This window comes from Acidovorax sp. LjRoot38, assembly GCF_964252975.1.
In the GTDB taxonomy this organism is placed as follows: domain Bacteria; phylum Pseudomonadota; class Gammaproteobacteria; order Burkholderiales; family Burkholderiaceae_C; genus Acidovorax; species Acidovorax facilis.
Genome location: NZ_CAXUPT020000004.1, coordinates 111689 through 168191, shown reverse-complemented (window position 1 = coordinate 168191; position 56503 = coordinate 111689). Strand labels below are relative to the sequence as shown.

At 64.3% G+C, this 56503-nt stretch carries 50 protein-coding genes and 2 tRNA genes (2 of these 52 cut by a window edge); 26 read left to right on the top strand and 26 right to left on the bottom strand.

Annotated features, from left to right (window positions below; translation table 11 throughout):
- Positions 1 to 1959, top strand: the 3' portion of a protein-coding gene (locus ACSQ22_RS08525) for a cation-translocating P-type ATPase (RefSeq protein ID WP_436130036.1). Its footprint begins 732 nt before the window's first position; 1959 of the gene's 2691 nt are visible here — the last part of the coding sequence; the start codon falls outside the window, past its left edge; its stop codon occupies positions 1957 to 1959.
- Between the two features lie 169 nt (positions 1960 to 2128).
- Complete coding sequence (locus tag ACSQ22_RS08520) at positions 2129 to 3412, top strand: O-acetylhomoserine aminocarboxypropyltransferase/cysteine synthase family protein (protein ID WP_121419818.1); 1284 nt, start codon at positions 2129 to 2131, stop codon at positions 3410 to 3412.
- A 141-nt stretch (positions 3413 to 3553) separates the two neighbouring features.
- On the opposite strand, the gene ACSQ22_RS08515 is transcribed toward ACSQ22_RS08520, so the two are convergent.
- From ACSQ22_RS08515 to ACSQ22_RS08495, 5 genes are all read right to left on the bottom strand, one after another.
- On the bottom strand, positions 3554 to 4396 hold the full coding sequence (locus ACSQ22_RS08515) for an SPFH domain-containing protein (RefSeq protein ID WP_055393814.1): 843 nt from the start codon (positions 4394 to 4396) through the stop codon (positions 3554 to 3556).
- Between the two features lie 153 nt (positions 4397 to 4549).
- Positions 4550 to 5746, bottom strand: a complete 1197-nt coding sequence (gene egtB / locus ACSQ22_RS08510; protein WP_436130035.1) for an ergothioneine biosynthesis protein EgtB — start codon at positions 5744 to 5746, stop codon at positions 4550 to 4552.
- A gap of 12 nt (positions 5747 to 5758) precedes the next feature.
- Positions 5759 to 6676, bottom strand: coding sequence for an L-histidine N(alpha)-methyltransferase (gene egtD, locus ACSQ22_RS08505; protein WP_121506709.1), 918 nt, complete (start codon positions 6674 to 6676; stop codon positions 5759 to 5761).
- A 244-nt stretch (positions 6677 to 6920) separates the two neighbouring features.
- Complete coding sequence (locus ACSQ22_RS08500; RefSeq protein ID WP_055393808.1) at positions 6921 to 7511, bottom strand: OmpW/AlkL family protein; 591 nt, start codon at positions 7509 to 7511, stop codon at positions 6921 to 6923.
- Positions 7512 to 7641: 130 nt separating this feature from the next.
- Positions 7642 to 8628 (bottom strand): DUF808 domain-containing protein, encoded by a 987-nt coding sequence (locus ACSQ22_RS08495; RefSeq protein ID WP_436130034.1) that lies wholly within the window; start codon positions 8626 to 8628, stop codon positions 7642 to 7644.
- A gap of 276 nt (positions 8629 to 8904) precedes the next feature.
- Between ACSQ22_RS08495 and ACSQ22_RS08490 the strand changes: the two genes are divergently transcribed.
- On the top strand, positions 8905 to 9588 hold the full coding sequence (locus ACSQ22_RS08490; RefSeq protein ID WP_121419814.1) for a class I SAM-dependent methyltransferase: 684 nt from the start codon (positions 8905 to 8907) through the stop codon (positions 9586 to 9588).
- Between the two features lie 192 nt (positions 9589 to 9780).
- Here the strand turns inward: ACSQ22_RS08490 and purL are convergent, their stop codons facing one another.
- On the bottom strand, positions 9781 to 13788 hold the full coding sequence (gene purL / locus ACSQ22_RS08485; RefSeq protein ID WP_436130033.1) for a phosphoribosylformylglycinamidine synthase: 4008 nt from the start codon (positions 13786 to 13788) through the stop codon (positions 9781 to 9783).
- 137 nt (positions 13789 to 13925) lie between these two features.
- Here purL and map point away from each other — a divergent pair, with 137 nt between their 5' ends.
- Positions 13926 to 14741: a type I methionyl aminopeptidase gene (gene map, locus ACSQ22_RS08480; RefSeq protein WP_055393799.1), complete on the top strand. Its 816-nt coding sequence runs from the start codon at positions 13926 to 13928 to the stop codon at positions 14739 to 14741.
- 86 nt (positions 14742 to 14827) lie between these two features.
- Positions 14828 to 17437: a [protein-PII] uridylyltransferase gene (locus tag ACSQ22_RS08475; protein ID WP_436130032.1), complete on the top strand. Its 2610-nt coding sequence runs from the start codon at positions 14828 to 14830 to the stop codon at positions 17435 to 17437.
- 188 nt (positions 17438 to 17625) lie between these two features.
- Here the strand turns inward: ACSQ22_RS08475 and def are convergent, their stop codons facing one another.
- On the bottom strand, positions 17626 to 18165 hold the full coding sequence (def, locus tag ACSQ22_RS08470) for a peptide deformylase (protein WP_218299770.1): 540 nt from the start codon (positions 18163 to 18165) through the stop codon (positions 17626 to 17628).
- Between the two features lie 105 nt (positions 18166 to 18270).
- Here def and ACSQ22_RS08465 point away from each other — a divergent pair, with 105 nt between their 5' ends.
- The 6 genes from ACSQ22_RS08465 (at position 18271) to ACSQ22_RS08440 (ending at position 21627) form a co-directional block, all read left to right on the top strand.
- Positions 18271 to 18690 (top strand): YbaN family protein, encoded by a 420-nt coding sequence (locus ACSQ22_RS08465; RefSeq protein ID WP_055393793.1) that lies wholly within the window; start codon positions 18271 to 18273, stop codon positions 18688 to 18690.
- Positions 18691 to 18827: 137 nt separating this feature from the next.
- Positions 18828 to 18903: transfer RNA gene (locus tag ACSQ22_RS08460), tRNA-Asn, on the top strand.
- A 52-nt stretch (positions 18904 to 18955) separates the two neighbouring features.
- Positions 18956 to 19031 (top strand) — tRNA-Asn (locus ACSQ22_RS08455).
- 198 nt (positions 19032 to 19229) lie between these two features.
- Entirely contained in the window at positions 19230 to 19985 is a 756-nt protein-coding gene (gene aat, locus ACSQ22_RS08450; protein WP_436130031.1) for a leucyl/phenylalanyl-tRNA--protein transferase, read from the top strand.
- On the top strand, positions 19982 to 20743 hold the full coding sequence (locus ACSQ22_RS08445; protein WP_436130030.1) for an arginyltransferase: 762 nt from the start codon (positions 19982 to 19984) through the stop codon (positions 20741 to 20743). Before aat ends, ACSQ22_RS08445 begins: the two co-directional genes overlap by 4 nt.
- 56 nt (positions 20744 to 20799) lie before the next feature.
- Entirely contained in the window at positions 20800 to 21627 is an 828-nt protein-coding gene (locus tag ACSQ22_RS08440) for an IclR family transcriptional regulator (RefSeq protein ID WP_055393786.1), read from the top strand.
- Between the two features lie 199 nt (positions 21628 to 21826).
- Here ACSQ22_RS08440 and pbpG read toward each other — a convergent pair whose 3' ends face one another.
- From pbpG to ACSQ22_RS08410, 6 genes are all read right to left on the bottom strand, one after another.
- Positions 21827 to 22903 carry a D-alanyl-D-alanine endopeptidase gene (gene pbpG, locus ACSQ22_RS08435; protein ID WP_436130029.1) on the bottom strand — a complete coding sequence of 359 codons (1077 nt, stop codon included), beginning with the start codon at positions 22901 to 22903 and terminating at the stop codon, positions 21827 to 21829.
- A 116-nt stretch (positions 22904 to 23019) separates the two neighbouring features.
- Entirely contained in the window at positions 23020 to 24558 is a 1539-nt protein-coding gene (locus tag ACSQ22_RS08430) for a 2-isopropylmalate synthase (RefSeq protein WP_121419808.1), read from the bottom strand.
- Positions 24559 to 24771: 213 nt separating this feature from the next.
- Positions 24772 to 25605 carry a CDP-diacylglycerol--serine O-phosphatidyltransferase gene (pssA, locus tag ACSQ22_RS08425; RefSeq protein ID WP_055393781.1) on the bottom strand — a complete coding sequence of 278 codons (834 nt, stop codon included), beginning with the start codon at positions 25603 to 25605 and terminating at the stop codon, positions 24772 to 24774.
- Between the two features lie 192 nt (positions 25606 to 25797).
- Positions 25798 to 26814 (bottom strand): ketol-acid reductoisomerase, encoded by a 1017-nt coding sequence (gene ilvC, locus ACSQ22_RS08420; protein WP_436130028.1) that lies wholly within the window; start codon positions 26812 to 26814, stop codon positions 25798 to 25800.
- Positions 26815 to 26874: 60 nt separating this feature from the next.
- Positions 26875 to 27366, bottom strand: a complete 492-nt coding sequence (gene ilvN / locus ACSQ22_RS08415) for an acetolactate synthase small subunit (RefSeq protein WP_007857867.1) — start codon at positions 27364 to 27366, stop codon at positions 26875 to 26877.
- Positions 27367 to 27509: 143 nt separating this feature from the next.
- Positions 27510 to 29303 (bottom strand): acetolactate synthase 3 catalytic subunit, encoded by a 1794-nt coding sequence (locus ACSQ22_RS08410; RefSeq protein ID WP_121506718.1) that lies wholly within the window; start codon positions 29301 to 29303, stop codon positions 27510 to 27512.
- A gap of 293 nt (positions 29304 to 29596) precedes the next feature.
- On the opposite strand from ACSQ22_RS08410, the gene ACSQ22_RS08405 reads away from it, so the two are divergent.
- The 6 genes from ACSQ22_RS08405 to ACSQ22_RS08380 are packed head-to-tail and all read left to right on the top strand — an operon-like array spanning position 29597 to position 33176.
- Positions 29597 to 30166, top strand: coding sequence for an RNA polymerase sigma factor (locus ACSQ22_RS08405; RefSeq protein WP_121419806.1), 570 nt, complete (start codon positions 29597 to 29599; stop codon positions 30164 to 30166).
- A complete protein-coding gene (locus ACSQ22_RS08400) occupies positions 30163 to 30615 on the top strand; it encodes a DUF3619 family protein (RefSeq protein WP_121506719.1) in 453 nt (150 codons plus the stop codon). The genes ACSQ22_RS08405 and ACSQ22_RS08400 overlap by 4 nt, the downstream gene beginning before the upstream one ends.
- A gap of 24 nt (positions 30616 to 30639) precedes the next feature.
- Entirely contained in the window at positions 30640 to 31530 is an 891-nt protein-coding gene (locus ACSQ22_RS08395; RefSeq protein ID WP_121419804.1) for a DUF3106 domain-containing protein, read from the top strand.
- 45 nt (positions 31531 to 31575) lie between these two features.
- A complete protein-coding gene (locus ACSQ22_RS08390; RefSeq protein ID WP_055393768.1) occupies positions 31576 to 32124 on the top strand; it encodes an RDD family protein in 549 nt (182 codons plus the stop codon).
- 55 nt (positions 32125 to 32179) lie between these two features.
- The gene (locus tag ACSQ22_RS08385) at positions 32180 to 32590 is read left to right on the top strand and encodes a diacylglycerol kinase (protein ID WP_055393766.1); all 411 of its coding nucleotides are present in this window, start codon (positions 32180 to 32182) and stop codon (positions 32588 to 32590) included.
- A complete protein-coding gene (locus ACSQ22_RS08380) occupies positions 32583 to 33176 on the top strand; it encodes a TIGR00730 family Rossman fold protein (protein WP_228894852.1) in 594 nt (197 codons plus the stop codon). Before ACSQ22_RS08385 ends, ACSQ22_RS08380 begins: the two co-directional genes overlap by 8 nt.
- Before the next feature lie 114 nt (positions 33177 to 33290).
- Here ACSQ22_RS08380 and ACSQ22_RS08375 read toward each other — a convergent pair whose 3' ends face one another.
- Positions 33291 to 33629, bottom strand: a complete 339-nt coding sequence (locus ACSQ22_RS08375) for a P-II family nitrogen regulator (RefSeq protein ID WP_007857855.1) — start codon at positions 33627 to 33629, stop codon at positions 33291 to 33293.
- Positions 33630 to 33685: 56 nt separating this feature from the next.
- Positions 33686 to 35344, bottom strand: a complete 1659-nt coding sequence (locus ACSQ22_RS08370) for an NAD+ synthase (RefSeq protein ID WP_228894851.1) — start codon at positions 35342 to 35344, stop codon at positions 33686 to 33688.
- An 80-nt stretch (positions 35345 to 35424) separates the two neighbouring features.
- Between ACSQ22_RS08370 and ACSQ22_RS08365 the strand changes: the two genes are divergently transcribed.
- On the top strand, positions 35425 to 36765 hold the full coding sequence (locus ACSQ22_RS08365) for a GNAT family N-acetyltransferase (protein ID WP_228894849.1): 1341 nt from the start codon (positions 35425 to 35427) through the stop codon (positions 36763 to 36765).
- Positions 36766 to 36797: 32 nt separating this feature from the next.
- Complete coding sequence (locus ACSQ22_RS08360; RefSeq protein WP_228894848.1) at positions 36798 to 37310, top strand: hypothetical protein; 513 nt, start codon at positions 36798 to 36800, stop codon at positions 37308 to 37310.
- Positions 37311 to 37394: 84 nt separating this feature from the next.
- On the opposite strand, the gene ACSQ22_RS08355 is transcribed toward ACSQ22_RS08360, so the two are convergent.
- From ACSQ22_RS08355 to ACSQ22_RS08330, 6 genes are all read right to left on the bottom strand, one after another.
- On the bottom strand, positions 37395 to 38579 hold the full coding sequence (locus ACSQ22_RS08355) for a Gfo/Idh/MocA family protein (RefSeq protein ID WP_436130027.1): 1185 nt from the start codon (positions 38577 to 38579) through the stop codon (positions 37395 to 37397).
- A gap of 57 nt (positions 38580 to 38636) precedes the next feature.
- On the bottom strand, positions 38637 to 39647 hold the full coding sequence (locus tag ACSQ22_RS08350) for a sugar phosphate isomerase/epimerase family protein (protein ID WP_436130026.1): 1011 nt from the start codon (positions 39645 to 39647) through the stop codon (positions 38637 to 38639).
- 329 nt (positions 39648 to 39976) lie between these two features.
- Positions 39977 to 40957 (bottom strand): substrate-binding domain-containing protein, encoded by a 981-nt coding sequence (locus ACSQ22_RS08345; protein ID WP_121419798.1) that lies wholly within the window; start codon positions 40955 to 40957, stop codon positions 39977 to 39979.
- Positions 40958 to 41057: 100 nt separating this feature from the next.
- Positions 41058 to 42074, bottom strand: a complete 1017-nt coding sequence (locus ACSQ22_RS08340; RefSeq protein ID WP_436130025.1) for an ABC transporter permease — start codon at positions 42072 to 42074, stop codon at positions 41058 to 41060.
- Positions 42055 to 43545 (bottom strand): sugar ABC transporter ATP-binding protein, encoded by a 1491-nt coding sequence (locus ACSQ22_RS08335; RefSeq protein WP_436130024.1) that lies wholly within the window; start codon positions 43543 to 43545, stop codon positions 42055 to 42057. The genes ACSQ22_RS08340 and ACSQ22_RS08335 overlap by 20 nt, the downstream gene beginning before the upstream one ends.
- On the bottom strand, positions 43542 to 44792 hold the full coding sequence (locus ACSQ22_RS08330; RefSeq protein ID WP_436130023.1) for an ROK family transcriptional regulator: 1251 nt from the start codon (positions 44790 to 44792) through the stop codon (positions 43542 to 43544). Before ACSQ22_RS08330 ends, ACSQ22_RS08335 begins: the two co-directional genes overlap by 4 nt.
- Positions 44793 to 45030: 238 nt before the next feature.
- Between ACSQ22_RS08330 and ACSQ22_RS08325 the strand changes: the two genes are divergently transcribed.
- Positions 45031 to 45678, top strand: a complete 648-nt coding sequence (locus tag ACSQ22_RS08325) for a DUF4145 domain-containing protein (protein ID WP_436130022.1) — start codon at positions 45031 to 45033, stop codon at positions 45676 to 45678.
- Between the two features lie 222 nt (positions 45679 to 45900).
- Here ACSQ22_RS08325 and ACSQ22_RS08320 read toward each other — a convergent pair whose 3' ends face one another.
- Both ACSQ22_RS08320 and ACSQ22_RS08315 read right to left on the bottom strand, forming a co-directional pair.
- Complete coding sequence (locus ACSQ22_RS08320) at positions 45901 to 46374, bottom strand: cupin domain-containing protein (RefSeq protein ID WP_436130021.1); 474 nt, start codon at positions 46372 to 46374, stop codon at positions 45901 to 45903.
- A gap of 37 nt (positions 46375 to 46411) precedes the next feature.
- The gene (locus tag ACSQ22_RS08315; protein WP_436130020.1) at positions 46412 to 46810 is read right to left on the bottom strand and encodes a tautomerase family protein; all 399 of its coding nucleotides are present in this window, start codon (positions 46808 to 46810) and stop codon (positions 46412 to 46414) included.
- A gap of 117 nt (positions 46811 to 46927) precedes the next feature.
- On the opposite strand from ACSQ22_RS08315, the gene ACSQ22_RS08310 reads away from it, so the two are divergent.
- On the top strand, positions 46928 to 47866 hold the full coding sequence (locus ACSQ22_RS08310) for a LysR family transcriptional regulator (protein WP_436130019.1): 939 nt from the start codon (positions 46928 to 46930) through the stop codon (positions 47864 to 47866).
- Positions 47867 to 47988: 122 nt separating this feature from the next.
- Here the strand turns inward: ACSQ22_RS08310 and ACSQ22_RS08305 are convergent, their stop codons facing one another.
- Positions 47989 to 48708, bottom strand: a complete 720-nt coding sequence (locus ACSQ22_RS08305; RefSeq protein ID WP_436130018.1) for a class I SAM-dependent methyltransferase — start codon at positions 48706 to 48708, stop codon at positions 47989 to 47991.
- A gap of 249 nt (positions 48709 to 48957) precedes the next feature.
- Here ACSQ22_RS08305 and ACSQ22_RS08300 point away from each other — a divergent pair, with 249 nt between their 5' ends.
- The 5 genes from ACSQ22_RS08300 (at position 48958) to ACSQ22_RS08280 (ending at position 53210) form a co-directional block, all read left to right on the top strand.
- Entirely contained in the window at positions 48958 to 49446 is a 489-nt protein-coding gene (locus tag ACSQ22_RS08300; RefSeq protein WP_436130017.1) for an Rrf2 family transcriptional regulator, read from the top strand.
- Positions 49424 to 50368, top strand: coding sequence for an NAD(P)/FAD-dependent oxidoreductase (locus ACSQ22_RS08295; protein ID WP_436130016.1), 945 nt, complete (start codon positions 49424 to 49426; stop codon positions 50366 to 50368). The genes ACSQ22_RS08300 and ACSQ22_RS08295 overlap by 23 nt, the downstream gene beginning before the upstream one ends.
- Before the next feature lie 201 nt (positions 50369 to 50569).
- On the top strand, positions 50570 to 51448 hold the full coding sequence (locus tag ACSQ22_RS08290) for an AraC family transcriptional regulator (protein WP_436130015.1): 879 nt from the start codon (positions 50570 to 50572) through the stop codon (positions 51446 to 51448).
- Positions 51445 to 52431, top strand: a complete 987-nt coding sequence (locus ACSQ22_RS08285) for an alpha/beta hydrolase family protein (RefSeq protein WP_436130014.1) — start codon at positions 51445 to 51447, stop codon at positions 52429 to 52431. Before ACSQ22_RS08290 ends, ACSQ22_RS08285 begins: the two co-directional genes overlap by 4 nt.
- Positions 52432 to 52640: 209 nt before the next feature.
- Positions 52641 to 53210 carry an AAA family ATPase gene (locus tag ACSQ22_RS08280; RefSeq protein ID WP_436130013.1) on the top strand — a complete coding sequence of 190 codons (570 nt, stop codon included), beginning with the start codon at positions 52641 to 52643 and terminating at the stop codon, positions 53208 to 53210.
- Positions 53211 to 53282: 72 nt separating this feature from the next.
- Here ACSQ22_RS08280 and ACSQ22_RS08275 read toward each other — a convergent pair whose 3' ends face one another.
- Together ACSQ22_RS08275 and ACSQ22_RS08270 are read right to left on the bottom strand one after the other, a co-directional pair.
- Positions 53283 to 55445 carry a TonB-dependent receptor family protein gene (locus ACSQ22_RS08275; RefSeq protein ID WP_436130012.1) on the bottom strand — a complete coding sequence of 721 codons (2163 nt, stop codon included), beginning with the start codon at positions 55443 to 55445 and terminating at the stop codon, positions 53283 to 53285.
- A gap of 159 nt (positions 55446 to 55604) precedes the next feature.
- Positions 55605 to 56503: the 3' portion of a PQQ-dependent sugar dehydrogenase gene (locus ACSQ22_RS08270; protein ID WP_436130011.1), read on the bottom strand. 439 nt of this gene lie beyond the right edge of the window; only the last 899 of its 1338 coding nucleotides appear in the window; the start codon falls outside the window, past its right edge; it ends in the stop codon at positions 55605 to 55607.

Here is a 56503-nt window from a genome sequence, read left to right as displayed (position 1 = left end):
GGCAAGCGGCTGGCACTGGCAGTGCTGGGCATCTGCGCGGTGATTTTTGCGGTGGGTGTGCTGCGCGGCGAGGCGCCGCTGTTGATGGCCCTCACCGCCATCAGTCTGGCCGTGGCCGCCATCCCCGAGGCACTGCCTGCGGTGGTCACCGTGCTCCTGGCCCTGGGCGCACGCCGCATGGTGGCCGTGCATGCGCTGGTGCGGCGCTTGCCTTCGGTGGAGACCCTGGGCTCGGTCACCACCATCTGCTCGGACAAGACAGGCACCCTCACGCAAAACCGCATGCACGCCGAGCTGCTGATGGCCCAAGGCGTGCCCTGGGTGCCCGGCGACCCGCTGCCTGGCCCCGCCCATGCCGAAGCCCTGCGCGCCGCAGCGCTGTGCAACGACGCCACGCTCCAGGCGCAGAACGAAGAGGGCCAGTTCGGCACCCGCTGGCAGGGCGACCCCACCGAAACCGCGCTGGTGCTGGCCGCCCATGCGGGCGGACTGGACAAGGCCCAGCTAGATGTGAGCAGCCCCCGCGTGCAAGAGCAGCCCTTTGACTCGGACCGCAAGCGCATGACCACCTTCCACCGCGCTGCCGATGGTTTTGTGGCCTACACCAAGGGCGCGCCAGAATCAGTCTTGCCCCGCTGCACCGCCCACTGGACGCCCGAAGGCGCTGCCGCACTGGACACGGCCCAGGTCCTCGCCACCGCCCAGCAACTCGCCGCCCAGGGCCTGCGGGTGCTGGCCCTGGCCCGCCGCAGCCACATCCGCCTGCCCGACACCAACGACATCGACGCGGTCGAAAACCAGCTGGAGCTGCTGGGCCTGATCGCCCTCATCGACCCACCCCGCGCCGAGGCCCAGGCCGCAGTGCGCGACTGCATCAGCGCGGGCATCACGCCCGTAATGATCACAGGCGACCACCCTGCGACTGCGCGCGCTATTGCGCACCGCCTGGGCATTGTGCGCAGCAGCGATGCCCCAGTGCTCACCGGCGCCGACCTGGCCACACTGGACGATGCCGCACTGCGCGCCCGCGTGGAACAGGTGCAGGTCTACGCCCGCGTGGACCCGGCGCAGAAGATCCGCATCGTCGAGGCGCTGCAGGCCCAGGGCCACTTCGTGGCTATGACAGGCGACGGCGTGAACGACGCCCCGGCCCTCAAACGCGCCGATATCGGCATTGCGATGGGCCAGGGCGGTACCGACGTGGCGCGCGAGGCATCCAGCCTGGTGCTGCTAGACGACAACTTCGCCACCATCGTCGCGGCGGTGCGCGAAGGCCGCCGCATCTACGACAACATCCGCAAGTTTGTGCGCTACGCGATGACGGGCAACTCGGGCGAGATCTGGACCATCTTCCTCGCGCCGCTTTTGCTGCTGCCCATTCCGCTGCTGCCCATCCACATCCTGTGGGTCAACCTGGTGACCGACGGCCTGCCCGGCCTGGCACTGGCGGCCGAGCCAGCCGAGCGCGGCATCATGCAGCGCCCGCCCCGCGCACCGCGCGAGAGCCTGTTTGCACACGGCATGTGGCAGCACATATTGGGCGTGGGCCTGCTCATTGGCGGGCTGTGCCTGGCGGTGCAGGCCTGGGCCCTGCACACCGGCCACGCGCATTGGCAGACCATGGTGTTCACCGTGCTCACGCTGGCGCAGATGGCGCACGTGATCGCCATCCGCTCCGAATCCGAACCCATCTGGCGCCTGGGCCTGCTGAGCAACCGCCCGCTGCTGGGCGCCGTGCTGCTCACCTTTGCACTGCAGATGGCAACCATCTACGTGCCCTGGCTCAACCCAATCTTCCGCACGGAGCCGCTGAGTATTGGCGAGCTGGCGCTGTGCATTGGCGCCGCGCTGGTGGTGCTGGTGGTCGTGGAAATCGAGAAGGCCTGGCGGCGCAGCCAGCAGGAGCGGCGCACCGCGCCAGAGCCCATCGACAGCGCCATGGACGAGCCTGCTGCGTGAGGTTGCCCAACCCGCACAAGAACGTCATAAGCACATAGCCAACGATTCGATGACGCCAGCGGCCAGCGGTGCCAGAATGGCCCGCGCCATCGGCCCACCGAGCTCCGCCCAGCCACGGGTGGAGACCGGTGGTGCCACTCCCTTCCCTTCAACGAAAGAGACAAGCTTCATGAAAATCGAAACCCTGGCCGTCCACGCCGGCTACAGCCCCGACCCCACCACCAAGGCCGTGGCCGTGCCCATCTACCAGACGGTGGCCTACGCGTTTGACAGCGCCCAGCATGGCGCCGACCTGTTCGATCTGAAGGTGCCTGGCAACATCTACACCCGCATCATGAATCCCACCACCGACGTGCTCGAAAAGCGCGTCGCAGCGCTCGAAGGCGGCATCGCCGCGCTGGCCGTGGCCTCGGGCATGGCAGCCATCACCTATGCCATCCAGACCATTGCCGAGGCGGGCGACAACATCGTCTCGGCCAGCACGCTCTACGGCGGCACCTACAACCTGTTTGCCCACACGCTGCCGCAGCAGGGCATCACCACGCGCTTTGCCGACCCGCGTGACCCGGCCAGCTTTGCGCAGCACATCGATGCGCGCACCAAGGCGATCTTCATCGAGTCCATCGGCAACCCGCTGGGCAATGTGACCGACATCGCCGCGCTGGCCAAGGTGGCGCACGACCATGGTGTGCCGCTGATCGTGGACAACACGGTACCCAGCCCCTACCTGCTGCGCCCCATCGAGCATGGCGCCGACATCGTGGTGCACTCGCTCACCAAGTACCTGGGCGGCCACGGCAACAGCGTGGGCGGCGCGATTGTGGACAGCGGCAAGTTCCCGTGGGCAGAGCACAAGGCCCGCTTCCCGCGCCTGAACGAGCCCGATGTGAGCTACCACGGCGTGGTCTACACCGAGGCCCTGGGCCCGGCTGCCTTCATCGGCCGTGCACGCGTGGTGCCACTGCGCAACACGGGTGCGGCGCTGGCGCCGCTCAACGCCTTCCTCATCCTGCAAGGCATCGAAACCCTGGCCCTGCGCATGGACCGCATCTGCGACAACACGCTGGCCATTGCCAAGTACCTGCAAAGCCACCCCAAGGTGGAATGGGTGCGCTACGCTGGTCTGCCCGACCACCCAGACCACGCGCTGGTGCAGCGCCAGTCAGGCGGCAAGGCCTCGGGCATCCTGAGCTTTGGCGTGAAGAACAGCGACGCCGACCCACGTGCGGCCGGTGCACGTTTTCTGGATGCGCTGCAACTCTTCACACGCCTGGTCAACATCGGCGATGCGAAGTCCCTCGCCACGCACCCCGCATCGACCACCCACCGCCAGCTCAACCCCGAGGAGCTGGCCAAGGCCGGCGTGAGCGAGGGCATGGTGCGCTTGTCGGTGGGCATCGAGCACATCAACGACCTGCAGGCCGACCTGGCCCAGGCGCTCGACAAGGTGTGAACTGCGAGTGGCCATGCGCTGAAGGCGCGTGGCCACTCAAAATTTCAAATGTTTATAGCCTCCAGCGCTTGACTGGCAAGCGCTATTAGCTATTATTTCAATAGCAAATCAACCCACAGTGGCACCGCTTGGCGCCCTGATTCACCGGCCCACGCTGACCAGTGGTGCAGCGCCGCCGCCCATCAGCACCGTGTTGCCCTGCTTGCTGGCAATGGCCAGGGCGGTGTCGCGCTGGATCTCGGCCAGCCGGATTTCCTTGAGCGCGGGCGTGAGCGATGCGCTGATGATCTGATTGGCCCGTGCCTCGCCTTCGGCCTGCACGATCAAGCGCTCTGCCTCGGCCTTGGCCAGGTCGATCTCCTTGCGCTTTTTCTCGATCGCCTGGTCCGTCTCGGCGCGCTGGCGGATGGCGGATTCGATGGCCTTGTCCGTCAACATGTTGCGAACATTCACGGCGGTGACAGTGAAGGCGCCTTTGTCCGTGGCGTCCAGCTCGGCCTGCAAGGTGGTGCGCACGCTTTCTGCCAGCTCGGCGCGCTTGGTGTGCATGGTGGTCGCATCCATCTGGGCAATGGCCTTGTAGATGGCTTCACGGGCTTCGCGCTGCACGCGGCTGTAGGCCACCAGCAAGTCCGCCGTGCCGTCTTTAACCACTTGTCTGTGCTGCACCACATCGCCCTGGTATTTGACGAACAGCGTAGGGATGGAGGCCGGCGTGGTCTTGAAATAGATGTCGATGTCCACGTCCTGCATGGTCAGGTTGTCACGGCTCTTGGGGGTGAGGTTCTCCAGCGAGAAGCTCACCTCCTTGGCGGTGAATTCGTCCACCGTCTTGAACAGCGTGAAGTAAAGCCCCGGCGGCAGGGCCTCCTGCCCCACCTTGCCCAGCGTGCGCTCCACACCCACATTGCCGGTATCGATCTGGCTGCACGCGCCCAGCGCAACGCTCAGGCACAACAGGGACAAGGTTCGCAAAGCGGTCATGGGAGTCTCACGGGTCAAAAGGGGTTGGTAGGCACGGCGCGCCGTGACTGCGCCGGCAGGGCGAGCGAGCGCGATTGTAGGAGAGCCCTACCCCACCAAAAACGTGTGGTTCGCCGCTGTCTACAGCAGCCTTCGGGACGGCAGAGCCCAGTATCAACCCAGGTCGCGCGCCAGCCGAATGCCCGTGAACTGCCAGCGCGCGGTGGCCGGGAAGAAGTTGCGGTAGGTCAGCCGCTCATGCCCCGGTGGCGTAGCGCAGGACGAGCCCCGCAGCACGTACTGATTCACCATGAACTTGCCGTTGTATTCGCCCACGGCACCTGCCGCCACCTGAAAGCCGGGATACGGGGCGTAGCTCGACTGTGTCCATTGCCAGGCGACGCCAAAAAGCTGCGCCACGGGGTCGGCATCCTTCGCGGCCGCGTGCTCCCATTCGGCCTCGGTGGGCAGGCGGGCTCCCGCCCAGCGCGCGTAGGCATCAGCCTCGTAGTACGACAGATGCACCACCGGTTGGTCGCCCTCCAGCGGCTGCAGGCCGGCCAACGTGAAGCAGTACCACTCGCCTTCCACGCGGTGCCAATACAGCGGGTGATTCAGACCCTGTGCTGCCCGCCAATCCCAACCTTCCGCCAGCCAGAGCATGGGGTTCTGGTAGCCCCCGCCCTCCACAAAGGCCGCAAATTCAGCCTGGGTAACAAGGCGCGAGGCCAGTGCGTAAGGGTGCAGGTACGTGCGATGGCGTGGGCCTTCGTTGTCAAACGCAAAGCCTTCGCCTTTATGGCCGATTTCGATGAGCCCTCCATCGAAAGAATGCCACGTCAAAGTTGCAGCCGCGGGCGGTGGCACCACATCGCAAGCCGCCGCATAGACAGGGAACAGCGGGTTGCACGACAGCAGGTGCTGTATGTCGGTGAGCATCAACTCCTGGTGCTGCTGCTCGTGCTGCAAGCCCAGTTCGATCAATGCGCACAAAGCGGCATCGTGCGCCACGGTCGACAACAGGCGCGCCATGCGGGCATCCACATCGGCCCGGTAGGCCAGCACTTCATGGAGCGCGGGGCGCGTCAGCAGCCCCCTCTGCGGGCGCGGGTGCTTGGCCCCCACACCGTTGTAGTAAGAGTTGAAAAGCACCCGGAACGCGGGCGCAAACGGCGCAAACCCGGGTTCGTGCGCTTCGAGAACGAAGGTTTCAAAAAACCAGCTGGTGTGCGCCAGGTGCCATTTGGTGGGGCTGGCGTCCGGCATGGACTGCGCGCTGCAGTCCTCGGGCGACAGGGGCGCCGCCAGTGCCACCGAGCGGCCGCGCACGGCGGTGTAGCGGGACTGCAGTGTGTTGGATGTCATGGTCATTGCAGCCACTGATCAGGGACGCGCGTGCACCACGGCAAACCAGCCGCGCTCGTCCGTCCACGCCTGGGCCTGTGCAAAACCAGCGCGGGCCAGCATGTCGGTGAACACGGGCAAGGGGTACTTGTAGCTGTTCTCGGTGTGAATGCGCTCGCCCTGCTCAAACCTGCGGCCACCGCCGGGCCAGCACACCTCGGTATCGGATGCCGCCTCCAGGTGCATTTCAATGCGCGACGCCTCGGGGTTAAAGAACGCACGGTGCTGCCACTGCCCCACATCAAAGTCGCTGCCGATCAGGCGGTTCACGTGGCGCAGCACGTTGCGGTTGAACTCGGCCGTCACGCCCGCCGCATCGTCGTAGGCCGCCTCCAGCACGGCCACGTCCTTGGGCAGATCGATGCCGATGAGCAGGCCGCCATCGTCATCCACAAGCTCGCGCATGTGGCCCAGCAGTTCCAGGGCGTGCGGGGGATCGAAGTTGCCGATGGAAGAGCCCGGGTAGAACACCAGCCGGCCGGTGCGGGGAATGTCGTCCGGCAGTGCCACCCCCAGGGTCATGTCGCCCGCCAGTGCGCGGGCATCCAGTGCGGGGAAATCGTCGCGCAGCCCCTGCACCGCCTGTTCCAGAAAGTCCGCTGAAATGTCCACACCCACAAAACACGCGGGCTGCACCAGGCGGCACAGGGTGCGGGCCTTCTGGCAGTTGCCTGCGCCCAGTTCGATGAGGGTACGCCCCGGGCCCACCGTGCCTGCAATGCTGTCCGCATGCGTCTGCATCAGGGCCATCTCGGTGCGCGTGGGGTAGTACTCCGGCAGGCGCGTGATGGCCTCAAACAGCTGCGAGCCGTGCTGATCGTAAAAATACTTGGGGGAGATGCGTGCGGGCCGCTGGGTCAGCCCGTGCGTGATGTCGGAGTAGCGAGGCAGGAGCATGGGTCAGTGAGACGTTGGGTGCGGCAGCGCCGCCGGGTGGTCAAAAAGCAGAGGCACCTGGGGCGCACGCACGGCGGCACGCCCCACACGCTCCCTTCACGCCATTGTGCGTCGCCTCGCCTGCAGCTGTGTGTAGGCCATTTCCGCACCCCCTAAAAAAAAGGGCTGGCGCAGGCGCCAGCCCTTTTAACCTTGGAGAACTCTTGCTGCCAGGAATGCAGGGCCAGCCTTGACCGCAGACTCCTTAGAAGCGCCAGCCCAGACCCACGCCCACCAGAACGGGGTCCACCTTGAAGGTGCCCAGCTTGGCACCGCCTGCGCTCACGTCGGTCTTGATGTAGACCTTCTTCACGTCGAAATTCAGGTACAGGTTCTTGGACAGCGGAATGTCCACACCGGCTTGCAAGGCGGGGCCAAAGCTGTTGCGGTCAATGTCCACACCAGCGGGCAGGTGCACGCCGGAGAAGCGCGTGTAGTTCAGGCCCGCACCCACGTAGGGCTTAAAGCCGGCTACGTCAAAGTGGTATTGCACAGTGAGCGTGGGAGGCAGGTGCTTGAGCGTGCCGATGGCAGCGCCGCCCGCACGCAGGGTGTGTTTCTGGGGGACGGTGAGGATCAGCTCGGCGGCGATGTTCTTATTGAAGAAGTAGGTGATGTCTACTTCAGGGATGGTCTTGTCGTTGACCGTCAGGCCCAGCGGTGTGCTGTCCTTGTTGGCGCTGTCAAGGTTGACAACGCGCGCGCGGACCATCCAGGGGCCTTCTGCTTGTTGCGCCAGCGCAGCGCCAGAAGACAGAACACACAGAGCGGCTACAGCCAGCAGAGTTTTTTTCATGGTGATTTCGCATCGGTTGGACGGGGACGACCCCCGTGCATGTATTGAACCGCTGCATCCACCCGCCGACCTTGCCCTATCTCAAGACCTCCGTACTAACCCTTAGACCTAGATCAAGGCATACCCATTCTCACGCTGTGGACTTGCCGCGCAGGCGCTGCACCAGCGTGACACCGGCCAGCACCAGCCCCCCGGCCACGATGCCCACCACCGCGTTGAGCAGATTCTCCACCACCACCTTCCACAACCCGCCCGTCGGCCATTGGCCTGCTGCGGCAGCTACGCCCTCTACAGCATGGTGCAGCACCGGAACGCCATGCACCAGGATGCCACCGCCCACCAGAAACATCGCCGCCGTGCCAGCAATGGACAGGCCCTTCATGAGCCAGGGAGCAGCGCGCAGGATGCCTGCCCCCACGGCACGGGCCGCGCTGCTGGCCTTGTTGTTGAGCCACAGGCCCAGGTCATCGAGCTTGACGATGCCCGCTACCAGGCCATACACACCGATGGTCATGATGATGGCGATGCCCGACAGCACGGCCACCTGCTGGGTAAACGGTGCATTGGCCACGGTGCCCAGCGTGATCGCGATGATTTCAGCCGACAGGATGAAGTCGGTGCGCACCGCGCCCTTGATCTTGTCCTTTTCAAAGGCTACCAGGTCCACCGCCGGGTTCGCATTGGCCTTGGCATGGCTTTCGTGCTCGGCCTCATCCTGGTGCTGGGCATGCAGCAGCTTGTGCGCCACTTTTTCAAAGCCCTCAAAACACAAAAAAGCGCCCCCCACCATCAACAAAGGCGTGACCGCCCAGGGCGCAAACGCGCTGATCAGCAGCGCGGCAGGCACCAGGATGACCTTGTTGATCATGGAGCCCTTGGCCACGGCCCACACCACAGGGATTTCGCGCTCGGCCCGCACCCCGGTGACCTGCTGGGCATTGAGTGCCAGGTCATCCCCCAGCACACCGGCCGTCTTCTGGGCGGCCACCTTTGTCATGACCGACACGTCATCGGCCATGGCAGCGCTCTTCTTGGCCGCCACCTTGGTCATGAGGGCCACGTCGTCGAGGATGGTGGCGATATCGTCCAACAGGGCAAGCAGGCTGCCAGTGGCCATGGGGAATCCTTGAAATAAGTCAGTACAAAATCGGCGGGCATGCCGCCATGCGTGCGCCGGACTATAGCAACGCCCAGGCCAACGGCGCCGCGCGGCACAGACCCCTCGATCTGGGCGGCCCTTGCACGACCTGTTTCCCACTGGTGGGCCGCCCCTTGCTCAGCACAGCGATGGATGGCGCGAATGCCGCCCCGCACAAAGCGCATACTCGCGCCCTCACCCATCACCTCTGGGGTCCTGGAGCATGTGCTCTTATTCGGGCTTCATGCCCAAGCCATGCCCGGCTACCTCACCAAACACGAAGACATCGCCATCACTGGCGCAGCCGACCTGATCATTCGATCATTGCTCGACAGGCAACAGTTCTCTGATCCACTGGGAGCCGCCGAGGCGCTTGGCATATCGTCGGCCGCGTGGCCCCTGTTCGGCCTGCTTTGGCCATCGGGGGCACAGTTGGCACAACGCATGGCCAGCCGCCCTTTGCTGACCGGCGAGCGCGTGCTGGAGATTGGCTGTGGCCTGGGCCTGGCAAGCCTGGTGTGCCACCGGCGCGGCATGGATGTGACCGCCAGCGACTGCCACCCGCTGGCACCAACGTTTCTGCTGGAGAACCTGCGGCTCAACGGCCTGCCGCCCCTCAAATACCGCACGGGCCAGTGGGGCGCGGACGCCGCCGCGGGAACAGGCGCGGTACAAGGTCAGTTCGACCTCATCATGGGCAGCGATGTGCTGTATGAACGCGACGCCCGCGCCTCGCTGGCCAGTTTTCTGGACCGCCATGCCGGCCAAGGCGCGCAGATCTGGATCGTGGACCCGAACCGGGGCAACCGCTCTACCTTCCACAAGCAGATGGCAGTGCACCGGTTTGAAGTGGTGGAAGAGCGCCTGGATCACCCGGCCCTGGAAGACCGCCCGGCCTACAAGGGCCGCCTGCTGATCTACCAACGCAAGATGGGATAAGCCCCTGAGCCGCAGGGAGCACCCTCACCCGAGGGGGCCAGGCTCTCGTTGCGGAGCAGCCCTTGGCTTGCCGCCTTTCACCCGCGCCGCACACATTTCTCAATGGTTGGCTCCACGAACAAAAGGCCGACCCCATGAGGGGCCAGCCTTTTGGCAACAACCGCCGCAGCGGTGCAGTTGATCAGCGCTGGGTCAGCCTACCCACTTGCGCGCGTTGCGCCAAATGCGCATCCAGCCGCTGTACTGCGCCTTGTCTTCACTTGTCCAGCTCATCTGCACGTTGCGGAACACGCGCTCGGGGTGCGGCATCATGGCCGTGAAGCGGCCGTCGGCCGTGGTCACCGCCGTCAGGCCGCCTGCGCTGCCGTTGGGGTTGAAGGGGTACTGCTCCGTCGCGCGCCCATGGTTGTCCACGTAGCGCATGGCGGCAATGGCCTTGTCGGCGTTGCCCCGGTACTTGAAGTTGGCATAACCCTCGCCATGCGCCACAGCAATCGGCAGTCGGCTGCCGGCCATGCCCTGCAGGAACAGGCTGGGTGATTCGAGCACTTCCACCAGCGAAAGGCGGGCTTCGAAACGCTCGCTCTGGTTGGTGGTGAAGCGTGGCCAGTCCTGCGCGCCGGGGATGATGTCGGCCAGCTCGGCAAACATCTGGCAGCCGTTGCAAACGCCCAGGCCAAACGTATCGGGGCGGCCAAAGAAGCCCTGGAACTGCGCGGCCAGCACGGGGTTGAAGGTGATGGACCGCGCCCAGCCGATGCCCGCGCCCAAGGTGTCGCCATAGCTGAAGCCGCCGCAGGCCACCACGCCCTTGAAGTCTTCGAGCTTGACGCGGCCAGTCTGCAGGTCGGTCATGTGCACGTCGTAGGCCTCAAAGCCTGCTTCCGTGAACGTGTAGGCCATCTCGATGTGCGAGTTCACACCCTGCTCGCGCAGGATGGCGACCTTGGGTTTGGCGAGGTTCAGGTATGGCGCCGCCACGTTATCAGTGGCGTCGAACGTGAGGTGCACGTGCATGCCGGGGTCGGTGGGCTCGCCCGCTGCGGCGTGTTCGGCATCGGCATTGGCGGGGTTGTCGCGCTGCTGGCAAATCTTCCAGCTCACCGCGTCCCACACCTGGTGCAGGTCGGCCAGCGGCGCACTGAATACGGCCTTGGCATCGCGCCAGACCTGCAGCTCGCCCTTGCCTGCGTCGATCTCGGACGATGCAGGACGCGTTTTGCCGACGAAGTGGCTGAACTTGGACAGGCCATGCTCGCGCAGGGTCTGCATCACGTCGTTGCGCTCGGCCGTGCGCACCTGCAGCAACACACCCAGTTCCTCGTTGAACAGGGCTTTCAGCGTGAGCTCTTCACGGCGAGCCCCCACCTGGCCTGCCCAGTTCTTGGCATCGCCCGTGTCCATGCGGCTGTCGCTGATGCCGTCGCCTTCAGTGACCAGTAAATCCACGTTCAGCGCCACGCCCACATGGCCCGCAAACGCCATTTCGGCGGCGGCCGCCAGCAGGCCGCCATCGCTGCGGTCGTGGTACGCCAGGATCTGGCCCTTGGCGCGCAGTGCGTTCACGGCGTTGACGAGGTTCACCAAGTCTTTCGGATCATCCACATCGGGCACCACATCGCCGCTCTGCTCCAGCGTCTGGCCCAGGATGCTGCCGCCCATGCGGTTCTGGCCCTTGCCAAGGTCGATCAGCACCAGCGTGGTGTCGGTCTCGGTGGCGTTGAGCTGGGGCGTGAGCGTGCCGCGCACGTCGGCAAGCGAGGCAAATGCGCTCACGATCAGGCTGACGGGCGAGGTAACTTTCTTCTTCTCAGAACCTTCGCTCCACTGCGTGCGCATGGACAGGCTGTCCTTGCCCACGGGGATGCTGATGCCCAGCGCAGGGCACAGCTCCATGCCCACGGCCTTCACGGTTTCGTACAGCGCGGCGTCTTCGCCGGGCTCGCCACACGCGGCCATCCAGTTGGCCGACAGCTTCACGCGCGGCAGCTCGATGGGGGCGGCCAGCAGGTTGGTGATGGCTTCGGCCACCGCCATGCGGCCCGAGGCGGGCGCGTTGATGGCGGCCAGCGGCGTGCGCTCGCCCATGCTCATGGCCTCGCCCGCAAAGCCCTTGTAGTCGGCCAGGGTCACGGCGCAATCGGCCACGGGCACCTGCCAGGGGCCGACCATCTGGTCGCGGTGGCTCAGGCCACCCACGGTGCGGTCGCCAATGGTGATGAGGAAGCGCTTGGAGGCGACCGTGGGGTGGGCCAGCACGTCGATCACGGCCTTTTGCAGCGGCACGCCGGTCAAGTCCATCGGTGCGAACTGGCGCTCCACGGTCTTCACATCGCGGTGCATCTTGGGCGGCTTGCCCAGCAGCACGTTCATGGGCATGTCCACGGGCAGCTTCTGGTCGTCGGCCGTAGCAGCAGGGTCGTGCAGCACCAGCTGGCGCTCTTCGGTGGCCGTGCCGATCACGGCAAACGGGCAGCGTTCGCGTTCGCAGAAAGCCTGGAATTGCGCCAGCGACTCGGGCGCGATGGCCAGCACGTAGCGCTCCTGGCTCTCATTGCTCCAGATTTCCTTGGGGGCCATGCCGGATTCTTCGAGCTGCACCGCGCGCAAGTCAAAGCGTGCGCCACGGCCTGCGTCGTTGGTCAGCTCGGGAAAGGCATTCGAGAGGCCGCCTGCGCCCACGTCGTGGATGGCGAGGATCGGGTTGGCCGCGCCCTGCGCCCAGCAGTGGTTGATGACCTCTTGCGCGCGGCGCTCGATCTCGGGGTTGCCGCGCTGCACCGAGTCAAAGTCCAGCTCGGCCGCGTTGGTGCCCGTGGCCATGGAACTGGCGGCGCTGCCGCCCATGCCGATGCGCATGCCGGGGCCGCCCAGCTGGATCAGCAGCGAACCGGCGGGAAACTCAATCTTCTTCGTCAGCTCGGCATCGATCACGCCCACACCGCCCGCGATCATGATGGGCTTGTGGTAGCCGCGCTGCACGCCGCCGACTTCTTGCTCGTACTCACGGAAGTAGCCGTTCAGGTTGGGCCGGCCGAATTCATTGTTGAACGCCGCGCCGCCCAGGGGGCCTTCGACCATGATCTGCAACGGGCTGGCAATGTGCTCGGGCTTGCCCACGGTGCTGCCCCAGAGCTTGGACACCGTGAAGCCCGTGAGGCCCGCCTTGGGCTTGGAGCCGCGGCCGGTGGCGCCTTCGTCACGGATCTCGCCGCCTGCGCCGGTTGATGCGCCGGGGAAGGGCGAGATGGCCGTGGGGTGGTTGTGGGTTTCCACCTTCATCAGCACATGCTGGGTAACGCTACTCTTTTGATAGCTATTGGCGCTTGATGGATCAGCGCCAGATCCCATTTTTGCCACAAACCGCTCGACCTGGTGGCCTTCCATCACCGAAGCGTTGTCCGAATACGCGATCACCGTGTGCTGGGGCGCCAGCTGGTGCGTGTTGCGGATCATGCCGAACAGGCTCTTGTCCTGCGCCACGCCGTCGATGGTGAACTGCGCGTTGAAGATCTTGTGGCGGCAGTGTTCGCTGTTGGCCTGCGCGAACATCATCAACTCCACGTCGGTGGGGTTGCGCGCGAGGCCCGTAAACGCGGTCACAAGGTAGTCGATTTCATCATCGGCCAGGGCCAGCCCAAAGCGGGTGTTGGCGGCCTCCAGGGCAGCGCGGCCGCCGGCCAGCACATCCACATGCTCCATGGGCGCGGGCTGCAGCTCGGTGAACAGCGCGGCGGCGGCACTGCGGTCGGCCACTACCGATTCGGTCATGCGGTCGTGCAGCAAGGCGGCCACCTGGGCCAGCTGCTCGGCCGTCAGTTCAGGGGTTTTGCCCAGCAGACCGGATTTGAGGCTGATGCGGTACTCGGTGATGCGCTCGACCCGGCGGATGGCGATGCCGCAGTTGCGGGCAATGTCGGTGGCCTTGGAGGCCCAGGGCGAGAGCGTGCCCAGGCGGGGCGTGACGATGAGCACGGCGCCGTCTTCGGGGCCCGCATAAGGGTCGCCGTAGGTCAACAGCGCGGCCAGGCGATCTTGCTCAGTGGGTGTAGGGGCCGCGTCGGTAGCGACCAGGTGCACAAAACGCGCTGCAATGCCGCTGATCTTGGGGTGGATCGCCTCCAGGGCGGGTTGAAGTTGCTGGGCGCGGAAGGAGCTGAGGGCGTTGCCGCCCGCCAGCGTGGTCATGTGCAAGGTCACGGTAGCGGCCTGTTGGGGGGTGTCAGGGGTAGAGGGTGGCTCCGGGCGCCAGCGTGCAGCCAGGACCGGAGCCCGCTATTTTACCGGGCATGGCCGCACCGCCTGCGTGGCGCGGGGGCCAATGGGATAATCCGGGGATGAGCATCACCATCAAAAGCGCTGAGGACATCGAGGGCATGCGCCTGGCCTGCCGTCTGGCCTCCGAAGTACTGGACTACATCGCCCCCCACATCAAGCCCGGCATCACCACCAAAGAGATCGACCGCCTGGGCGCAGAATGCATGGCCCAGCAGGGCACCATCTCGGCCACCGTGGGCTACCAGCCACCGGGTTATCCACCCTACCCGGCCTCGCTGTGCACCTCGGTCAACCATGTGGTGTGCCACGGCATCCCCAACGACAAGCCTTTGAAGAAGGGTGACATCGTCAATGTGGACGTGACTGTGATCACCAAGGACGGCTGGTATGGCGACAACAGCCGCATGTACCTGATCGGCGAATGCTCGATCGCCGCCAAGCGGCTGTCGGCCATCACGTTTGATGCCATGTGGCACGGCATCGTGCAGGTCAAGCCCGGCGCGCATCTGGGCGACATCGGCCACGCCATCCAGAAGTTTGCCGAAGGCCAGGGCTTTTCCATCGTGCGCGAGTTCTGCGGCCATGGCATTGGCAAAAAATTCCACGAAGAGCCCCAGGTATTGCACTACGGCCGCCCCGGCACGCTCGAAGAACTGGTGCCCGGCATGGTGTTCACCATCGAGCCCATGATCAACGCAGGCCGCCGCGAGGTAAAAGACTTTGGTAACGACGGTTGGACCATCGTGACCAAGGACCACAGCCTGTCAGCCCAGTGGGAGCACACGGTGCTGGTTACCGAAACAGGCTATGAAGTCATGACGCTGTCGGCAGGCTCGCCGCCGCTCCCGGCGTTTGTGACCGCGACCAAGACCTGACCCGCTCGCCGGCCTCTGCCAGCCGGCTCGCACAACTCTTGCATGGCTTTTTGCATGGCCCTTCTTCAGCGCGACCTTCGACGACCATGACCAAAATCCATGCCCTGCCTGAAGTGCACGTCCTGCGGGACGCCTACCGCAGCGACAAAGCGGCGCTGCTGGCCGCCATGAAAGCGACGGGGGCCTCGACACGCGGCATCCGGGTGCTGCTGCGCAAGCTGTCCACCCTGGCAGGCAACCTGCTGCAAACGCTGTGGCAGCGCGCCGAACTGCCTGCCGACATGGCCCTGGTGGCGGTGGGCGGTTTCGGGCGCGACCAGCTCTTTCCTTATTCGGATGTGGATGTACTGCTGCTGATGCCCGATGGTGCGGCGCCCGAGGCGGGCAGCGCACTGCGCACCCAGCTCGAAGGTTTCATCGGCAGCTGCTGGGATGCGGGGCTGGAGATTGGCTCCAGCGTGCGCACGGTAGCCGAATGCCTGGCCGAAAGTGCGGGCGATGTCACCGTGCAGACCTCCCTACTTGAATCACGCCTCGTGTGCGGTAACGCAGCGCTGTTTGAGGACTTCCAGCGGCAGTACCGCACGCAGATGAATCCCCAGGCGTTTCTGGTGGCCAAGACACTGGAGATGCGCCAGCGCCACAACAAGTACGAGAACACGCCCTATTCGCTGGAACCCAACTGCAAGGAGTCTCCTGGCGGGCTGCGCGACCTGCAGATGATCTTGTGGGTCTCCCAGGCCGCGGGGCTGGGCCGCAACTGGAAAGAGCTGGCCGCCAGCGGCATGGCCACCGCGTTCGAGGTGCGCCAGATCGAGCGCAACGAGGCGGTGCTGTGCCTCATCCGTGCGCGCCTGCATGCCGCCGCTGGGCGGCATGAAGACCGGTTGGTGTTTGACCTGCAGACCGCCGTGGCCGAGTCGTTTGGCTACCGCTCACAGGCGCCCGACGGATCGCGGCTGCCCATGCGCGCCAGCGAGAGCCTCATGCGGCGCTACTACTGGGCGGCCAAGGCTGTATCGCAGCTCAGCCAGATCCTGCTGCTGAACATCGAAGAGCGCCTGAATCCCTCGACGCACGAGCCGCGCCCCATCAACGAGCGCTTCTTCGAAAAGGCTGGGCTCATCGAGGTGGCCAGCGATGACCTTTACACGCGCGACCCACACGCCATCCTCGAAACCTTTTTGCTCTACCAGACCACGGTGGGCCTGAAAGATCTGTCAGCCCGCACCTTGCGTGCGCTGTACAACGCACGCGGCGTGATGGACGGCGCTTTCCGCCGCGACCCGGTCAACCGCGACAACTTCATGCGCATCCTGCAGCAGCCGTCGGGCATTACGCATGCCATGCGGCTGATGAACCAGACCTCGGTGCTGGGCCGCTACCTGTGGGCGTTTCGCGGCATCGTCGGTCAAATGCAGCATGACCTGTTCCACGTGTACACGGTGGACCAGCACATCCTGATGGTGTTGCGCAATGTGCGGCGCTTCTTCATGGCCGAGCATGCGCACGAGTATCCCTTTTGCTCGCAGCTGGCCGGCGGCTGGGACAAGCCGTGGATCCTGTACATCGCCGCACTTTTCCACGACATTGGCAAAGGCCGCGGGGGCGACCACTCGCAGATCGGCGCCGTGGAAGTCCGGCGCTTTTGCCGCCAACACGGCGTCGCCCGCGAGGACGCAAAACTCGTCGAATTCCTGGTCAGTGAACACCTGTCGATGAGCCGCATCGCCCAAAAGGAAGACCTGAGCGATCCCGACGTGATCGCCGCGTTCGCGCAGCGCGTGGGCAACGAACGCTATCTCACCGCGCTGTATCTGCTCACCGTGGCCGACATCCGTGGCACCAGTCCCAAGGTGTGGAATGCGTGGAAGGGCAAACTGCTGGAAGACCTGTACCGCGCCACGCTGCGCACCCTGGGCGGCCGGGCGCCCGACGCTGCCGCCGAAATCGAGGCCCGCAAGCGCGAGGCGCTGGTGCTGCTGGCCCTGAGCGCCCTGCCCTTCGAGGCACACAAGGCCCTGTGGGCCACACTGGACGTGAGCTATTTCATGCGGCACGAGGCTGCCGACATCGCCTGGCACACGCGCCACCTGTCGCGCCATGTCGGCACGGCAAAGCCTGTGGTGCGCGCGCGCCAGTCGCTGGCAGGCGACGGGCTGCAGGTGATGGTGTATGCGGCCGACCAGGCCGATCTGTTTGCGCGCATCTGCGGATATTTCGACCGCGCAGGGTTTTCCATCCTGGATGCCCGCGTGCACACCGCGAACAACGGCTATGCCCTCGACACCTTCCAGGTGGTGGCCTCATCGCAGCCGGGGCACTACCGGGAGCTGACGCACATGGTCGAAAGCGATCTGGTGCGTGTGATCGAGGCCGGTGGCCCGCTGCCCGAGCCCGCCCGCAAGCGGGTCTCGCGCCGGGTCAAGAGTTTTCCGGTGGCGCCGCGCGTCACCCTGCGACCCGACGAAAAGGCCCAGCGCTGGCTGCTGGCCATCTCGGCCAGCGACCGGGCGGGCCTGCTCTACCTAGTGGCCCGTATCCTGGCGCAGCACCACCTGAGCGTGCAACTGGCCAAGGTCAGCACCTTGGGGGAGCGGGTGGAAGACACCTTCCTGATCCAGGGCCCCGAGCTGCAGAACAACGCCCGCCAGATCGAGATCGAGACCGAGCTGCTGCGCGAACTGTCCGCGTGAGCCACGCTCGACAAAATGCTACCTTTTTAATAGCAACCAGAGCCTTACCAGAAGGCGCTAGCGGCCTTTTTTGACATATGGCACCTTGATCAGCTTCAGCAACCACGCGTACGAAGCCCTCACCCACAGCAATATCTATCCCGGTGCGGGTACACCGGGGACAGATGTGTGCCTGTCAAGCGGAGGCATCAGTCGTCCTCGTTGGCGCTGATCTCCGGGAACAGCACTTCGGTAAAGCCGAACTGCGTGAAATCGCGCACCCGCATGGGGTAGAGCTTGCCGATGAGGTGGTCGCATTCGTGCTGCACCACCCGGGCATGAAACCCTTCCACCGTGCGGTCGATCGGGTCGCCATACGGATCAAACCCGGTATAGCGAATGCGCGACCAGCGGGGCACCTTGCCGCGCAACCCTGGCACCGAAAGGCAACCTTCCCAGTCCTCATCCTCCTCATCACCAAGGGGCATGATGACCGGGTTGAGCAAGACGGTGGGAGGGACCACGGGCCGGTCCGGGTAGCGTGGATTGCGCTCGCCAGATCCAAAAATCACGAGCTGCAGATCCACGCCGATCTGCGGCGCCGCAAGCCCCGCGCCATTGACAGACTGCATGGTCTCGAACATGTCGCGCACCAGAAGGTGAAGCGCATCGGTATCGAATTCAGTGACAGGCTGGGCAACACGCAGCAGGCGCGGATCGCCCATCTTCAGGATGGTGTGGATGGTCATCGACGGTGCATTCAGGTCAAGAGAAAAGCGGCACATGCGCTGCTGCGGCAGCATAGCGCGTGCGCACGCCCCGGTGCTGCCGCCGGGGCATTCACAATAACGGACATGCCCCAGCCCCCCACCGAGTCCCACGAAGACGCCGCGCCGCCACTGCGCACCCTGCCCTGGCCCGTGCGCTGGCTGCTGCTCGCATTTGCCGTGCTGTGCCTCGTCATGGGCATCATCGGTGTGATCGTTCCCGGACTGCCGACCACGGTGTTCATCCTCATGGCGGCCTGGGCCGCAGCCCGCAGCTCGCCACGGCTTTACCGCTGGCTATGGAACCACCGCTTGTTCGGCCCCCTGCTTCGCAACTGGGCCCAGGGCGGCAAGGTCAGCCGACGGGCCAAGTGGAGCGCCACACTGCTCATGGCGCTGAGCGGCATCGTGCTGTTCGCCACGGGCACTCGGCCGTGGGTGGTGGGTATCGCCATCACCTCCATGGTTTGCGTGGCAGCCTGGCTGTGGCACCGCCCCGAGCCCTGAAGCCCGCCCTTCCCCTCACCGGAGTAGTGAAAGTTGGCCGTCATTCGCACACCTCGGCACGCGACCGCAACACCACGCAAGAACCCGCCGTCAAATCTTCGGAGCCCCAATTTTTATGTATATAATCTAAGTCTTGTTCCTCGATAGCTCAGTCGGTAGAGCGCCGGACTGTTAATCCGTAGGTCCCTGGTTCGAGCCCAGGTCGAGGAGCCAAGAATTTTGCAGGCCCTGCATGTGTACGCGGGGCCTTTTACATACCGATCATTCCTCGATAGCTCAGTCGGTAGAGCGCCGGACTGTTAATCCGTAGGTCCCTGGTTCGAGCCCAGGTCGAGGAGCCAGCCAAGAAGCCCGCCATGTTCACGCATGGTGGGCTTTTTCATTCACACGCCTCAAGAAAATCCACCACCCCTGTGCCTGCCTGACAATACAGTTCTTTGTCATGACTTGCACAAAACTGGCCCAGCCAAGCGGCTCATCCCAATGCGAGGCGGCCGTTGCACGCCGATTTGCGCAAGTCCTATTTGTATTGCAACCCCATGCCCCCGCAACTGCCTTGGCTGGAGCTTGAAGATCCGCTACCCGACCCTGCGAAAGCATGGGGACCCGACGACCCCGCCCCCGGACTCCTGGCTGCCGGTGGCACGCTGGATGTAGCGCATCTGCGAGCGGCGTATGCCCAGGGCACGTTCCCCTGGTACGGCCCGGGGCAACCCATCTTGTGGTGGGCTCCCGATCCACGCATGGTCTTGCCCGTGGCGAACTTCCGACTCCATCGCTCGCTTCGCAGGACCCTGCAGACATTCCGAGCAAATACAGCCTGCGAGATCCGCATAGACCACAACTTCCTGGACGTGATCACAGCCTGCGCCAGCAAGGAGCGCGACGGGCAGGCGGGCACCTGGATCGTGCCCGAGATGGTTGAAGCCTACACCCGCCTCCATGCAGCGGGCAGTGCTCATAGCGTTGAAACCTGGATCGATGGAAAACTGGCAGGCGGCTTGTATTGCGTCGCACTGGGGCAGGCAGTGTTCGGTGAGTCGATGTTCGCCCACGCTACCGATGCATCGAAAATCGCGCTTGCAGCCCTGGTGGCCTTGTGCCGCCGCCAGGGTGTGGCAATGATTGATTGCCAACAGAACACCCGGCACCTGGCCTCATTGGGAGCCCACGAAATCTCGCGAGCCCAGTTCCTTTCTCACATACAAAACGCACTGGACCAGCCCGCCCTCTCGTGGTCTTTTGAACCCGTATACTGGAACGAGCTGCTGCCCTTCACGGCGCCCACGGCATGACGCAACTCAATGACCTACCACTGCAGACCCTGCAGTTCTACGCGACAGCCCCTTACCCCTGCAGTTATCTGCCGGACAGGCAGGCACGGTCGCAGGTCGCCACGCCCAGCCACCTGATCCAGAGCGATGTGTATTCCGATCTTGTGGCCAAGGGGTTTCGCCGCAGTGGCATGTTCACTTACCGCCCCTATTGCGATGGCTGCCAGGCCTGCACCCCCTTACGCGTGCTGGTGAACGAGTTTCAGCCGGATCGGAGCCAGCGGCGCGCTACCGTGCGGCACGGCAACCTGCAGGCGCGGGTATTGCGCCTGTGTTTTGTACCCGAGCACTATCAGCTGTACCTGCGCTACCAGAACGGCCGCCATGCGGGCGGCGGTATGGACCATGACAGCATCGACCAATACACGCAGTTTCTGCTGCAAAGCCGGGTGAATTCACGTCTGGTGGAGTTCCGCGAAACAGATGACACAACAGGAGAGCCCGGCGCGCTCAAGATGGTGTCCATCCTGGACGTGCTCGACGACGGGCTTTCTGCGGTCTATACCTTCTACGAACCCGAGCCACATTGCAGCTACGGCACCTACAACGTGATGTGGCAGATTGCCCAGGCACGCTCCCTGGAGTTGCCCCATGTGTACCTGGGCTACTGGATCGAGGCCAGCCCCAAGATGAACTACAAGGCGCGCTTTCACCCCCATGAGATCCGGACCGATGGCCAATGGCATCGCGCCAGCCTGGGCCCGAATCAGAGCGCGTGAATGCAGGCTCGCATTTCACAAGATAAAATGCTGCGGCCGTCACTGCATCGCCGTCCATGAAAAAAAACGATCCCAGCATCCCCGTCAAACCCAGCGTTCAGGTGCTTGAACGCATGTTTACGCTGATCGATGTTCTGGCGTCACGCGAAGAGGCGATATCTCTCAAGGAAATCAGCGAGAAAACAGGGCTGCACCCGTCCACCACGCACCGCATCCTGAACGACCTCACGATTGGCCGTTTCGTGGATCGGCCAGAATCGGGCAGCTATCGACTGGGCATGCGCCTGCTGGAATTGGGCAACCTCGTAAAAGCGCGCCTGAGCGTGCGCGATGCCGCCCTGACCCCGATGCGCAATCTTCACAAGCTGATCCAGCAGCCCGTCAATCTGAGCATGCGCCAGGGCGACGAGATTGTGTATGTCGAACGTGCCTACAGTGAACGCTCCGGCATGCAGGTGGTGCGCGCCATTGGCGGACGGGCCCCTCTGCACCTTACCTCCACAGGCAAGCTATTTCTGGCCCTGGACGACCCCCAGCGCGTGCGGGCCTATGCCACCCGAACCGGTCTGGCCGGACACACCCGCAACAGCATCACCCAATTGCCCATCCTGGAGCGCGAACTCGCCAAAGCACGCCAGTACGGTATTGCCCGCGACAACGAAGAGCTGGAACTGGGCGTGCGCTGCATGGCCGCTGGCGTCTACGATGACCAAGGCAAGCTGGTAGCCGGACTGTCCATATCAGCACCCGCTGATCGACTGGACGAAGGATGGCTTCCCAAGCTCCAAGCCACGGCCAACGAGATTTCTCTGGCTCTGGGTCACACACCCAGCATGGAAGCGTCAGCATCCGGTGATGCGGGTTTGCGTCCGGGACTTCGCTGAGCCTCGGGACACAACAGCTACCGCAGCCGCAGCCGGGCCTGATCCTTGAAAAAAAACCGACGCGGGCAGTGATGCCCGGTCGGCCGGTGGATCCATCAAATCAGGGCACAAGGCAGTCGGCACGAAATCCCGCCGACGCTACCAGCACCAAATGCTTGGCGCACAAGGGATGGATGTACAAGCGACAGGATTAACTGCCTCACCCATTGGACCCTGCACGGGCCTGCAAAGGCGCCGTCAATGACGGCATCGACTCCACCCAATGGCGCACACGCTCAGCATCACCCAGGCGGCTGAATTTGCCCGCCGAATCCAGAAACACCATGATGAGCTTGCGCCCGGCGATCTGGGTTTGCATCACCAGGCAGCGCCCTGCTTCCGAGATGTAGCCGGTTTTCTGGAGACCAATGTCCCAAGTGGGGTTTTTTACCAGCCCATTGGTGTTGTTGTACTGCAATGTTTTGGGGCCCACTGCCACCTCATATCCCGGAGAGGTGGACAGTTCGCGCAGCAGGGGATCACCATGCGCCACATTCACCAGGGTAGCCAGGTCACGTGCGCTGGACTGGTTGCGGCTGGAAAGGCCAGTTGGCTCTACATAACGGGTATCGGTCATGCCGAGCAGGCGGGCCTTGACATTCATCTGTACAACAAACGCTTCGAGGCCACCAGGGTACGTACGACCCAGCGCATGCGCTGCGCGGTTCTCGCTGGACATTAGCGCCAGGTGCAGCATCTCGCCCCGGGTCAACGTAGAGCCCACGGTCAGGCGCGAGCGGCTGCCTTTTTCGGTGTCAACGTCATCCTGGGTGATCGTAATGGGCTCATCCATCGGCAGCTTGGCCTGGGAAATCAGCAAGCCCGTCATGAGCTTGGTCAGGGACGCAATGGGAAGCACGGCCTGATCATTCTTGCTGAGCAGGACTTCATGCGTGTCCTGGTCGATGACGAGTGCGACGCTGGACTTCAGGTCCAGCGGATCACTCACCTCATGCAGCCCCGCCATTTGCCCGAACGACTGCTTGGCAGGCACAAAGGCCACACGGGTCGGCGCCTTGGCGGTCTTGGCCGTGACACGCACGGCCCGGGTATTGGTAGCGACCTTGCGGGCCGGAGCAGCGCGCTTGGCATTGGCCGAACTGACTTGCTGCTTTTTGGCAGGCGCCTTGGAGCGCTCACCTGAGTGCGCAATCGGCACAACCAGCGCCGTACTGACGACGACAAAGCCCAAAACATGGAAAAAACGGGTCACTGCGGCGCGGTGGCGATGGTGCATCAAAGTGCTCCAAACGGTAATAAGTGTTGAGCAGTGTACAGAATCAAAAAAAGTCGCGCAAGATCAATACCTTGCGCGACTTTCCAAGAAAGTGAATGAAATTATAAATTGATCGTTCAACCCTGTGCAGCCACCCGGTCAGCTTTACTTTGTAACTTGTTCAGCGCACTCAGATAGGCCTTGGCCGAAGCAACCACGATATCGGGGTCTGCTCCCACGCCGTTGACCACGCGGCCACTGTTCTGCAGGCGCACGGTGACCTCGCCTTGGCTCTCTGTCGAGCCGCTGATGGCGTTCACCGAGTACAGCACCATCTCCGCACCACTCTTCACATGCGATTCGATGGCCTTGAGTGAGGCATCCACAGGGCCGTTTCCTTCGGACTCGCCCCGCACCTCCTGGCCATCTACCGTAAAGACGATGCGTGCTCGGGGGTGCTCACCCGTTTCGCTCTGCTGGAACAGAGAGACAAAGCCATATTGCTCCCTTTCGCTGGTCACGCTCTCATCACTCACCAGCGCCAGGATGTCCTCGTCAAAAATCTCGCTCTTGCGATCGGCCAGTTCCTTGAAACGCGTGAAAGCGGTGTTGACTTCGGTTTCACTGTCCAGGCTCACACCCAGTTCCTGCAGGCGCTGCTTGAAGGCGTTGCGGCCGCTGAGCTTGCCCAACACGATCTTGTTGGCGCTCCAGCCCACATCCTCGGCACGCATGATTTCGTAGGTATCGCGCGCCTTGAGCACGCCATCCTGGTGGATACCACTGGCGTGCGCAAAGGCATTGGCCCCCACCACGGCCTTGTTCGGCTGCACCACGAACCCCGTGGTCTGACTGACCATCCGGCTGGCCGCGACGATGTGCTGGGTATCAATGTTGAGATCGAGGTTGAAATAGTCGCGGCGGGTCTTGACCGCCATGACCACCTCTTCGAGCGAACAGTTGCCAGCGCGCTCACCCAGACCATTGATCGTGCATTCCACTTGGCGCGCGCCGCCAATCTTCACACCAGCCAGCGAATTGGCCACGGCCATGCCGAGGTCGTTGTGGCAGTGCACGGACCAGATGGCCTTGTCGCTGTTGGGAATGCGCTCACGCAGGGTCTTGATGAAGTTGCCGTACAGCTCGGGGATGGCGTAGCCCACGGTGTCGGGCACATTGATGGTCGTGGCACCCTCGGCGATCACAGCTTCGAGCACGCGGCACAGGAAGTCTGGGTCGCTGCGGTAGCCATCTTCGGGGCTGAACTCAATATCTCCCACCAGGTTGCGCGCAAAACGCACCGACTGCTTGGCCTGCTCAAGCACCTGCTCTGGCGTCATGCGCAGCTTCTTTTCCATGTGCAGCGGGCTGGTGGCAATGAACGTATGGATGCGCGCACTGTTCGCCCCTGCAAGCGCTTCAGCTGCGCGGGAAATGTCGCGGTCATTGGCGCGTGACAGCGAGCAGATGGTGGACTCCCTGATGGCATTGGCTATCGCCTGCACCGCCTCGAAATCGCCGTTCGAGCTGGCCGCAAAACCGGCCTCGATCACGTCCACCTTCAGGCGCTCCAGCTGGCGGGCAATGCGCAGCTTCTCATCCTTGGTCATCGAGGCGCCGGGGGACTGCTCGCCATCGCGCAAGGTGGTGTCGAAAATGATGAGTTTGTCAGCCATGTTGTTTCTCCTGGTACTGGTGGGGTGGGATTGGCCCGCAACACTAAAAATCTGGCGCCCAAAACAAAAGGCCCGTTGCGGGTGCATACGGGCCTTTGTGGAAAAAGTGTGCGCGTGCGCCTACTGTCTCCGCCCGTGGGGAGGTAGCAGTAGGGCCAGTGCAAACGTATTCATGCGGTGCAATGTAGCACAACTGGCCAGACATCATTCCAATCACTTGTGCAGTCCACGTTCGTCCGGTTCGTCCGTCGAGGTGCTGATCACGCTGCTGTGCTGCCCTTTGGCCTTGCGCCAGGCGTACACGCCGTAACCGCTCAGGCCGTAGAACACGAACACACCAAACAGCACGATGGGCGGGTGGATGTTGATGATGGCAATGCCCAGCGCGATCAGCACAATGGCTGCAAAAGGCACGCTCTTTTTCATCTGCACATCCTTGAAGCTGTAGAACGGCACATTGGTCACCATGGTGAGCCCCGCGTACAGCGTGAATGCGAACATGATCCAGGTCGTCTGACTCCAGGTCAGCCAGTGGTCTTCACCAGGATGCACGCCCAGCTCGGTCATCAGCCAGATGAACCCCGCCACCAAAGCTGCAGCGGCTGGCGAAGGCAGCCCCTGAAAATAGCGCTTGTCCACCACGCCGGTATTCACATTGAAGCGCGCTAGGCGAAGCGCGGCACAGGCGCAGTACACAAATGCGGCAATCCAGCCCCAGCGGCCCAGCCCCTGGAGGGACCACTCATAGGCGATCAGGGCAGGCGCCGCCCCAAAGGACACCATGTCGGAGAGCGAATCCATCTGCTCGCCAAACGCACTCTGGGTATTGGTCATGCGCGCTACCCGGCCATCAAGACTGTCGAGCACCATCGCACAAAAAACGCCCACGGCCGCCATATCGAAACGGCCGTTCATGGCCATCACGATCGAATAGAAGCCCCCAAACAATGCCGCCAGCGTGAACAGGTTGGGCAGGATGTAGATGCCCTTGCGCCGTTTGCGCACCATCACACCGGGGTTGTCGGTGGATTCATTGCCGTCATGCATTAAATTGACCTCCAGCGCTTGCCCATATTGCGTGAGCAGCTATTAAATTTATAGTATCCGGCAATTCCCGCTGCACAGACAGATCGCCGCGCGCCATCAAGGCGAAGGTCGCAGTGTAGCGCCTGCCAACAGGACCGACCGCCAACGAAAAAGGCCACCGAAGTGGCCTCGTGATGCTCCAGCGATGGAGAATCAGTTGCGGGTCTGATCGACCAGCTTGTTCTTGGCGATCCAGGGCATCATCGCGCGCAGCTGGCCGCCCACCTTTTCGATGCTGTGGTCGGCCGTATTGCGGCGGCGGGCCGTCATGCTCGGGTAGTTCAGGCGACCTTCTTGGATGAACATCTTGGCGTATTCGCCGTTCTGGATGCGCTTCAAGGCATTGCGCATGGCGGCGCGCGACTGCTCGTTGATCACTTCAGGCCCCGTCACGTACTCGCCGTACTCGGCGTTGTTCGAGATCGAGTAGTTCATGTTGGCAATGCCGCCTTCGTAGATCAGGTCGACGATGAGCTTGAGCTCGTGCAGGCACTCGAAGTAGGCCATTTCAGGGGCGTAGCCGGCTTCGACCAGGGTTTCGTAACCCATCTTGATCAGCTCGACGGCACCGCCGCACAGCACGGCTTGTTCGCCGAACAGGTCGGTCTCGGTTTCTTCCTTGAAGTTGGTCTCGATGATGCCGGCCTTGCCGCCACCGTTGGCAGCTGCGTAGCTCAGGGCCAGGTCACGGGCCTTGCCGGACTTGTCCTGGTGCACAGCGACCAGGTGGGGCACGCCGCCGCCTTGGGTATAGGTGTTGCGCACGGTGTGGCCAGGGGCCTTGGGGGCGACCATCCACACGTCCAGGTCAGCACGGGGCACGACCTGGTTGTAGTGCACGTTGAAGCCGTGGGCAAAGGCCAGCGAGGCGCCTTGCTTGATGTTGGGCTCGACGTTGTTCTTGTAGACGGCTGCGATGTCTTCGTCAGGCAGCAGGATCATGACCACGTCAGCGGATTTGACGGCGTCGTTGACTTCCAGAACCGTCAGGCCGGCCTTGCCGACCTTGTCCCACGATGCACCACCCTTGCGCAGGCCGACCACGACCTTCACGCCACTGTCGTTCAGGTTTTGTGCGTGGGCATGGCCCTGCGAGCCGTAGCCGATGATGGCCACGGTCTTGCCTTTGATCAGGCTCAGGTCGGTGTCTTTGTCGTAGAAAACTTTCATGGGTCGCTCCGGTTGAAATGCGTTGTTGGGGTTGAAATGGGAAAAACGGGGTGAATTGTCTTACACGCGCAAGATGCGCTCGCCGCGGCCTATGCCGCTGGCACCCGTACGTACGGTTTCCAAGATGGCCGTGCGGTCAATGGCCTGCAGAAAAGCGTCGTTCTTCGACTGGTCGCCGGTCAGCTCAATCGTGTAGCTCTTCTCGGTCACGTCGATGATGCGGCCTCGGAAGATGTCGGCCATGCGCTTCATCTCCTCGCGCTCCTTGCCCACCGCGCGCACCTTCACCATCATGAGCTCGCGCTCGGTGTAGGCACCTTCGGTGAGATCCACCACCTTCACGACCTCAATGAGGCGGTTCAGGTGCTTGGTGATCTGTTCGATCACATCGTCGGAGCCCGTGGTCTGGATCGTCATGCGCGAGAGCGATGGATCCTCAGTGGGCGCCACGGTGAGCGATTCGATGTTGTAACCACGGGCAGAAAACAGGCCGACAACGCGCGACAGCGCACCGGGTTCGTTTTCCAGCAGAACGGCAATGATGTGTTTCATAGGTGCAGATTCCTCTTTTCGCTGCCCTCCCCCGTGCACGGTAATGCACGGGCTTGGCAGGCAATAGATTCGTCAAAAAAGTGAATGCTATCTATTCGATAGCTGGTAGCGCTTGACGAACAAGCGCTGGAGGCCGATTTGGCTTAAAGGTCCTCCGACCCCAGCAGCATCTCGGTAATGCCCTTGCCGGCCTGGACCATCGGGAACACGTTCTCGGTGGGGTCGGTGCGGAAGTCCATGAACACGGTGCGGTCCTTGAGCTTGCGGGCTTCGCGCAGAGCGGGCTCTACGTCCTTGGGACTCTCGATCAACATGCCCACATGGCCGTACGCCTCTGCCAGCTTCACGAAGTTGGGCAGCGCGTCCATGTAGCTGTGGCTGTAGCGGCCGGAGTATTCGATCTCCTGCCACTGCCGCACCATGCCCAAGTAGCGGTTGTTCAGCGAGCAGATCTTGATCGGCGTGTTGTACTGCAGGCAGGTGGACAGCTCCTGGATGTTCATCTGCACCGAGCCTTCGCCAGTGATACAGAACACCTCGGACTGCGGCTTTGCCAGCTTGATACCCATGGCGTACGGGATGCCCACGCCCATGGTGCCCAGGCCGCCAGAGTTGATCCAGCGGCGTGGCTCGTCAAAGCGGTAGTACTGCGCGGCCCACATCTGGTGCTGGCCCACGTCGGACGTGATGTAGGTGTCCGCGTCCTTGGTCATGTTCCACAGCGTTTCGACCACGTACTGGGGCTTGATGACGTCTGGGCTGCCCATGCTGTACTTGAGGCAGTCGCGCTTGCGCCAGCCTTCAATGGTGTCCCACCAGGCGGCCAGAGCACCCGAGTCAGGGCGCGTGCTGCTCTCGCGGATCATGGAGATCAGCTCGGTGAGCACGTCCTTGACGTCGCCGACGATCGGGATATCGACCTTCACGCGCTTGGAAATGCTCGACGGGTCAATATCAACGTGGATGATCTTGCGGTCGTTCTGCGCAAAGTGCTTGGGGTTGCCGATCACGCGGTCATCAAAACGCGCGCCCACAGCCAGCAGCACGTCGCAGTTCTGCATGGCGTTGTTGGCCTCGATGGTGCCGTGCATGCCCAGCATGCCCAGGAACTTGCGGTCCGATGCGGGGTATGCACCCAGGCCCATCAGCGTGTTGGTGACCGGGTAGCCCAGCATGTCCACCAGCGTGCGCAACTCATTGGTGGCATTGCCCAGCAGCACGCCACCGCCGGTGTAGATGTAGGGACGCTTGGCCGCCAGCAGGAGTTGCAGCGCCTTGCGAATCTGACCACCATGGCCCTTGCGCACAGGGTTGTACGAGCGCATTTCCACGCTTTGTGGATAGCCACTGTACGGCACCTTCTTGAAGGAAACGTCCTTGGGCACATCCACCACCACGGGGCCGGGGCGGCCGGTGCGGGCAATGTGGAAGGCCTTCTTCATCGTCATGGCCAGATCGCGCGGGTCCTTGACGAGGAAATTGTGTTTGACGATGGGGCGGGTAATACCGACCGTGTCGCACTCCTGGAAGGCATCCAGCCCGATGGCGGGCGTGGGCACCTGTCCGGAAATGATCACCATCGGGATGCTGTCCATGTACGCCGTAGCGATACCGGTCACTGCGTTGGTGAGACCTGGGCCGGATGTGACCAGCGCAACGCCCACTTCACCCGTGGCGCGGGCATAGCCGTCGGCAGCGTGCACGGCGGCCTGCTCATGGCGCACCAGCACGTGCTGGATGGTGTCTTGTTTGTAGAGCGCGTCGTAGATGTAGAGAACTGCACCGCCGGGATAGCCCCAGATGTACTGGACGTTCTCAGCCTGAAGCGACTTGATGAGGATCTCGGAACCCATGAGGTCCTGAGCAGCGGAAGCGGGGGAGGTGTTGCCCTGCGAAGCAGCGGCCGCTGAAGAGATTTCAGCCTTGGAGATTTCCATGATCGATCAACCTTTGTGAATTTCTCTGACGAAAAACCTTGGGTGCTCCTAACACGCGCTCTTGTGAAGCCAGCTTGGAACTTGAGGCCAAGGACATGGGCGGGATGATTGCCGCGCCGGACCGTGACCCGTTTGCCTTTGAATTGCAGTGGCGATTATCGCACTGCAACACATGTAAAACTGCCATCCCCCGAAAAAAACCCCGGCGGATGCGATAATCAAAGGCTCCACGTGCCGGATAGCCACATTTTTGTGAACTCACCGGCACCGATCCCCTCCCGGGCTGACCCGTCTTGGCAACCGAACGAGAACTCTCCGACTTCCTCAAAAGTGTAGAAAAGCGCGCATTCAAGCGCTCGGTCTACCACGTTCGCAATGAGGAAGCGGCGCTCGACATCGTGCAGGACAGCATGCTCAAGCTGGCAGAGCACTATGGTGACAAGCCAGCGGCTGAGCTGCCCATGCTCTACCAGCGCATACTTTCCAACTGCACGCTGGACTGGTTTCGCCGCCAGAAAACCCGCAATGCACTGTTTTCGAGCATGAGCGACTTTGAAGGTCCCGGCGAAGATGGCATGGATTTTGATCTGCTTGAAGCGTATTCAGGACCGGAAAATGGGGAACGGGCAGAGAGCGCCGAGGATCTGACCCGGCGGGCGCAGATCTTTCACGGGATCGAAGCCGAGATTGCCGAGCTGCCCCCACGTCAACGGGAAGCGTTCCTGATGCGTTACTGGGAAGAAATGGATGTAGCAGAAACGGCAGCCGCCATGGGCTGCTCCGAAGGCAGCGTCAAAACGCACTGTTTTCGTGCCATACAAACCCTCAGCAAGGCACTGAAGGCCAAAGGAATCGAGCCATGAACACCGTACAGACCCCATCGACACAGGCAGAAGCTGCGGCAGAGCGCTTTGCACTGCGCGTCACGGCGCGCTTGTCCAGCGGCACCGACGAATTGCCTTACGACATTTCCGAACGGCTGCGCGCCTCGCGCATGCAAGCCCTTGCCAAGCGCAAGAAAGACACCGTGCCGGTGCGTCTGGCGGCACCCGTTGTGGTGCATGCGGGTGGCAGTGCCACGCTGGGCCGTGGCGGCAACGAGGGTGGCGGCTGGTGGAATGCACTGGTGTCTGCCGTTCCGCTGATGGCACTGGTGGTGGGGCTGGTGGTCATCAACATTGCCCAGGACGAAAGCAGCGCCAATGACCTGGCCGAAGTCGATGCAGCCCTTTTGACCGACGATTTGCCACCAGCAGCCTACGCTGACCCTGGCTTCGTACAATTCCTCAAAACCTCTGCCCCGTCGAACTGAGCCCCGCCCCCGACCGCGTACTGCATGCACCCAAGTTCACCCGACGCTTCCCCTGCCCTGCCAGCCTTCGTGCTGGCTTTGGCGCTCTTGGGCGTGCTCGCAGCGGTGGGTGGCCAGGTGCTGGTACAGATGCGCATGGCACCCGGCACCCTGCTGCCTGCGGGGGCTGAAGCTGCGGTGGCCAGCCCCAACAATGCCCGCACGTCCACCCGGCCTGGCACCATGGCAGTGCCACAGGTCGAGACCGGCCCGGGCTGGGAAACCCTGACCACGCCCCAGAAACTGGCGCTGTACCCACTGGCAGAGCGCTGGGCGCTCATCAGCGAAGCGCAAAAGCGCCGCTGGCTTGCGCTGGCCGCCAACTTCTCGGCGCTTCCTGAAGAAGAACAGGCCAAATTTCATGACCGCATGACGGACTGGGCCAGCCTGAGCGCACAGCAGCGCAACCAGGCCCGGCTGAACTATGCAGTCACCAACCGGCTTGCCCGCGACGACAAACGCGCCCAGTGGGAGGCCTACCAGGCGCTATCCGACGAGGAAAAACGTGCGCTGGCTGCGCGTGCCGCCCCCAAGCCCAAGGGCGCCGCCACGGCCTTGCGCCCCGTGTCGCCCAAGAAGCTGGCCCAGGTTCCGGCGGCCACGCAGGCCAACCCCAGCCGCCCCAACGCACCGAAGATTCCGCCCGTGCTCGACCACAGCGCCCCCCGTGTGGCGGCACCGGTCACCCCCACGGCGCCCCCGGCGACCGGCGTGCCCACACAAAATCCGGCCTCCAACGTGGTCGAGACGGCGCCCGTCTCGATTCCGGTGGCAGTACCGGCAGCACTCCCCCCTCTGGGCGCAGGTTCCGCAGAAACACCTGCGACAACAGCGCCCATGGTCACTCCCGACAACTCCGGCCTGTATCCTCAGTAGTCCCGTCGCTGGCCGACACTCTCCGCCTTGCTTTCGCCCTCTGGAATGACCGCCACCCCTCCCGCCCCTGCACCGCAGGCATCCCTCTCTGCAAAGACCTCTTCCGCCGCCCTCGGCCCCACGCCCAATTTGTGGCGCCGCATGGCCTGCTGGCTGTATGAGGGCATGCTCATGTTCGGGGTGGTCTTCATTGCAGGCTACCTGTTCGGCACCCTGAGCCAAACCCGCCACGCCCTGGACAACCGGCACGCCCTGCAGGCCTTTCTGTTTGTGGTGTTTGGCATTTACTTCACCTGGTTCTGGGCCAAAGGCCAGACCCTGGCTCAAAAGACCTGGCTCATCCGTGTGGTGGACACCGCCGGGCAACCCATCACCCAGGCGCGTGCGCTGCTGCGCTACCTGCTGAGCTGGGTGTGGTTCCTGCCGCCCTTGGCAGCCTATCTGTTGGGGGTCTCGGCCATTGAAGTGCTGGTGCTGCTGTTCGGCTGGGTTGCCATCTGGGCCATCCTGAGCCGCTTTCATCCAGAGCGGCAGTTTTGGCACGACGCCCTGGCAGGCACGCGCCTGGTGCACTTCGAGCTTCCGAAAAAGTAGCACCCGCGCGCAGGCTGCAACGCCCGCTGTCATGCGGCTGCGACACAATATCCCTATGCCCCTGTCCCCACCCGAGTCCTCCGCGCCCGCCAACCCCCAGAAGGCCCGCACGGGCTTGAACCGCATCTGGCACGCTGCGGGGTACTCCATCGAAGGCCTTCGCGCAGGCTGGAACGAAAAGGCATTCCGCCAGGAAGCCATTGCCGCCATGGTGCTGCTGCCCGCGTCTCTCTGGCTGGGGCAAAGCTGGGTAGAAACCGCGCTGCTGGCAGGCTCTGTGGTGATCGTGATGATCGTGGAGTTGCTCAACACCGGCATCGAAACCGCCATCGACCGCATCGGCCCCGAGTGGCACGACCTTTCCAAACGCGCCAAGGACATGGGCAGCGCTGCCGTGCTGCTGGCCTTGCTGCTGTGCGCGGGCATCTGGGGTGCAGCGGTTTTTCAGAGGATTTTCCATGGCTGAACCGACTTTTTCCGTGTGTGTGTATTGCGGCTCGCGACCTGGCGAGAACGCGGCCTTTGCCGACGCTGCCAAAGCGGTGGGCCAATGGATTGGCCAGCACGGCGGCCAGCTGGTGTATGGCGGCGGCCGCAGCGGCCTCATGGGTACGGTGGCCGAAGCCACTCGGCTTGCGGGCGGGCGCGTGGTGGGCGTGATTCCCCAGGCGCTGGTCGATAAAGAGCTGGCCAACCGCCAATGCGACGAGCTGCACATCGTGCAGACCATGCACGAACGCAAGGCCATGATGGCCGAGCGCAGCGATGCCTTTTTGGCCCTGCCCGGCGGCATCGGCACTTTTGAAGAACTGTTTGAAGTGTGGACTTGGCGCCAGTTGGGCTACCACGACAAGCCCCTGGGCCTGCTCAATGTGGCCGGCTACTACGACGGCCTGCTGGGCTTTCTGCAGACCAGCGTGGCCAGCGGCTTCATGGGCGAATGGCAGATGGGCCTGCTGCACGCCTCTACCGATGCCGAGGCACTGCTGCGCACGCTGGTGCAAGACGCCGGCCCCGACCAAGCGCCCGTCCCGCTGCGCTCGGTAATCTAACGGCCTTCAAAAACTGGCGCAGCGCAAGGCCAGCGCCACCGTGGAACTGGCTTTGCCAGGCCACTGGTGGCGTCCCCCTCAGGGGGAAGGCGCGCAGCGACTCAGGGGGGAGCCTTACACAGCCGCGTCGTCCAGATCCCCAGTACGGATACGCACCACACGCTCCACAGCCGTCACAAAAATCTTGCCGTCGCCAATCTTGCCGGTGCGGGCCACATTCACGATGGCGTCCACACAGCGGTCCACGTCCTCGGTTTTCACGACAACCTCGACCTTGACCTTGGGCAGGAAGTCCACCACGTACTCGGCGCCACGGTACAGCTCGGTGTGGCCCTTTTGACGGCCAAAACCCTTCACCTCGGTCACGGTGAGACCGGTCACGCCACACTCGGCCAGGGCTTCGCGGACTTCTTCGAGCTTGAAGGGCTTGATGACGGCGGTGATCATTTTCATGGCGGGTCTCCTGGAGGATGTAAAAAAATGGGGGCTGAAAGCGCAGCGCCGAAGCGTCACGCCCTGAATTTGCTGGTGATAGGGTAACGCCAGTCCTTGCCAAAGCTGCGGCGCGTGACGCGAATCCCTACCGGCGCCTGGCGGCGCTTGTACTCGTTGAGCTTGATGAGGCGCGTGACACGCTCCACATCGGCACGTTCAAAGCCGCTGGCGATGATGGACTCGATGGGCTCGTCGTTCTCCATGTAGCGCGCCACGATGGCGTCCAGCACCTCGTAGGGCGGCAGGCTGTCCTGGTCTTTCTGGTCGGGCCGCAGCTCGGCGCTGGGCGGGCGCGTGATGATGCGCTCTGGAATCGGACTGGCGCCCGTGCCATACGGGTCGTTGGCGTTGCGCCAGCGGGCCAGGTCGAACACGCGGGTCTTGGCCACGTCCTTGATCACGGCGAAGCCCCCTGCCATGTCACCGTACAGCGTGCAGTAGCCCGTGGACATCTCGCTCTTGTTGCCCGTGGTGAGCACGATGGAGCCGAACTTGTTGGACAGCGCCATGAGCAGCGTGCCCCGGATGCGCGCCTGCAGGTTTTCTTCGGTCGTGTCTTCGGGCAGCCCTGCAAAATCGCTGGCCAGTGCGGCCTTGAAGGCCTCGAACTGCGGCTTGATGGAGATCTCGTCGTAGCGCACGCCCAGGCGCTCGGCCATGTCGCGCGCATCGATCCAGCTGATGTCGGCCGTGTAGGGCGAAGGCATCATCACCGTGCGCACCTTGTCGGCCCCCAGCGCATCCACGGCAATCGCCAGCACCAGGGCCGAATCGATGCCCCCCGACAGCCCGAGCAGCGCACCGGGGAAGCCGTTCTTGCCCACATAGTCGCGCACGCCCAGCACCAGGGCATCCCACAGGTCGGCCTCCAGGCTTTTCTCCGGGGCCACCTCTGCTTCAATTTTGATAGCTGATTGCACTTGATGGACCTGCGCAAACACCAGTTTTTCTTCAAAACCTGGCCCCCGGCAGGCCACCAAGCCATCGGCGTTGAGCGCGAACGAGCGGCCTTCAAACACCACCTCATCCTGCCCGCCGACCAGGTGCGCGTACACCAGCGGCAAACCCGTCTCGGCCACACGCTCGCGCATGGTGGCTTCGCGCTCGGCGCTCTTGCCCAGGTGGAAAGGCGATGCATTGATCACCGCCAGCATTTGTGCCCCCGCTGCGGCAGCATCGCGTGCAGGGGTGGCAAACCACGCGTCTTCGCACACCAGCACCCCCACGCGCACGCCTTCCACCTCGAAGATGCAAGGCTTGTCGCCCGCCACAAAGTAGCGGCGCTCGTCAAACACCTGGTAGTTGGGCAGTTCGCGCTTGGCATAGGTCTGCTCGATCTGCCCATCGCGCAGCAGGCTGGCGGCATTGAAGCAAGCGCTGAACGCCGGAGCATCGGGCGCCACGGCCTGCGGGTGGCCCAGCACGATGGCCAGGCCTTTCAACCCCGCAGTCTCGCGGGCCACGGTTTTCACGGCATCATCACAGGCCGCAATGAAGGCGGGGCGCAGGAACAGGTCTTCGGCCGCATAGCCGCAAATCGCCAGCTCAGGCGTCAGCAGCAAACGGGCGCCCTGGGCATAAGCCTCGCGGGCCGCCGCAATGATCTTTTGGGCGTTGCCGGGCATATCGCCCACAACAAAGTTGAGCTGCGCAGTGCAAATGGAGAGCGTCATGGAACTGGAATCGGCCCCTGCGGCCAGGTTGAACACCGCCCACACGGGCCCGCAGCTTGCAAAACAAAACCGGGGCGTGCATGGCTGAATCTGCCATTATCGCCCGCGTACTTGCCACTGCGCTGGACGTGGATGCTGCGGCCTGGAACACCCTGCTGGCCCAGCAAAGCCACCCCACGCCCTTCATGCGCCACGAGTACCTGGCCGCCCTGGAGACCAGCGACAGCGCCACCCCACGCACCGGCTGGGCGCCGCGCTTCATGACCCTGTGGGAGGGCGACACCCTGATTGCCGCCTGCCCGCTGTACCTCAAGAACCACTCCTACGGCGAGTACGTGTTCGACTGGGCCTGGGCCAGCGCCTACGAACAGCACGGCGTGCCCTACTACCCCAAGGCCGTGATCGCCGTGCCCTTCACCCCCGTGCCGGGCAGCCGCCTTTTGGCCCGTGACGATGCTGCACGCGCTCTGCTGGTGCAGGCCGTGTGCCAGTGGTGCGAGGACGAAAACGTGTCGTCCGTGCACATCCTGTTTGCCAGCGACGACGACGTGCTGACCAGTGCGCAGCAAGACCTGATGCTGCGGCACACCGTTCAATTTCATTGGAAGAATGTGGCCCCCACGCTCCCCGCTGCGCGTGGTTCGCTGCCCCCCGAGGGGGCCCTCACCGCCTTGGGGCGGCCCGGCGGCGGCGAGAACGTTGCCCCCACGCTCCCCGCTGCGTCTGATGCACCCTCCCCCGACAGCACCTTGCCCGGCGGCGGCTCGGGCCAACCCTTCAAAGACTTCGACCACTTCCTTGCCAGCCTCTCCCAGGACAAGCGCAAGAAGATCCGCCAGGAGCGCCGCCGCGTGGCGGATGCCGGGGTCAGCTTCCGTTCGTCGCGTGGTGCGGACATCAGCGCAGCCGACTGGGATTTTTTCTACCGCTGCTACGAACGCACCTACCTCGAACACGGCAACCCGCCCTATCTCACGCGGGACTTCTTCGCCCGCATGGCGGCCCACATGCCCGAGGCCTGGCTGCTGTTTGTGGCCGAGCGCGACGGCCAGCCAATTGCTAGCAGTTTGATAGCTATCAGCGCTTTACCATCCAGCGCTGGCAGCCAAAAAGACCAAAACATTGTGGCCTACGGCCGGTATTGGGGCGCGCTGGAGCGCGTGGACTGCCTGCACTTCGAAGCCTGCTACTACCAGCCACTGCAGTGGTGCATCGAGCACGGCGTGATCCGCTTTGAGGGCGGCGCCCAGGGCGAGCACAAGATGGCCCGCGCCCTGCTGCCTGTGCAAGCCACCAGCGCCCACTGGCTGGCGCACCCGGCTTTTGCCGACGCGGTGGAGCGGTTCCTGCAGCGCGAAGGCGCCGGGGTGGCTGAGTACCTGAGCGAACTGCACGAACGCAGCCCGTTCAAGACAGCCTGAGCGAGCGCAACGCCAGCCCGCCCCACACCAGCTTGCACCAGCCTGACAACGCCACCAGCGCGTTGGATGCGCCCAACCTCGGGTTCTCCCGACCTCGGCACAGCTTTTGCAACGGCATACTGGCGGCCGCCCGCACCCGGGCTGCGCACCACGGCGGCCCATCCGCCCGCCCGTCAACCCACAGCACCCTCACCATGGCCGCTCCGCAGCATGTCCCATTTCTGACGGTGGAAGACGAAGACGACTGGGTCGTCTCATTCGCGCTGGGCCCACAGGGCGCCCACCGCCTCACCCTGGTACGTACCCCCCGGCTGGAATTCATGCTGCGGCCCGAGCAGCGCGGTGTGTCGGTGGGTGCCGAAGCGGGCCAGCGCCCCGCCCTGCTGGTCGCGGTGCAGTGGGGCCCCAAAAGCGTGGACGTGGTGTCCACCGCCAAGCGCTACAGCCTGGACATCAGCAAGGTGGACAACGCCACCCGCACGGCGGCACTGCGTGTGCTGGGCAAGATGAACTTTGACCAGCGGTTTCAGCTGGCAGGCAACTGACCAACGGCTGCAGACGGCCCGTCAAACGCTCACAAATAGATAGCTGTCTGCGCTTTCCTGACAAGCGCTAAGGGCCAATCTGATTCAAACATTCGGGCCAGCAGAGTGGGCCAATGCGGTCCATTTGCGCTCGCTCGCAGCGGACTCCACCACCTTTTCGATAAAGCGCACCCCCTCGGCACCATCTTCCACGCGCGGATAGTCGGCCGCCAAAGGGTCGGCCGCGCAGCCAGCGGCACGCGCGCGGATGTCGGCCGCCACACCCAGGTAGATGTTGGCAAAGGCTTCGATGAACGCCTCGGGGTGCCCCGCAGGGATGCGCCCGGCGCGCCGCGCCGATTCGCACAGCCACGGCGAGCCGCGCGTGAGGATGCGGCGCGGGCCGTCCACGGGGGAGTGGATGAGCTGGTTGGGCTCTTCCTGCCGCCAGGTGATGGTGCCCAGCGTGCCCGAGACCTGCAGGCGCAGGTCGTTCTCCAGCCCCGCTGCCACCTGCGATGCCACGATGAAGCCGCGTGCGCCGCTGTCGTAGCGCAGCAGCAGCTGGGCGTCGTCGTCCAGCTGCCGCCCGGCACCAAAGGTGGTGAGGTCCGCACACACCCAGGCGGGGTGCTGGCCGGTGACGGTGGCGGCCAGATTTTCGGCGTGTGATCCGATGTCGCCCAGGGTGCCTGCGCTGCCGCTGCGCGCCGGGTCCAGCCGCCAGTCGGCCTGCTTGTTGGCGCCGCCCTCTTCCACTGCGGTGGCCAGCCAGCCCTGGTTGTATTCGACGGTGATCTTGCGGAGCTGGCCCAGCACGCCGCTGTGCACCAGGTGGCGCGCCTCGCGCACCATGGGGTAGCCGGTGTAGTTGTAGGTCACGCCGAACACGGTGCCCGCCCTCTTCACGGCGGCCACCAGCTCGTCGGCCTGCGCGCTGGTGTGCACCAGCGGCTTGTCGCACACCACATGGAAGCCCGCCTGCACAAACGCCAGGGCCACCGGGTGGTGCACATGGTTGGGGGTGACGATGCTCACCAGGTCGATGCGCTCATGTGCGGGGCGGCGCAGTTCGTCGGCCAGCAGGTCCTGCCAGCTGCCGTGGTTGCGGTCGTCCGCCAGACCCAGTTCGGCGCCGGATGCGCGGGCCCGCTCGGGCGAGGATGACAGCGCACCGGCCACCAGCTCGAACTGGCCGTCGAGCGCCATGGCCTTGCGGTGCACCGCGCCGATGAAGGCGCCGTGGCCGCCGCCGACCATGGCGTAGCGGAGCTTTTGGGGACTGGACATACGAAACGCCTTTGCTCGCTGTGTGTTGTTGTTTTCGGTTTTGTGGACGGCGTGCGGCTAGGCCTGCTTGTCGCGCGCAAACACGGCGTCGAACGCGCCGGCAGCGGGCTTGAAGTCGAGCCGCTTGCAGAACGCCGCACTCTCCGTGGCGCCGTGCACGCGGTCCATGCGACTGTCCTCCCACTCCACGGAAAGCGGGCCCTGGTAGCCGATGTCGTTGAGCGCGACGATGATGGATTCGAAATCGATCATCCCGCGCCCCACGCTGCGAAAGTCCCAGTTGCGCCGCGCATCGCCAAAGCTGGTGTGCCCGCCAAAGGTGCCCACCGTGCCATCGCCCTTGCCCCACCACACGTCCTTCATGTGGGCGTTGTAGATGCGGCCGGCAAACTGGCGGATGAACTTCACGTAGTCCACGCCCTGGTAAGCCAGGTGGCTGGGGTCGTAGTTGAAGCCAAAGCGCTTGTTGCCGCCCACGGCTGCAATCGCGCGCTCGGCCGATGCGATGTCGAACGCGATTTCGGTGGGGTGCACCTCCAGCGCGAAGTTGATGTCGTGCTGCTCGAACACATCGAGGATGGGGCCAAAGCGCTTCGCAAAATCAGCAAAGCCCTTGTCCCAATACGCCTGCGTGGTGGGCGGAAAGGCATAGATCGAATGCCACACGGACGAGCCCGTGAAGCCCGTGACCGTCTTCACGCCAAACTTCGCGGCAGCGCGCGCCGTGTCTGCCAGCTCGGCCGCTGCCCGCTGGCGCACACCCTCGGGCTCGCCATCGCCCCACACATGAGGCGGCAGGATGGACTGGTGGCGCTCGTCGATCAGATCGCACACGGCTTGGCCTACCAGGTGGTTGCCGATGGCAAAACACTGCAGGCCGTGCTGGGCCAGCAGTGCATGTTTGTTTTTGACGTACTGGGGCGACGACAGCGCCTCCTGCACGTTGAAATGACCGCCCCAGCAGGCCAGCTCCAGGCCGTCATAGCCCATGCTTTTGGCCAGGGGCGCGAGTTCTGCCAACGGCAGGTCGGCCCACTGGCCGGTGAAGAGGGTGACGGGTCTTGGCATGAAGGCTCCAAGGGACGTGGGGTTGCAGGTTCGAAGCGACTAGCAGCTATGTTTTCAATAGCTACTAGCGCTTATTGGATAAGCGCTATAGGTCAATTTGGCTTGATTTTTCACACATCTCAGATCGCCCCCCACTCCCTCTCCCCTGGTGGGAGAGGGCCGGGGAGAGGGGGATGGAACGGGCGCGGCGCGGAATGCAGCCCCCCTCTCCCCCACCCTCTCCCGCGAGGGGAGAGGGGGTCAACCCCCAGCGCCGCTGCGGGTGCACGGGCTGATGTCCTCATCTGAGGGATGTTCCTGATCAGGCAACTTGACTCACATTGACGCCATCAAAACGGCGAATCAGGAAAGTAAAAGTCCTTCGCCGTTTCCTTCGTGATCAGCACGGACGGAATGATGGTGTTGGCAGGCAGCTTCTCGCCCTTGATCCGAGCCTCGGCCGTGAGCTTGATCGAGTCGTAGATGAACTTGGGGCTGTACGACACGTTGGCCTGGATGAGAGGGTTGCTGCCATCCATCAGCGTCTTGATCATGCCCTTGGCACCCGCGCCGCCAAACACCAGCTTGATGTCCTTGCGCTTGGCCTGCTCGATGGCCTTGAGCACGCCCACGGCCATGTCGTCGTCGGCGGCCCACACCGCGTCGATCTGCGGGAAGCGGGTGAGGTAATCCTGCATCACCTTGAAGGCATCGTCGCGGTTCCAGTTGGCGTATTTCGCGTCCAGCAGCTTGATGCCGGGGTGGTTCTTCAGCACGCTGTTGAACGCGTCCATGCGCTCGTTGTCCAGCGTGGTCGCAATGCCGCGCATGGCCACCACATTGCCCTTGCCGCCCAGCGCCTTGGCGATGTACTCGGCCGGAATCTTGCCGAACGCGGTGTTGTCACCGGCCACATAGGCGTCCTGCGCGCTGGTGTCGGTCAGGCCCCGGTCCACCACCGTCACGTACACGCCCTTGGCCTTCACCTGCGCCACGGGCTTGGTCAGCGCGGCCGATTCGAATGGGAAGATGACCAATGCGTTGATCTTGTTCACCGTCACCAAATCCTGCAGCTGGTTGGCCTGCTCGGGCGCGCCGCCTGCGGTCTTCACGATGACCTGCAGGCCGGGGTGGGCCTTCTCCAGGTCCTTCTTGGCCTGGTTGGCCCAGTACACGATGCCGCCGGTAAAGCCGTGCGTGGCCGAAGGAATGGCCACGCCCACCACCGTCTTGTTGGCTTGCGCCATGGCGGGTGCGGCCAATGCGAAGGCGGCGGCGCCCACGGCCGAGAGGGCCAGGCGGCGGGTGAAAGAAGAAAGTTGGCTGTTCATGCGTTGTCTCCTGTTGCTTTGGAATATGGCCATGGAAGCTGGCCGGCTGGGGAACACGAAAGTCAAACGACCTACCGAGAAAACCAATCCAGAAAATCCATCACCGTTTTCCGCGCTGCATGAACGCTACGGCAATGATCACGAAGCCCTGCACCGCCGCATTCAGGTACACACTGATGATGCTGGTGAGGTTGAGGATGTTGCTGATGACCGACAGCAGGATCGCGCCCACCACCGTGCCGGTGATGCTGCCCGCCCCGCCCTTCAAGACGGTGCCGCCCACGATGACGGCGGCAATCGCCTCCAGCTCCCACAGCAGGCCCGTGGTGGGCGATGCAGAGCCCAGGCGCGGCACATACAGCAGCGTGGCGATGCCCACGCACACCCCGAGCAGCATGTAGGTGAGGATCTTGATCTTGTGCACGTCCACCGCCGCGTACTGCGCCACCTGCTCGTTGGAGCCGATGGCCTGCACATAGCGGCCATAGGCCGTGCGGTTCAGGATCACGCCGCCGATGACAGCCACCAGCAAGAAGATCCACACGGGGATGGGCACGCCCAACAGATTGGCGTAGTACACCGGGCTGTAGATGTCCGACAGATCGTTCTCCAGCGTGATCGCGCCGCCGTTGGAGAAGTACGTGAGGTACGCGCGGAAGATGCCCAGCGTGCCCAGCGTGACGATGAAAGGCTCGATGCGCCCCTTGGTAATGAGCAAGCCGTGCACCAGCCCGAACACTGCGCCCAGCACCACCGCCAGCAGCATGCCCACCACCACGGCCGCCATGGGCGAGCCCAGCACCGGCGCCATCGCGTTCATGAACAGGATGACCGAGCCCGCGATCAGCGCCGCCATCGACCCCACCGACAAATCGATGCCGCCCGAGATGATGACGAAGCACATGCCCACCGCGATGATGCCGATGAAGGCCGTGCGCGTGAGCACGTTCATCACGTTGTCGTAAGTAGCAAAGTTGCTGTTAAGCAGCGTGCCGGCAATGCACAGCAGCACCAGGCCGATGACAGGGCCCAGCCCGTGCAGCTTGCCCCACCAGGCCGTAGCGCCGCCGTGGCGGCCCGCTGCAGTGTTGGCGTTTTCAGCGGGTACCTGTGGCATGTGCGATCAACTCCTCTTCGGTCAAATTTGGCTCTTGCAGCGTGGTCTGCAGCCGCCCGGCGCGCATCACCGCCACGCGGTGGCACAGGCCGATCAGCTCCATCAATTCAGACGAAATCACCACAACCGCCAGCCCCTGCTCCGCCAGGCGCTGCACCAGGTGATAAATCTCGCGCTTGGCGCCCACGTCCACGCCGCGCGTGGGCTCGTCCAGCACCACCACGCTGGGGCCGGGGTGCAGCACCTTGGCCAGCGCCAGCTTTTGCTGGTTGCCGCCCGACAGCGACGACGCGCGCACCTCCAGCGAGCCGGTGCGGATGCCGAACTCCTGCACCGCATCGCGCAGCGCAGCCTGCTCGGCCGCGGGGTTCAGCCAGGGCTTGGCGTAGCGCTCCAGCGCCATCAGCGTCAGGTTGGGCCGCAGGCCAAAGTGCACATGCAACCCCTTGCCCTTGCGGTCTTCGCTCAGGTACGTCAGGCCATGGCGCGCCGCATCGCGCGGGCTTTTCAGCTGCACGGGCTTGCCTGCCAGCTCTACGGTGCCCGCAGAGCGCGGGCGCAGGCCCAGCAGGCCCTCGAACAGCTCCGTGCGGCCTGCGCCCACCAGCCCGGCAAAGCCCAGAATCTCGCCGCGCCGCACGTCAAAGCTCACGTCCTCGGCCCAGCCCGGCACCGTGAGGCCGCGCGCCTTAATGGCGGGCTCTCCACCCGCAGGCGCAGGCAGCTTGGGCGGGAACAAATCCGCCAGCTCGCGGCCCACCATCAGGTTGGCCATTTGCCGCCGCGTCACGCTGGCCGTGGCCTCGCGCGCCACCAGCAGGCCGTCGCGCATCACCACCACCTCGTCGGTGGTGCGCTCCACTTCGTCGAGCTTGTGCGATATGTAGATGATGGTCACGCCCGCAGCCTTGAGCCCGGCCATCAGCGCAAACAGGCGCTCCGTCTCGCCCGGGGTCAGCGTGGCGGTGGGCTCGTCCATGATGAGCAGGCGCGCATTGCGGGCCAGCGCACGGGCAATCTCCACCAGCTGCTTTTCAGCCACGATGAGCTTGCGCACCCGCGTGTCCGGGTCCAGCGGCAAACCCACCTGTGCCAAGGCAGCGCGCGTCTTCTCGCGCATCGCCTTGTCGTCCAGGAAGGGGCCCTTCTTGATCTCATGGCCCAGGAAGATGTTCTGCGCAATCGTCAGGTCGTCCGCCAGGTTGAACTCCTGGTGGATGAGCACAATGCCCTGCGCCTCGGCCGCGCGCGATCCGCCGCCCGGGGCGCGCACCGCGCCGTCCACCACCACCTCGCCGGTGGTCGGGCTCTCGTACCCCGCCAGAATCTTCATCAGCGTGGACTTGCCCGCGCCGTTCTCGCCCAGCAGGCCATACACGCGGCCCGGCTGCAGTGCAAAGCCCACGCCGTGCAGCACGCGCACCGGGCCAAACTCCTTGATCACGTTGCGGAACTCGACGGCTACGCTCATCGCGCTGCCCCCACACCAACGCCCGCAGCCGACCCCGACCCGGAGATCGAGCCCGCACGCGACAGGCTCTCCTGCATCGCCAGCACGCCCGCACCCACCACACCGGCATCGTCGGCCAGCGGCGCGTATTGAATCTCGAGGTGCCGCGTAGAAAGCGCCAGCGACCGGTGGTACACGCTCTGCCGCACCGATGCGAGGAACAGCGGCCCCATGTCCGTCACCCGCCCCGCAATGAACACATGCGACGGGTTGAAGAAGTTGACGATGGACGCCAGCATCTGCCCCACCAGGCTGCCCGCGCGCTGGATGATGGCGTTGGCCGCCACATCGCCCGTACGGCTGGCCTGGGCCACGTCTTCAATGGTCAGCGTGCCGGTGTTTTGCAGCCGCTCGGCCAGCAGCGCGCTTTCGCCGCGCTGCGCAGCCTCTATGGCCATGCGGGCCATGGCGGGCGCTGCGGCCATCGCCTCCACACAGCCCTGGTTGCCGCAGTGGCAGCGCGGGCCGTGCTGGTCCACACAAATGTGGCCCACGTCGCCCGCCGAGCCATTGGCGCCCCGGTACACCTGCCCGTGGCACACAATGCCGCAGCCAATGCCCGTGCCTACCTTAATAACCAAAAAGTTGGGCAGATTGCGCTGCAACCGGTACATCTCGCCCAGCGCCATCAGGTTCACGTCGTTGTCCACAAACACCGGCGCGGCAAACGCCTCGCGCAGGTAGTCGCGGATCGAGAAGCCGTCCCAGTCGGGCATCAGCGGCGGGTTGACGAGCTGCCCGCTTTCAAAATCCACCGGCCCCGGCACGCCCATGCCAATGGCAATCACCTGATTGGGCGCCAGCCCGCAGCGCGCCAGCAGCTCGCGCATCAGCGCCCGCACCCGCGCCAGGATCACGCCCGGCCCCTGGCGCACATCAATCGGCTCGCGGTGCCGCGCCAGCACCGTCATGTCGGGCCGCATCACCGCCACCTGCATGCTGGTCGCGCCCAGGTCGGCGCCAATCACCACGCCCAGGGTTTCGCTCAGTCGAAGGGTTTCGGCACGCCGGCCGCCAGAGGATTCCTGCAGGCCCACCTCGTCGAGCAGGCCTTCATCGAGCAACGCCGCCACCATGGCGTTGGCCTTGCTTTTGGAATAGGCCAGGCGCTGCGCCAGCGCATTGCGCGACGCGCCGGCGGACCAGAAGATGGTCTGCAAAACGCCCAGGTCTTCGGCGCCGCAGTGACTCCAGCGGGTGGATGGCAAGGCTTGTCTCCTGTCATGTTTTTGTGCAGCACCTCATGGGGATGGGTGCTTGACAGGGATGCTATGCGGTCTACTTCGGCCGGGCAAGACTGAACTTTGACCCAAATTCATCCAAACAAACCACATAGGTAGTTTGGTGACTTTTTAAGGATACTTTTTGAGCAAACTAATTGACTAGAGATTTGTCAAAAAAGCCCGCTACAGAAATAATTTTCACTCCTCTCATACATATTCTTTTATGACAAGCGACTCAAAAAAGACGTTTCTCCCCTGCTCCCGTTGTAACATCGCAACGATTCAGACAGTTCTTTGCGTAGCAGATTCTGATGTTGAATACATGGATGCAGACGGGCACAGTGGCATTGAGCCTGCAACTTACACACTATTTCGTTGCGACGGATGCACCAGAATATCAATATATATTCACTCTGCCTTCAACAATCCGCAATCTGAGTTTGGTGAACAAGCCTTCCCAAAAACTTTAAATGACATACGAGGGGCACCCACCACAGTTCAGCAAGCATATTTTCAGGCGAAATACATCAAAAACACTTCGCAAGTTGCCTATGCAATTCTTGCTAGACGAGTTCTTGATGCGATTGCTCAAGACAAATGTCCGGGCGAACGCAATCTTGCTCAAGCCCTGCAAACCCTTGCAATCAGAGGAGAAATCCCTTCATTTTTGGCGGATGCCATGAAACACATTCGTTTGTTTGGAAACGCAGCAGCCCATGATGCCGCATTCCCGATAAATGGAATACATGTTGAAATGATAGACAGTTTTTTAGAGATTTTGATAACTCACTTGTATGTAGCTCCAGCCGCTTTGCAAGAATTCAAACTATTCCTTGGAATTGCAAAAGAGAATGAATCAGATATTCAATAAAACCTCAGCCAATCACTATTAGATTGCATAGCATTGGCCTCAGTTTCTAAGTACCAACAGTCCGCCGCGACAACCCACTCATCAGCAGTGCACCCATGCTTTTTTTATTAAGAGTAGCTAGCACTTGACCAGGTAGCGCTGGTGCCTGTTTTCATTCAGATTTCTATTGCAGCCCATCCCAGCTTGCAGCGCACCCGCGAAAGCAATGCGGGAAACACATCCTCAGCGCAGATCTCGCTCTGGCACGCACACCGCTTCACACCAGCGTCGGTAGTCCGCCCGCCGATCAGCCGTGGTGATCCGCTGCAGCACCGCATGGTGCGGCCCCAGGTACTCCACGCTGCCCTTGACCACCACATGCACAAGCAGCTCTTCGGTACCCGTCGCCTCCCACCAATCCACATTGCCAGCGGGCTCGTGGATGTAGTCGCCCGGTCGCACCACGCGGCCGTCGTTCAGGCGGCGCTCGCCTGCCAGCGTGAGGGCGTGCACTTCGCCCGTATGCCGGTGCAGGCCCAGCCGCGTGCCGGGTGACAGGCGCATCAGTTCCACCCAGCCGGCATCGTCGGGCAAGAACTGGATAGGCAGGGACCACTTGCCTTCGCCTTCAGGAATCCAGTCCGCCAAGCCCGCGCGCTCCAGCGTCTGGGCCACGATCACTTCGGCAAGGTGGTTGTTTGTTGTCGTCATTGTCATGTCGGTGCTCCTGGGTAGTTGTTGGTTGATGGATTGCTTATTGCTCGGGGTGCTGGTGGCGGTATTCCTGCGTGCGGCCGCCAAAGCCGTATGCGGCGGCGCGAACGTCCTGCACATAGACATAGCTCTCGGTGTGCAACGTGCCCAGCAGGCCCTCGAAGGCTGTGAACGCCTCGGCGATGTAGCGCGCCTTCTCGGCCTTGGTGTTGGTCTCGTCCACCACCTTGACGTCGAAGTAGAAGCTCGACTGTTTCAGGTCGGCCAGCGAACGGCCGGCGACGTACCAGTCGGCGGGGTCGACAAAGGTGATGACCACGGCAGTGAGGTCGCGCCGCTTGCCGAGCACGCGGGTGGTCAGGTCCAGCAGGGTTTCTGCAATGCGGGCAGACAGCTCGGGTGTGCGTTGGGCAGACACTTTGACGTTGAGGATGGGCATGGAGGGCTCCTGTTGAAAGCATTGGGTTGAACGAGCCTTCACTGTAGAAATGGCGCCCCGCCACGGAAACCGCCCGTGGCGATAATGGCTTTTGCTCCGCACGCAAAGGCGCGCTCGATGAAACAAGAACCCCGCTCCTTCCTCCCCGACCCGGCCGACCTGCGGTGGCTGGTGCGGTCGCTCGACCTGCGCTCGTTTTCTGCAGCGGCGCGCGAAATGGATGTGGCGGTGTCGGTGGTCGCGCGCGGTGTGGACCGGCTGGAGGCCGGCTACGGCGTGCGCTTGCTGCGCCGGTCCACACACGGCCTGTCGGCCACGCCCGAGGGCGCAGAACTGGCGCAGGAGGCGCGTGCCTTGCTGGCGCAGCTAGAGGACATCGGTGCATCGCTGTCGGACCAGCGCAGCCGCGTGGCGGGCACCCTGCGCCTGGCCTCCAGCCAGGAGATCTGCGAAGCGCTGGTGCTGCCCCACCTGGCAGACCTGCAGGCGCGCTACCCCACGCTGCGGGTGGAACTGCTGGCCGACGACCGCGTGGCCGACCTGGTGACGGAAGGCATCGACGTGGCGCTGCGCACCACCGTGGGCCACAGCGACCTGGTGGTGGCGCGCGCACTGGGCCGGTTTGAGCGGCGCCTGTATGCGGCCCCTGGATATTTGGAACAGCACGGCGAGCCCGCCGAGCCTAGCGAGCTGCAGCAGCACCACACCGTCACGCACACCGCGCAGGGGCCGGCGGTGACCTGGGCCTTTCGCAATGCACAAGGCAAGCCGCTGGAGGTGACCGTGCGCTCGCGCCTGGCCGCCAGCACTTCGGCCCTGGTGCACCATGCGCTGGTGGGCGGCGCGGGGATTGGCATGCTGTCCTGCCCGCTCGCGGCGGCCGATGTGGCGCAAGGCCGGTTGGTGGAGGTGCTGGCGCCTTTTGCGTCCGGCACCGTGCACACGCTGTACGCAGTGTCGTCACCGGGCCGGCGCAACGCGGCCAGGGTGAAGGCGGTGATTGATTTTCTGGTGAAGGCGTCGAAGGACCGGTGGGCGCTGGCGCCTGTGCGTTGAGGGCGTTTTATGCACCACCAGCTGGCTGGCCGGGGGCTGCTGACCCCAGCTGCAAGACAGCCTGGGAGGAGCAAGGTGCGGGCATGTGGGTCAGTGAGTTGGCCCGCTTTCATTGCTTGCTATCAAGCCGATGCCACCCAGCCCCGGAACGCAAAGCCCATGTAAAACATCTGCACATCGCTGAACCCAGCCTCGCGCAGAATCACCTCGTCTTCCTTAGGCGTCAGCACCGCCAGCTCCGCCGCAATCTTGTCTCGCGCCCTGGCCGCATGCTCGGGCGGCACGCCGGACGCCACCTGAAACGCGGCGTAGCGTGACAGCCATAGGTCGCGCTCCCCTGCCCCGCCCCCGCCGCCACGGCCTGCACCATCCGCCACGCTCAGATGTGCCACCACCAGCGGCGCATCGGGCTTGAGCCGCCGCCGGATCTCTGCCGCCATAGGCACGCGCTCCTCGCGCGGCACAAAGTGAAAAGTCAGCAGGCACGTGGCGCCGTCGAACGGTCCGGCCGGTGCGCTCTGCACATAGCCGTGGTGCAGCGCCACGCGGTCGCCTGGCACGCCTGCGCTCTGCAGCCGCTGGGCCGCCAAGTCCAGCATGGGCTGGCTCGGGTCCACGCCGTCGAACCGCCAGCCGGGGTGCGCCAGCGCCATGTCTTCCAGCTCCAGCCCGCCGCCTGCGCCCACCACCAGCACGCGGCCGTGGGCGGGCACGCGCTCGGCCAGCAGGATGCGAACCATGGGCAGCAGGCTGTCGTAGCCGGGGACGTTGCGGCGGGGGCCTTCGGCGTAGCGGGCGACGGCGGCGGGGTCCGTGAAGGGGGAGGCAGTGGGCTGGGTCATGTGTGTGGTGCGCGCGGTGGGTACTGCGCTGTTGCGATGAGTTTGTCCAACGGGTTTGCTAGCTCAACGCAGGGTTTCGACAGGCTCAACCCGAACGGTCAGGGGTGGGCAACGTCTGAAAAAATCAAGCCAAATTTGCCTCTAACGCTTATCCATAAAGCGCTAGCAGCTATCAATTCAGTAGCTATCTGTTCGTGCGCCAGCACTGTTTCTGGTTGCATGCTAGCATCACGCAACTTTTAATGTTGCATGAAACGAGATAGCCGACTTTCCAACGTTCTCCACGCGCTGCTGCACATGGCAGAGATGGAGGGGCCCGCCACATCAGAGGCGATGGCGCAGGCCATGCAGACCAACCCAGTCGTCGTGCGCCGCCTGATGGCGGGGCTGCGGTATGCGGGCTTTGTCACCTCGGCCAAGGGGCATGGCGGCGGGTGGGTGCTGTCGTGCCCGCTCACCGACATCACGCTGCGCGACATCTACGAGGCGCTGGGCGCGCCCACGCTGCTGGCGGTTGGCAACCGCGTGGAGAGCCCCGGCTGCATCGTCGAGCAGGCGGTGAACCGCGCGCTGACCGATGCCTACCAGGCGGCCGAAGAAGCGCTGCTGGCGCGGCTGGGCGCGGTGACGCTGGCGCAGCTATCGGCCGAGTTTCATGAACGCATGGTGGCCGGGTGCCACGGTCACAAGGAGATGGAGCATGGCGACGGCGGCAATGACAACCACCCAGGCGTATGAGGTGATCGTGATAGGCGGCAGCTTTGCCGGCCTGTCGGCCGCAATGCAGCTGGCGCGTGCCCGGCGGCGAGTGTGTGTGGTGGACGCAGGCCAGCCGCGCAACCGGTTTGCGGTGGCGTCGCACGGCTTCTTCGGGCAAGACGGCGAGCCGCCGCTGGCAATGATCGAGCAGGCGCGGCGCAAGCTGGCGGCCTACCCCACGGCGGTTTTTGTGCAGGGCACGGTGGTGTCGGCCACGGCGCAGCAACGCGCCAGGTCACCAGAGAACGGGTTTGAAGTGGTGCTGGACGATGGCGCAACCCTGGAGGCCCACAAGCTGGTGCTGGCGTTTGGCGTGCAAGACGGCTTGCCTGAGATTGCCGGCCTGCGCGAACGCTGGGGCGCATCGGTTTTGCACTGCCCGTATTGCCACGGTTATGAATTTGCAGGCCAGCGGCTGGGCGTGCTGTACCACTCGGCAGGCTCGGCCATGCACGCGCAGCTGATTGCCGACTGGGGCCCGACCACCCTCTTTCTGAATGGCGACACCACGCTGGAGAGCGCCGAGCGGGAGCGTCTACAGGCGCTGGGCATAACTATCGAGCCCGCACCCATCGCCGCGCTGGAAGGCCCGGGCCAGGTGCTGCAGGGTGTACGCCTGCAGACCACCGGTGGCGGTGATGCGCGCGTGGTGCCGCTGGCTGCGCTGTATGTGGCCGCCACCACGCGCCCCGCCAGCCCGCTGGCCGAGCACCTGGGCTGCGCGTTCGATGATGGGCCCATGGGCCCTTACCTCCGAACCGATGCGAACAAGATGACCACCGTGCCCGGCGTGTATGCCGCGGGCGACCTGACGCTGATGCGGCACAACGCCACGCTGACCTCGGCCGAAGGGGTGCTGGCGGGTGTGGGGGCACACCAGGCGCTGGTGTTTGGGCAATAAGAGCAGCTAGCAAAACTCTTCTGGCGTTGTTGCCGCGTCTTGTCGTACTGCTCGTACTGCCTGCGACGCAGCGCCTAGCCAGAATCGCTTCGCTGAGTTTTGTCAGCCGCTCTAAGTAGCGCAGCGCTGCCGCGGCACCAAGCCACAAAGTAGCAAGATCGGCTAAGTACCGGCGCGCAAGCTGCGGCACACTCTGCGGCCATGAGCCTGGACCAGAGCACCGATCAGCACTACCGCGACCGCGTGGCCCGCGTGGTCGCCCACATCGTGGCGCACCCGCTGGCAGCGCATCGGCTGGAGGACCTTGCCGCCATTGCCCACTTCTCCCCTTTCCACTTCCACCGCGTCTACAGCAGCATTGCGGGCGAAACCGTGGCCGCCACGGTGCGCCGCGTGCGCCTGGCCCTGGCCACGCGGCTGCTGGAGCAAGGCGGGCAGAGCATCACGCAGGTGGCGCTGGAGGTGGGCTACGACAGCCCGCAGGCCTTCACCCGTGCGTTCAGCCAGTTCACCGGGCAGTCGCCACGGGCGTTCCAGCGGGACATGCACCGCCTCATCCTTGATTCAGGCGCCGCAAACGAGCACGCAAACGCGCATACAAAGGCCGAGCAAACGCTGGCCGTGCAGATCGTCGAGCGCCCGGCACAGCGCCTGCATGCGCTGCGCCACCAGGGGCCGCCATCCACCATCCCCCACACGCAGCGGCGGCTGTACCTGCAGTGCGGGCAGCGCGCTGTCCACCGGCTGGGCGCATCGTGCGGAGACCCGCAGGACGTGGAGGGCGGCAGCTTTCGCTACTACGCGGCCGTGGTGCTCCCCGACGCGCCCTCAGCGGCAGACAACGGGCTGGAACGGCTGGACATCCCCCCAGGCCTGTACGCACGCCACACGCTCACCGGCCCCTATACGCGCATCAACGCGGCACTGGCGGCCATCCACACACGCTGGCTCCCGGCCAGCGGCTACGAGCCGGACGACCGCCCCACGCTGGAGCACTACCTCAACTCGCCCCGCAACGCCGCGCAGGCGGACCTGCGCACCGACCTGCTGATTCCCATCCGCCCCACCCCATCCCTATGACCCGTTTTCGCTGGCTCTTTCGTTCCCTTCTGCCCGCAGCGCTCTGCTGCGCCACCACCCTGGCCCACGCTGCGGGGTTTGCCTTTATCGAGGTGCCCGCAGACAAGGACGGGCCCGCGCTGCGCGGCGCCGTGTGGTCGCCCTGCAGCACGCCGCCGGGCCGCATCGACCTGGCGCCCCTGGTGCTGCAAGGCACGCGGGACTGCCCCCTCACCGGCCAAGGCCTGCCATTGATCGTCATGTCGCACGGCACGGGCGGCTCGGCCCTGGGGCACCATGACACGGCGGCCACGCTGGCCGACGCAGGTTATGTGGTGGCCGCCATCAGCCACCCGGGCGACAACTTTCAGGACTTGAGCCGCCAGGGCCACCTGTCGGCCTTTGCCACGCGGCCCGTGGACATGAAGCGGCTGACGGATTACATGCTGGGCGCCTGGCCCCAGCGCGCGCAGCTGGACGCGGGCAAGGTCGGTTTCTTTGGCTTTTCACGCGGTGGCTACACGGGCCTGGTGGCCATCGGCGCCGTGCCGGACTGGACGTCACGGCAAGACCTGTGCTCGCCGCTATCCACCCGGCCCTTGTGCGGCGAGATCCGGCGCAAAGAAATCCCCGCCACTCCTGCGCCGGACCCGCGCATTCGGGCTGCAGTCATCGTCGACCCCTTGAGCGTCTTCGATGCCAAGGGCCTGGGGCACGTCAAAACCCCCATCCAGTTGTGGGCCTCGGCGCTGGGTGGTGATGGCGTCACGCTGCAAAGCGTGGAGGCGGTGCGCCAGGGTCTGCCCAGTGCGCCCGACTGGCAGCTGGCGGCCAACGCCGGGCACTTCGCCTTTCTGGCGCCCTGCTCACCCGCGCTGGCCGAGGCAGTGCCCGGCATCTGCCGCGATGCAGCAGGGTTTGACCGGGTGGCTTTTCACCAGACTTTCAATGCCCAGGTGCTGGCGTTCTTTCAGCGGCACCTCGCGGCAGGCAAAGCGCCCTGAGCGCAGTTCGGCATTCGTCGCGCCCACGCTGCCCGTGAGTTGACGCAGCCAGCGTCTGCCACCTACACTGCCAACCTCGCATCCGGTCCTTGGGATCGGAGCGAACCGCAAAGCCCTCCACCACCGTTGAGGGCTTTTTTTCGTCCGCCCTATGGAAAGCTCTCCCTGCTTGCAGAGAGGGCTTTTTGCATTTCTGGAGCCCTTATCTCATGCAAACCGCTTCGACCCACACCACCCCCGCAGCCGTTGCAGGCACCGCCCCACGAATCCACCTGGTCATCGGCCCGGTGGGAGCGGGCAAGTCCACCTTTGTGCGCCACCTGGTGCAGCAGCACCGCGCCGTGCCGCTGAACCTGGACGACTGGATGGCCACGCTGTTCTCGCCCGACCGGCCCGACACGGCTGACATGGCCGATGTGATGGCCTGGTATGTGCCGCGCACGCTGCGCTGCCTGGCGCAAATCTGGAAGACCGCTGAGGCCGTGCTGGATGCGGGCCACGATGTGGTGCTGGAGGTGGGCCTGATCCAGCAGCACCAGCGCGACGCCTTCTATGCCCGCATGGGGCCGTGGGCCGACGCCATGGTGGTGTATGTGCTCGATGCTCAACGCGAGGTGCGCCGCGAGCGTGTGTTGCGGCGCAATGCCGAACAGGGAGAGACGTTTTCGATGGTGGTGCCGCCGCACATCTTTGAGCTGGCCAGCGACCTGTGGCAACCGCCCGGCGATGTGGAGTGCGCGGAACGCACCGTGGTGTTTGTGCCGTTGGCGGAGCGGTAGGCCGTGGTTGCAGCTGCCTGCACGCAGGCCCTTCCGTGACGATGGAAGGGCCCCGGGGCCAGACCACCTCGACTACATGAACTGCGCGCGCAGCCCCACCATGAGGCGCCTGCCCGCGGCGGGCTCGAAGTAGCGGCCATTGGCGTCGTTCACGATGAGGGTGGCCGCGTGGTGGCGGTTGAACACGTTGTCGAGCCGGGCCCAGAGCTGCCAGCGCGCCGTGCCTGCACCTGCACCTGCTTGTTGGCCGCCCCAGCCGTAGGCCGCGTGCAAGCCCAGCACGACAAAGCCTGCGGCCCGCTCGCTGTTGACATCGTTGGCAAACACCGGCCCCGACACGTTCGCCGTGGCACCCAGTTGCCAGCGTGTGGTGGGCGCGTAGTCGATGGCAAGTTGCGCAGCGTGCCGCGCTGTGCCCGGCAACTGGTTGCCTGCGGCGACGTTGGCGCCCCCTGCCCCGGCGTAGGCGCTGCCAAAGTGGGCATCCAGGTAGGTGTAGCTGGCGCGCGGGGCCCAGGTGCCCCACTGTGCACGCCAACCCACTTCAAGCCCCCGGCGCCGCACGTTGTCCACGTTCTGGAACACCGAGCGGCCGTTGACCGTGGCCACGGGCACGATCTCGCCCCGGCTGCGGGTGTCGAACCATGCCAGCTCCAGCTGCTGGTGGGCGCCCTGCCATTTGGCGCCCACCTCCCACTGGCGGCTGCGGGCGGCAGCCAGGCCGAAATTGGGGCCGGTGTTGCCGGTGCTGTAGGCCATCTCGGCCAGCGTGGGGGTTTCAAAGCCCTGGCCTGCATTGGCGTACAGGTTGAGCTGGTCGGTGGCAGCCCACACCAGACCCAACGCGGGGCTGGTGTGGCGCCAGTTGCGCGCGCCACTGTCGTCGGGGTTGGCGGGGGTGATGTAGCGGTCATCCACCTGCACGCGCACCTGGCTGGCGCGCAGCCCGGCGATGGCGCGCCAGCGGGGGGAGAGCCAGGCGTCTACCTGGGCATACACATCGGTGTTGGCGGCACTGTCTTGTTCGTCGCGTCGCAGCGCACCGCTGGTGCCCGCGTTGTTCACAAACCCCTGGCGGTGTTCAGACAGGCGGTTGGCCTCTGCCCCCATCGTCCACGTCAGCGGCAGGCCCGAGGGCAGGCGCACGGCCCGCGTCCAGGTGGCGGCCGCGCCCTGGTAGCTGCGGTCCAGGTCCACCACCCCGCCTGCGCTGTTGGCCGCCGCGCCGCTAAAAGACAGGTACTGCGTGAGCTGCCGCCCACCGCCATAGGCGCGCAGCCGCACGCTGTCGGTGTCACTGAGCTGGCGCTCCAGCACCAGGCCCAGCTGGCTCTGGCCCACCGACTTGCGGGTGTTGAAGGTGGTGGCCAGGGCGCCGGCCTGGCGCGCGTCGCCCTCCAGCTGCGCGCGTGTGAGGCCCAGTGGGTCTTGCGCCAAGGGCTGGTCGTACAGGTTGACCAGGGCTGTGATGCGTGTGCGGCTGTCGGGCTGGGCCTGCAGCTTGGCGTTGAGGTGCGTGCGCCGCGCGGCGCTGTGGCCGCGCCAGCCCTCGGTTTCGAAGTGCGACACCCCCAGCAGCCCGCCCAGGCGCTGGTCGCCAAAGTCCAAGGATGCGTCCACCAGCCGCTGGCCGAACGAGCCCACCGCCACCCCGGCCTGGGCGCCGCCCCCGGGCCGGGGATCGCGGGTGGTGACCTGCACCACGCCCCCTGCCGCATTGCCATACAGCTGCGCGAGCGGGCCGCGCAGCACTTCAATCTGGCTGGCCGAAGGCAGGTGCGCGGTGGCAGCCTGGCCCTGGCCGTCGGGCATGGTGGCGGGGATGCCATCCACCAGAATCCGCACACCCCGCACACCAAAAGTGGCGCGGGAGCCAAAGCCCCGCACCGCGATCTGCAGATCCTGCGCGTAGTTGCCGCGGTCTGTGGCCACCACGCCAGCCTGCCCAGCCAGCAGCAACGACAGGTTCACCAATGGCGTGGGGGCCGTGAAGGCATCCACGGCCACGCTGCTGTGGCTGGCGGCACTGTCAAACTGGCGCTGCGCCTGCGCGCTGCCGGTGACCTGCTGGGCTTCAAGTGTGGGGGGCGTGGTGGGCAGTGACTGGGCGGGATCGGCCGGAACATCTTGCGCATGGGCATGGGCGTGCGCCACCACGCACACACAACTGGCCAGGATGCGGGCAACCCTGTTAACTTGGGCGGCGTGGGGCCAATGGGTGGCTGCAAAAGACATGGGTGCCGATTCCTGGTTGCGGAATTTCTGAACGGGGCTTTACGGAGCGTCGCGTGGCGGGCACAGGGGCCAAGCCCAGCAAACCGCAGGATAGTCTGCTGTGGCCCCGTGGCGGTCATGCGAACCACCGCAGCGAAGGGCGTGGCGCCTGCATAGACGTCATTCGGACCGCACCACGCGCCAGACCACGTTGCCCACGTCGTCGGCCACCAGCAACGCTCCCTTGCCGTCCAGCGCCACGCCCACCGGGCGGCCATAGGCGTCGCCGTCCTTGCTCAAAAAGCCCATCAGAAACGGCTGGGGAGGCCCCGAGGGGCGCCCGTCGGCAAAGGGAACGAACACCACGTTGTAGCCCGTCAGCTCCTTGCGGTTCCACGAGCCGTGCTGGCCGATGAACGCGCCGCTGGCGTAGGCGCCGGGCATGCGGGCGTCGGAGAACGCCAGGCCCAGCGGCGCAACGTGTGAACCCAGGCCAAAGTCCGGCGTGATGGCCTTGGCCACCATGTCGGGGTTGGGCGGGTTGACACGGGTGTCCACATGCTGGCCCCAGTAGCTCCACGGCCAGCCGTAAAAGGCGCCGTCCTTCACCGAGGTGAGGTAGTCGGGCACCAGCTCGTTGCCCAGCTCGTCGCGTTCGTTCACCACCGTCCAGAGCACCTTGCTCTGCGGCTCCCAGCCCAGGCCGTTGGGGTTGCGCAGGCCGGTGGCAAACAGCCGCTTGCTGCCAGTCTCTACATCCACCTCCCAAATGGCGGCGCGGCCCTCTTCCGCCGCCATGCCGTTGTCTCCCACATTGCTGTTGGAGCCCACGGTGGCATACAGCTTGCGGCCATCGGGGCTGGCGATGATGTTCTTGGTCCAGTGGTGATTGGCCCCGGCGGGCAGATCGGTGACCCTGACGGGTGCCGTGTTGACCGAGGTCTGCCCGGTTTCGTAAGGCACCTTCACCACACCGTCGGCCGTGGCAATGAAGAGCTGGGTGCCCACCAACGCCATGCCAAAGGGCGAGAGCAGGTTTTGCATAAAGGCGGTGCGCACATCCGCCACGCCGTCACCGT

Excerpts from the sequence above, each read along its gene's own strand:
- ACSQ22_RS08520 (WP_121419818.1), top strand. The coding sequence starts at position 2,129 with ATGAAAATCGAAACCCTGGCCGTCCACGCCGGCTACAGCCCCGACCCC.
- ACSQ22_RS08515 (WP_055393814.1), bottom strand. The coding sequence starts at position 4,396 with ATGACCGCTTTGCGAACCTTGTCCCTGTTGTGCCTGAGCGTTGCGCTG.
- egtB (WP_436130035.1), bottom strand. The coding sequence starts at position 5,746 with ATGACCATGACATCCAACACACTGCAGTCCCGCTACACCGCCGTGCGC.
- egtD (WP_121506709.1), bottom strand. The coding sequence starts at position 6,676 with ATGCTCCTGCCTCGCTACTCCGACATCACGCACGGGCTGACCCAGCGG.
- ACSQ22_RS08500 (WP_055393808.1), bottom strand. The coding sequence starts at position 7,511 with ATGAAAAAAACTCTGCTGGCTGTAGCCGCTCTGTGTGTTCTGTCTTCT.
- ACSQ22_RS08495 (WP_436130034.1), bottom strand. The coding sequence starts at position 8,628 with ATGGCCACTGGCAGCCTGCTTGCCCTGTTGGACGATATCGCCACCATC.
- ACSQ22_RS08490 (WP_121419814.1), top strand. The coding sequence starts at position 8,905 with ATGCCCGGCTACCTCACCAAACACGAAGACATCGCCATCACTGGCGCA.
- map (WP_055393799.1), top strand. The coding sequence starts at position 13,926 with ATGAGCATCACCATCAAAAGCGCTGAGGACATCGAGGGCATGCGCCTG.
- ACSQ22_RS08475 (WP_436130032.1), top strand. The coding sequence starts at position 14,828 with ATGACCAAAATCCATGCCCTGCCTGAAGTGCACGTCCTGCGGGACGCC.
- def (WP_218299770.1), bottom strand. The coding sequence starts at position 18,165 with ATGACCATCCACACCATCCTGAAGATGGGCGATCCGCGCCTGCTGCGT.
- ACSQ22_RS08465 (WP_055393793.1), top strand. The coding sequence starts at position 18,271 with ATGCCCCAGCCCCCCACCGAGTCCCACGAAGACGCCGCGCCGCCACTG.
- aat (WP_436130031.1), top strand. The coding sequence starts at position 19,230 with ATGCCCCCGCAACTGCCTTGGCTGGAGCTTGAAGATCCGCTACCCGAC.
- ACSQ22_RS08445 (WP_436130030.1), top strand. The coding sequence starts at position 19,982 with ATGACGCAACTCAATGACCTACCACTGCAGACCCTGCAGTTCTACGCG.
- ACSQ22_RS08440 (WP_055393786.1), top strand. The coding sequence starts at position 20,800 with ATGAAAAAAAACGATCCCAGCATCCCCGTCAAACCCAGCGTTCAGGTG.
- pbpG (WP_436130029.1), bottom strand. The coding sequence starts at position 22,903 with ATGCACCATCGCCACCGCGCCGCAGTGACCCGTTTTTTCCATGTTTTG.
- ACSQ22_RS08430 (WP_121419808.1), bottom strand. The coding sequence starts at position 24,558 with ATGGCTGACAAACTCATCATTTTCGACACCACCTTGCGCGATGGCGAG.
- pssA (WP_055393781.1), bottom strand. The coding sequence starts at position 25,605 with ATGCATGACGGCAATGAATCCACCGACAACCCCGGTGTGATGGTGCGC.
- ilvC (WP_436130028.1), bottom strand. The coding sequence starts at position 26,814 with ATGAAAGTTTTCTACGACAAAGACACCGACCTGAGCCTGATCAAAGGC.
- ilvN (WP_007857867.1), bottom strand. The coding sequence starts at position 27,366 with ATGAAACACATCATTGCCGTTCTGCTGGAAAACGAACCCGGTGCGCTG.
- ACSQ22_RS08410 (WP_121506718.1), bottom strand. The coding sequence starts at position 29,303 with ATGGAAATCTCCAAGGCTGAAATCTCTTCAGCGGCCGCTGCTTCGCAG.
- ACSQ22_RS08400 (WP_121506719.1), top strand. The coding sequence starts at position 30,163 with ATGAACACCGTACAGACCCCATCGACACAGGCAGAAGCTGCGGCAGAG.
- ACSQ22_RS08395 (WP_121419804.1), top strand. The coding sequence starts at position 30,640 with ATGCACCCAAGTTCACCCGACGCTTCCCCTGCCCTGCCAGCCTTCGTG.
- ACSQ22_RS08390 (WP_055393768.1), top strand. The coding sequence starts at position 31,576 with ATGACCGCCACCCCTCCCGCCCCTGCACCGCAGGCATCCCTCTCTGCA.
- ACSQ22_RS08385 (WP_055393766.1), top strand. The coding sequence starts at position 32,180 with ATGCCCCTGTCCCCACCCGAGTCCTCCGCGCCCGCCAACCCCCAGAAG.
- ACSQ22_RS08380 (WP_228894852.1), top strand. The coding sequence starts at position 32,583 with ATGGCTGAACCGACTTTTTCCGTGTGTGTGTATTGCGGCTCGCGACCT.
- ACSQ22_RS08375 (WP_007857855.1), bottom strand. The coding sequence starts at position 33,629 with ATGAAAATGATCACCGCCGTCATCAAGCCCTTCAAGCTCGAAGAAGTC.
- ACSQ22_RS08370 (WP_228894851.1), bottom strand. The coding sequence starts at position 35,344 with ATGACGCTCTCCATTTGCACTGCGCAGCTCAACTTTGTTGTGGGCGAT.
- ACSQ22_RS08365 (WP_228894849.1), top strand. The coding sequence starts at position 35,425 with ATGGCTGAATCTGCCATTATCGCCCGCGTACTTGCCACTGCGCTGGAC.
- ACSQ22_RS08355 (WP_436130027.1), bottom strand. The coding sequence starts at position 38,579 with ATGTCCAGTCCCCAAAAGCTCCGCTACGCCATGGTCGGCGGCGGCCAC.
- ACSQ22_RS08350 (WP_436130026.1), bottom strand. The coding sequence starts at position 39,647 with ATGCCAAGACCCGTCACCCTCTTCACCGGCCAGTGGGCCGACCTGCCG.
- ACSQ22_RS08345 (WP_121419798.1), bottom strand. The coding sequence starts at position 40,957 with ATGAACAGCCAACTTTCTTCTTTCACCCGCCGCCTGGCCCTCTCGGCC.
- ACSQ22_RS08340 (WP_436130025.1), bottom strand. The coding sequence starts at position 42,074 with ATGCCACAGGTACCCGCTGAAAACGCCAACACTGCAGCGGGCCGCCAC.
- ACSQ22_RS08335 (WP_436130024.1), bottom strand. The coding sequence starts at position 43,545 with ATGAGCGTAGCCGTCGAGTTCCGCAACGTGATCAAGGAGTTTGGCCCG.
- ACSQ22_RS08325 (WP_436130022.1), top strand. The coding sequence starts at position 45,031 with ATGACAAGCGACTCAAAAAAGACGTTTCTCCCCTGCTCCCGTTGTAAC.
- ACSQ22_RS08320 (WP_436130021.1), bottom strand. The coding sequence starts at position 46,374 with ATGACAATGACGACAACAAACAACCACCTTGCCGAAGTGATCGTGGCC.
- ACSQ22_RS08315 (WP_436130020.1), bottom strand. The coding sequence starts at position 46,810 with ATGCCCATCCTCAACGTCAAAGTGTCTGCCCAACGCACACCCGAGCTG.
- ACSQ22_RS08310 (WP_436130019.1), top strand. The coding sequence starts at position 46,928 with ATGAAACAAGAACCCCGCTCCTTCCTCCCCGACCCGGCCGACCTGCGG.
- ACSQ22_RS08305 (WP_436130018.1), bottom strand. The coding sequence starts at position 48,708 with ATGACCCAGCCCACTGCCTCCCCCTTCACGGACCCCGCCGCCGTCGCC.
- ACSQ22_RS08300 (WP_436130017.1), top strand. The coding sequence starts at position 48,958 with ATGAAACGAGATAGCCGACTTTCCAACGTTCTCCACGCGCTGCTGCAC.
- ACSQ22_RS08295 (WP_436130016.1), top strand. The coding sequence starts at position 49,424 with ATGACAACCACCCAGGCGTATGAGGTGATCGTGATAGGCGGCAGCTTT.
- ACSQ22_RS08290 (WP_436130015.1), top strand. The coding sequence starts at position 50,570 with ATGAGCCTGGACCAGAGCACCGATCAGCACTACCGCGACCGCGTGGCC.
- ACSQ22_RS08285 (WP_436130014.1), top strand. The coding sequence starts at position 51,445 with ATGACCCGTTTTCGCTGGCTCTTTCGTTCCCTTCTGCCCGCAGCGCTC.
- ACSQ22_RS08280 (WP_436130013.1), top strand. The coding sequence starts at position 52,641 with ATGCAAACCGCTTCGACCCACACCACCCCCGCAGCCGTTGCAGGCACC.
- ACSQ22_RS08275 (WP_436130012.1), bottom strand. The coding sequence starts at position 55,445 with ATGTCTTTTGCAGCCACCCATTGGCCCCACGCCGCCCAAGTTAACAGG.